Source organism: Rathayibacter sp. VKM Ac-2835 (assembly GCF_013266705.1).
Lineage (GTDB): Bacteria > Actinomycetota > Actinomycetes > Actinomycetales > Microbacteriaceae > Rathayibacter.
In genome coordinates, this window is the sequence record NZ_JABSNQ010000002.1 from 1 (window position 1) to 55,511 (window position 55,511).

Below are 55,511 nucleotides of genomic sequence, written 5' to 3' on the forward strand. Positions count from 1 at the left end.
GCCGGATGTGGAAGACAGGACTAAAGACTGTCGGAGCTGACCGGTACTAATAAGCCGATAACTTGATAATCACTACATTCATACCGTTGTAAAGGCTGGTAGGAGTGGTCAGAGATTGCTTGCGTCCACTTTGTGGTTCCCAGGATACGGGCTCCATACCGCGGGTCGTGTTCGCAAAGACACGGCCTGCACACCGCACCTTCGGGGCGGACAACAGAACACACGCATGACGTGTGACCCAGATTTGACCACCACCACGCCTCGGCGGGTGGGTGTGTCTGAGAGGGTTACGGCGGCCATAGCGAGAGGGAAACGCCCGGTCACATTCCGAACCCGGAAGCTAAGACTCTCAGCGCCGATGGTACTGCAGGGGGGACCCTGTGGGAGAGTAGGACACCGCCGGACACCAATTCACGATGGCCACCCAGAAATGGGTGGCCATCGCTGTTTAACCAGAGGTTCTCCAGAGGGAACCGGAAGACCCGTCACCTCGACCCCCGTGGCATCCGCCGCGGTGCGGGTTAGGGTGGTGGCTGGCGACTCACGGGTCGCCGATCCCCGCCCCTCGGGCGGACCAACTCCACAGAGCTCCATCACGACAGGCGAGGAACGCATGGACGACGCAGCACCCGACCGCAACGACCGCGGACAGGACCGGCGCGACGAGCGCCCGCCCCGTGCCGCCGGCGGCGATCGCTCCTCCTCCCCGCGGGGCGGAGCTCGTGACGGCGACCGACCCGCTCGCGGTGGAGACTCCCGGCCGTACCGCTCGAACGATTCCGGATCGCGGTCCGACGCACCTCGTCGCGACGGTGCCGGACGCCCGGACCGCGGTGGAGACTCCCGTCCGCGTCGGGATGGTGACTCGCGTCCGTACTCCGGTGGCGACTCCCGTCCCCGCCGCGACGGTGACGCCCGCCCGCCTCGGGCCGGCGACTCTCGTCCCTCTCGTGACGGCGATTCCCGTCCTCGTCGTGAGGGGGAGTTCCGTCCTTCTCGTGATGCCGACTCCCGTCCTCGTCGTGAGGGTGATTCCCGCCCCTCTCGCGACGGTGATTCCCGTCCGCGTCGTGAGGGCGACTCCCGTCCTTCTCGTGATGGCGACTCCCGTCCCCGTCGCGATGGTGACTCCCGTCCCTCGCGTGATGGTGACTCTCGTCCCCGTTACGGCGATGCACGGCCTTCTCGTGACGGTGATTCCCGTCCGCGTCGTGAGGGCGACTCCCGTCCTTCTCGTGACGGCGACTCCCGTCCCCGTCGCGATGGTGACTCCCGTCCCTCGCGTGATGGTGACTCTCGTCCCCGTTACGGCGATGCACGGCCTTCTCGCGAGGGTGATTCCCGTCCGCGTCGTGAGGGCGATTTCCGTCCGTCTCGTGATGGCGACTCCCGTCCCCGTCGCGATGGTGACTCCCGTCCCTCGCGTGATGGTGACTCTCGTCCCCGTTACGGCGATGCACGGCCTTCTCGCGAGGGTGATTCCCGTCCTCGTCGTGAGGGCGAGTTCCGTCCTTCTCGTGATGGGGACTCCCGCCCCCGCCGTGAAGGTGACTCCCGTCCTTCTCGTGACGGTGACTCTCGTCCTCGCCGTGAGGGCGACTCCCGCGGTGGGCGCTTCGACGACCGTCGGGGCGGTGGCGATCGCGCGGGCGGCCGCGGCGGATTCGGTGGCGGATACGCCGGTCGCGGTGCTCCGCGGGAGGAGCCGGAGCTCACCGAGGAGGAGCGCGAGCGCCGCTCCCTCCAGTCGGTGCGGCCACGGCACGACGACCCCGATCTGCCGGACGACGTCCAGGCGAAGGATCTGGACAAGGTCGCCCGCAACGAGCTGCGCACGCTGTCCAAGGACAACGCGGAGTGGGTCGCGCGCCACCTGGTGATGGCCGGCCGCCTGCTCGAGGAGGACCCGGAGCTCGCGCACCGGCACGTCCTCTCCGCCGCGCGCCGCGCCGGCCGGATCGCGGTCGTCCGCGAATCCCTGGCCATCTCGGCCTACGCGACCGGCGACTTCGCTCTCGCGCTGCGCGAGCTGCGCACCTACCGCCGGATCTCGGGCTCGGACGAGCAGGTCCCCCTGATGGTCGACAGCGAGCGCGGCGTGGGTCGACCGGACAAGGCCCTCGAGCTCGGCCGCTCCGTGGACCGCAGCACGCTCAGCCCGGGCGCCCAGGTCTCGCTCGCGATCGCGATGTCCGGCGCGCGCCTCGACCTCGGTCAGGGCGAGCTGGCGCTGATGGAGCTCGAGATCCCGCAGCTCGACCCCGACCGCGCCTTCTCCTACAGCCCCGACCTCTTCGCTGCGTACGCGCTCGTCCTCGACGAGGTCGGCCGCGCCGAGGAGGCCGCTGAGTGGCAGCGCCGCGCGGACATCGCCGCGCGCGCCGTCTTCGCGGCCGAGGGCGGCGGCGACGACGAGACGATCGAGGTCGTCGAGGAGGAGGGCGAGTACGTGCCCGCCTCCCGCGCCGAGCTCTCCGACCTGGTCGCCGTGGACGCGTCCTCGGAGGCCGACGACGTGGACGATCTCGACGACTCTGCGGAGCTGGACGACTCTGCGGAGCTCGACGACTCGGTGGAGCTCGACGACGAGGACGACAGCCTCGACCCCGACTCGGCCGAGCTCGCGGAGCAGGACGCTCCCGAGATCGACGACACCGACGAGATCGACGAGCCCTCTGAGGTCGTCGAGCCCGCGGAGTCCGACGCGGTGTCCGACTCCGATGCGCCCGCTGACTCCGATGCAGCCGCCGAGACGACGGCCGCGGACGCCATCGAGCACCAGGCCGCGCTCGACGACGCGACCGACGCGGACTTCGAGGAGGCTCTCGCCGACGCGACGCCCGAGGCGCTGTCCGTCGAGGAGGCCGCCGACGATGCGCCGTCCGCTGGGGACGCCTCCGCCGAGGACGCCCCGGCTGAGGACGCGCCCGCCGAGGACGCCCCGGCTGAGGACGCGTCCGCTGAGGACGCCCCCGACATCACCGCCTCCGACACCACCGCCACCGACACCGAGGAGGACGGCGCCGATGTTCCGAAGCCCGAAGCCTGAGCCCAGCCCCCTCGACGGGCGCGACTGCGTCCTCGCCGATCTCGACGGGGTCGTCTACAAGGGCGCCGACGCGATCCCCTACGCCGTCGAGAGCCTGAACCGCGCGGCCGAGACGGTCCGCGTCGGCTACATCACCAACAACGCCTCGCGCACCGACGTCTCGGTCGCCGGCCACCTGTCGGACCTCGGCCTCGCCGTGCGCCCGGAGGACGTCGTCACCTCACCGCAGGCGGCGGTCGTGCTGCTCGCCGACCTGATCCCGGCCGGATCGACCGTGCTGGTCGTCGGCGGGGAGGGCCTCACCACCGAGGTCGAGCGGGCCGGCTTCACCGTCACCCGCAGCGCGGAGGACTCACCGGCCGCCGTGATCCAGGGCTTCGCGCAGTCGGTCGGCTGGGCCGAGCTGGCCGAGGCGTCGTTCGCGCTGCACACGGGCATCCCGTGGGTCGCGACCAACACCGACTGGACGATCCCCGTGGCCCGCGGCATCGCTCCGGGCAACGGCACGCTCGTCTCCGCGGTGCACACCGCCGTCGGTCGCCTGCCCGTCGTCGCCGGCAAGCCGGAGCGCGCCATCTTCGACGCCGCGACCGCGCGGTTCGGCTCGACGAATCCGCTCTTCATCGGCGACCGGCTCGACACCGACATCGCCGGGGCGAACACCTCCGGCATGGAGAGCGTGCTCGTGCTGACCGGCATCGACCGGGCGAAGCAGCTGCTGGCCGCGGAGCCGAAGCTGCGGCCGACGTACATCCTCGCCGACCTGAGGGAGCTGGACGCGCCGTACCCGGCGACCATCGTCGCTCGGAACGGCACGCACTCCGTGCGCTCGGCGAAGGTGCGGCTCGACGGAGACTCCGTCGTGATCGTCGACGCCGGCTCCGACGAGACCGATCTGCTGCGCGCCGCCTGCTCGGTGATCTGGAGCTCGGGCCGCGCGATCTACGGGCTCGAGGTCCCGGAGTCGCTCTACAGCTGACTCCGCGCGGCGGGCTCCTCCCGGCCATCGAGCCGGAGGAGCCCGCTCAGCCGGAACGCCAGCGCCACTGCGGCGACGGCGATCAGCGCGCCGTAGGCGAAGGTCGCCGTGAAGACGGCACCGCCGCTTCCGATCAGACCGGTGACCGCGGCCGCCAGCAGCCCGGTCAGCGCGAGCGAGACCGAGCCTCCGGTCGAGTCGGCGATCTGCAGCGCGGAGCTGTTGAACCCCTCCCGCCCGGGCGCGGAGAGGCCGAGCGTCAGCGTCCCCATCCGCGGGAACATCGTGCCCATCCCGCCGCCCGCGAGGAACCAGCCGACTCCGGCCACGATCGGCGACAGCGCGAGCACGACCGTCAGCAGCACGACCAGGATCCCGGCGAGCAGCAGGGCCGTGCCGAGCTGCATCGCACCCCCGTGCGAGAGGCGGGTGCCCGGGCGGCCCTGCAGCTGCGAGCCCAGCGCCCACGAGACGGCGCCGGCGGTCAGCGCGACCCCGGACAGCCAGGGCGGGAGCCCGTACTGCTCGCTGAGCAGCAGCGGCAGGTAGACCTCGGTGCCGAAGAAGGCGGCGGCGACGAGCGCGCGCAGCAGCATCGTCGACGGCAGGACGCCGCGCGCCCGCAGTGTGCCGACCGGCAGCAGGGCGCGGACCGCGAGGATCACCACGACGACCGCGACCGCCGCGACCACTCCCGCCGCCTCCGGTGCGATCTCGGCGCTCGTGCTCAGCACGACGACGGCCGCGGCCACGACGACGGCGCGGAGGACGCGCCCGATCGCACCGCGGTCGAACGGCCGCAGCTCCTGCGGCTCGAGCGCGCGCAGGGTCGGCGCGATGACCGCGCTCGCCACGGCCACCAGGACGACGACTCCGAGGAACACCCAGTGCCAGCTCGTCAGCTCGGCGACGAGACCGGCGGCGAGCGGCCCCACCAGTGAGGGCACCACCCACGCCGCGGCGAAGGCGCCGAAGATCCGCGGATGCAGGTCGGCGGGGAAGACCCGCGCGACCAGCACGTAGAGCGTGACGGTGATCCCTCCGCTGCCGAGCCCCTGCAGCAGCCGCGCGCCGACGAAGACCCCCATCGAGGTCGCGGTCCCGGCCGCGATCAGACCGAGCGTGAACAGCAGGATCGCCGTGATCAGCGCCGGAGTCGGCCCGCGGCGATCGGCCGAGGAGCCCGCCGCCACCATGCCGACGACGGCCGCCGCCAGGGTGGCCGCGAAGGCGAGCGGGTAGAGCGCCCGGCCGTCGAGGTCGGCGCTGATGATCGGCATGATCGTCGTGACCGCGAGCGACTCGAACGCGGCGAGGAACACGAGCGCGGTCGTGCCGGCGGTGGTCAGGAGGAACGGGGCCGAGGTGATGCCGCGGCGGTCGACGGAAGGCACTCTCGCCACACTACGCCGCGGGCGCCCGCGGCCGGGGTCAGCGGTAGACGGCCCAGTCGTCCTTCGTCAGCAGGGTGGGCGTGCCCTCGATCTCGACGAGCCAGCCGGCGTCGTCCCGCTCGAGGTAGCGCCCCTGCACGATCTCCGGCGCCCAGCCCCCGTCGCGGGAGGACACCCAGCGGACGAAGCGGACGGTGCCGCCGCGCCGGAAGAGGGTGCCGTTGTGGTCGCTCATGCCGGGGTCCTCCGTGCCCGGGGATCGGGGCCCTTCTCGACCTCGGGCACGACGTGCAGGCCGACCCGGCCGTGCGAGGCCGCAGTCAGCGCGCGCAGCCAGTTCGGATTGAGGTCGTGCTGCCCCGCGGCGTCGTACTCGTAGCGCGTGGCGATGGACGGGTGCAGCCAGAGCTCGGCCGGGCGTCCGCTCTCGTCGGCGGTGGTGAGCAGGAAGCCCTCGCCGCGTCGGAAGCGGGCGGTGATCACACTCTGCAGGTGGGCGAGGGTGCGGTCCTCGAACGCGTGCTCGCTCGGCGGTGCCCCGTACAGCAGGCGTCCCATCGTCGACTCTCCTCCGCCGTTCCAGGCGCGCCGGAGGGGCGCACCACGCTCCAGCGTACTTTATTGACTAAATCGGTTAGCTACTTGGCCCCGGGGGTGCGTTTGCCGGATAGCGCCCGCACGGCGCCGAGAAGTGATTCCATGGACGGAGCGAGTTCCCGGCCGGGGCGCCTGCCGTTCAGGAAGGCGCGACCCATGACCTCTCGACCCGATCTGTTCGCCCTGCTGGCGCGACTGCGGACGGAGGAGCGCAGCTACGACGCGCGCGTCGAGCGCCGTCTCGGCATCGGCGCGACCGACCTGGCCGCGCTCCGGCTGATCGGCACGGGCGCGGGCCGCGACGAGATCGTCCGCGCGGTCGACCTGGCCGGCGCGATCGGCCTGACGACGGCCGCCGTGTCGATCCTGGTCGACCGGCTCTCCCGGGCCGGCTACGTGGACCGGGTGCTCGACCCCTCCGACGGCCGCGGCCGGATCCTCTGCCTGACCGCTCGGGCGGAGACGGCGCTCGGCGAGACCGATGAGCAGGTCTACGGCGAGGTCCGCACGCTCACCGACGGCGTCTCGGACGCCGAGTCGGTGCGCTTCGCCGAGGTGCTCGAGGGGCTCTCCCGGATCTTCGAGGGCGGGCCGCCGTCGCGCGAGCGCACGGCCTGAGCGGCCTCGGCCACCCGTCGGCTGCGCGCTAGCGGGTGAGGCGCTCGATCAGCTCGCGGTAGCGCCCGGCGGTGCGGACGACGATCTCGTGCGGGAGCCGCGGCGGCTCGCCCTGGCCGTCCCAGTTGTCCGCGAGCCAGTCGCGGACGATCTGCTTGTCGAAGGACTGCCCGCGCACGCCCGCGTCGTACTCGACCGCGTCCCAGTAGCGCGAGGAGTCGCTCGTCAGCACCTCGTCGCCGAGGGTGACGACGCCGGTCGTGCGGTCGACGCCGAACTCGAACTTGGTGTCCGCGAGGATGACGCCGCTGCGCAGCGCGATCGCGGCCGCCTCCCGGTACACGTGCAGCGAGAGGGTGCGCAGCGCCTCCGCCGCGTCCTCGCCGACGAGCTCGACGGTGCGGTCGAACGAGATGTTCTCGTCGTGCTCGCCCTGCGGCGCCTTCCAGGCGGGGGTGTAGATCGGCTCGGGGAGGACGTCGCCGTCGGTCAGGCCCTCGGGGAGCTCGACGCCCGAGACGGCGCCGGTCGCCCGGTACTCCTTGAGGCCGCTGCCGGAGAGGTATCCGCGCACGACGCACTCGATCGGGAACATGTCGAGCGTCTTCACGAGCATGGTGCGGCCGCGGACCGGCTCCGGGATCTCCCCGACGAGGAGGTGGTTGGGCACGTCGGCCAGCTGGCCGAACCACCACAGCGACAGCTCCGTCAGCAGCTCGCCCTTGCCCGGGATGCCGGGCTCGAGGATCGTGTCGAAGGCGCTGACCCGGTCGCTGGCGACCACGAGCATCCGGTCGGCGCCGAGCAGCGGGTCCGAATCGTCGGGGGTGTAGAGGTCGCGCACCTTGCCGGAGTAGGCGTGCTGCCAGCCGTGCAGCGGGGCGGTGGGGTCGAAGGCTGGGGAGTCGTCGCGGGTCACCCGGCCATTCTCCCGGAAGGCGGCACTGCGAGCACCCCTCTCCCGCGGGCGAGGACCCCTGAACCTGAACGGCGGCTGGGCATCGGCTCTGCCGCGCGGATCCCGGGCTGTCAAGCACGCGCGCCGGCGTCGTCCCCGCGAATAGCGTCGGAGGCATGACTTCCGAGAACACGACTGACCAGTACACGTTCCAAGACCCCACGAAGATGTTCGCCGACATCGACACCGAGGAGCAGTACCAGGAGGGCTCCGGCCTGGACTCGAAGATGGACGATCTCGCTGACCGCGGCGAGTCGACCTACCGGGGCTCCGGCCGCCTCGAGGGCCGCAAGGCGCTCATCACCGGCGGCGACTCGGGCATCGGCGCGGCCGTCGCCATCGCCTACGCGCGCGAGGGCGCCGACGTCGCGATCGTCTACCTGCCCGAGGAGGAGTCCGACGCGAAGAAGGTCGTCGCCCTCATCGAGGAGGCCGGCCGCGTCGCCGTCGCCATCCCCGGCGACATCACCGACCACGACTTCGCCGTCGGCGCCGTCGCGAAGGCCGTCGAGGGCCTCGGCGGTCTCGACATCCTCGTCAACAACGCGGGCAAGCAGCAGTCGGTCGAGGACTTCCTCGACATCTCCGACGAGCAGTTCGACGAGACCTTCAAGACGAACGTCTACGCGATGTTCTGGATGACGAAGGCGGCCGTGCCGCACCTCGCCCCGGGCTCCGCGATCATCAGCACCTCGTCGATCCAGGCCTACCAGCCCTCGCCGACGCTGGTCGACTACGCGTCCACCAAGGCCACGATCAACACGTTCTCGAAGGCGCTCTCGCAGCAGCTCGCGCCCAAGGGCATCCGCGTGAACGTCGTCGCGCCCGGTCCGATCTGGACCCCGCTGCAGACCGCAGGCGGCCAGCCGCCGGAGAAGCTGCCCGAGGTCGGCTCGCAGACGCCGCTCGGCCGCTGGGGCCAGCCCGCGGAGCTCGCTCCCGCCTACGTGTTCCTCGCCTCGCCCGAGTCGAGCTACGTCGTCGGCGAGACGCTGCACGTGAACGGCGGCATGCCGACGCCGTAACACTCGGCGGCATCATCGGGCCCGGTCGGCGCTCGGAGACCTCGGTTTCCGGGCGCCGGCTGGGTCTTCGCATTTAGTTGTCGTAACAATGGCTCCGGAGAAGGCGAACTGCGCAAGGCTTTCCTCATGACCGATTCCCTGCCGATCCTCGACCTCTCCCGCCTCGACCAGGGAGAGGAGGAAGCCGCCGCGTTCCGCCGCGATCTCCGCGAGACCACGCACGACGTCGGCTTCTTCTACCTCGTCGGCCACGGCGTCCCGCAGGACCTCCTCGACGACGTCGTCGCCGTCTCGCGCCGCTTCTTCGACCTGTCCGAGGAGGAGAAGCTGGCGATCGAGAACACCGCCAGCCCGCAGTTCCGCGGCTACACCCGCTTCGGCGCCGAGCTGACCAACGGCGACGTCGACTACCGCGAGCAGGTCGACATCGGCATCGATCGCGAGACCGTGCCGGCCGGCGCCGACGTGCCCGACTACCAGCGCCTCGAGGGGCCGAACCTCTGGCCCGAGTCGCTGCCGGAGTTCCGCACCGTCTTCGAGCGCTGGCACGAGGAGCTCGCCGCGGTCGCCATCCGCCTGCTGCGCACCTGGGCCGTGGCGCTCGACGCTCCCGCCGACGTCTTCGACGAGGCGTTCGCCGAGAAGCCGTTCTCGCTCGTCAAGGTCGTCCGCTACCCCGGCACCTCCGACCCCGAGCCCAAGCAGGGCGTCGGCGCGCACCGCGACGGCGGTGTGCTGACCCTGCTGCTGGTCGAGCCCGGCAAGGGCGGTCTGCAGGTCGAGCACGACGGCTCGTGGATCGAGGCGCCGGCGCTGCCCGGGGCGTTCGTCGTCAACATCGGCGAGATGCTCGAGCTGGCCACCGGCGGCTACCTCAAGGCGACGCTGCACCGCGTGATCTCGCCGCTGATCGGCACCGACCGGATCTCGATCCCGTTCTTCTTCAATCCCTCGCTCGACTCCACGATGCCCTCGCTGCCGCTGCCGGAGGAGCTCAAGTCCGGCCTCTCGGTCGACCCGACGAACAGCCCGATCCTCGAGACGTACGGCGAGAACGCGCTGCGCTACCGGCTCCGCGCGCACCCCAACGTGGCGGCCGTGCACCACGCCGACCTCCTGACCCCGACGAGCTGACCCGTCCCTCGGGCTGACGCGCGCCGCGAGATGCCACTTGTGCACGCCTTCCACGGCGTGTCGCGCGCACAAGCGGCATCTCGCGGCGGGGGCTCTTCGACGAGTGGAACGCGGCGCTCGCGATCGGCGACCCCGTGACGGTGGACGCGCTGTACGCGGAGGACGCGGTGCTGCTGCCGACCGTGGCCCCCGGGGTGCTCGACACGTCCGCCGAGCGCATCGGCTACTTCGACGCCTTCGTGAAGAAGCGGCCGACGGGGACGATCGACGAGAGCGTCGTCCGAGATCTCGGCGACGGCTGCGCGTCGAGCACCGGCCTCTCCACCTTCGACCTCGCCGCGCTCGGCGAGGTCGTGCACGCCCGCTTCGCCTTCGTCGACGAGGAGATCGACGGGGAGTGGACGATCATCGAGCCCCACCCGTCGAGGGAGCCCGTCGCGCCGTGACAGCGGAGCGCCGGGCGGGCCGGTCGTGGCACAGTGAGTCGTGCTCATCTTGCTGGTGGAGGACGATCCCGCGATCGCCGACTGCGTGACCACGGTGCTCGAGCGGTACGGCTACACCGTCGTCCGGGCGCGGACCGGCGGCGAAGCGCTCGACTCCGGTCCGGCGGACCTCGTCCTGCTCGATCTCGGCCTGCCGGACATGGACGGGCTCGACGTCTGCCGACTGCTCCGCCGCGACTCGGACGTGCCGATCATCGTCCTCACGGCGCGGTCCGAGGAGGCCGACACCGTGGCCGCGCTCGAGGTGGGCGCGGACGACTGCCTGATCAAGCCGTTCGGCGTCCGCGCGCTGATCGCGCGCATCCGCGCGGTGTGCCGGCGGGCCGGCGCGGTCGCGGGGGCGGCGGTCGCTCCGCCGTCGACGATGCCGCTCGGCCGGGTCGTCGTCGATCCCGCCTCCCGGCGCGTGCACCTCGACGGGGCGGAGCTCCCGCTGACGCCGAAGGAGTTCGACCTGCTGGTCGCCCTCGCCCGGCGGCCGGGGACGGTGCTCACCCGAGAGGCCCTGATCGACGAGGTCTGGGACCGCAACTGGTTCGGCTCCACCCGCACCCTCGACGTCCACGTCTTCGCCCTCCGCCGCAAGCTCGGCGCGGCGCTGACGATCACCACCCTCCGCGGCGTCGGCTTCCGCCTCGACCTGCCCTGACCGCCACCGCGAGATGCCACTTCGGTACGCGTTCACCGGCGTGTCGCGTACTCGAGTGGCATCTCGCGGAGGGGAGACGACGAGGGCCCCCGTCCGCTGGGTGCGGAGGGGGGCCCCGGGGTCAGGGGGTCAGCAGGTGGCCGCCTGGTAGGGGAGGGTGGCGGCGAAGGCGGGCTGGCCGGGGGAGGTGCCGGTCACGGTCACGGAGCCGGCGGGGGTCGACTTCAGGCGCGTGGTGAACGCGGCCGAGGCGGAGGAGCCCGGGGCGACCGCGGGGAACGCCTTCGTGCCGTAGGCGGACTCGACGGTGATGTCGGCCGCCGCGGTGTCGGTGTTCTTGACGGTCACGGTGAGCACGACCTTGCCGGCGACGCAGCGCGTCGAGACGGCGGGGGCGAGCTCGAGCGTGTCGAGCGGCACCGCGGCCGAGGTCGAGGTGCGCACCAGCGCGTCGGCGTAGCCGTTGTAGGCGGCGGTGACGCCGCTCACTCCGGCCGGGACCACGGCGCTCGCCGAGCCGCCCGAGAGCGCGACGGTCGAGCTCCAGGTGCCGCCGGTGAAGGTGACGGTGCCGGCGACGTCGCCCTTGTCGGCCGCCGCGACCTTCGCCGTGACCGTGCGGCCGTCGGCGGTGAGGGTCGTGGTGGAGTCGACGGCGGTGACGCCGGTCCAGTTCTTCATGGCGGTGAGGACCGTCTGCGGGACGCTGACGAACGCGCCGTGCCGCGGGCTGGCCGGGAGGCCGCCCTTGGTCGAGACGTTCCAGTCGGCCGACTTCGACAGGCGGGCCGCCTGCGAGCTGCCGGCGATGGCGGCTCCCGAGGTCACGAAGGCCTTGTAGCCGCCCTGGCCGTAGTTGTCGACGAGGAAGGCGTAGCCGTCGCCGTTCGCGGTGGTGTCGTTGGGGTCGCCCGCGTTCAGCTTGATGATCTCGGGGCCCTCGCCGTCCTGGCCGGTCTCGAGCTTCGTCATGTTCGTGTCGGTGAGCTGCCAGGTCTTCGTCGGGTCGGCGTTCCAGTTCGAGGAGGTCGTCGGCGCGGTGAGCACCGTCGACTTCTCCAGGAAGATGTCCTTGCCGGCCTCGAGGACACCGGCGGCGCCGCCCTCCTCGTTCTTGGTGAAGCGGTAGTAGGAGTCGCCGATCTTGGTGATCGTCGAGTCGATCCGCGCGTAGCCGGTGTCCTGCCAGGTGGCGGGCGGCTGGGTGAAGGTGCGGAAGTCGCGGGTGATCACCGAGAAGACGCGCGAGTAGAGCTTGTCGCTGTTGGTCTTCGTCGCGTCGGAGTAGAGGCGCGAGGAGAAGAAGACCACGTAGGACTGCAGCGCGTCGTCCCAGTACGCCTCGGGCGCCCAGGTCATGCCGGCGGCCGGCTGGTTCACCGTGATGCCGGTGTCGGCGCCGTTGGTGCGGGTCCACTTCACCAGGTCGGTCGACTCCCAGACCTCGATCTTGAGGCTGCCCTTGGACTGCGCGTCGCCCCAGCCGGTGCCGCAGGAGATGCAGAGGTCGGTGGCGACCATGTAGTACTTGTCGCCGTTGTGCGAGCGGAGGATGAACGGGTCGCGCAGGCCCCTGGTGTCGGTCGTCGAGGTGATGACGGCCTGGCCGTTGTTGACCGGGGAGAAGGTGAAGAAGTCGTTGCCGGAGGTCGCCGCCTGGTAGATCTTCTCGTCGCCGTCGGACTTGAAGTACGCCGAGGCGTAGCCCGCGTCGGGGGCGGTGCGGCCGAGCTCGGCCACCGTGAGCGAGAAGGAGCGGGTCTCGGTGACGCCGTTGAGCGTCGCCGTGGCGGTCAGCGTGACCGGCTCGTCGCCCGCGCCGTAGGCCGGACGGGTGACGACGCCGCCGCCGCGGAACGGGTCGGCCGCGCCGACCGCCGGGGCGGTGTACGAGGTGCTGGTCGGGGTGACGAGCGCCGGGTCGGACGAGGTCCAGACGATGTCGGTGCCGTTGCGGGCGCCCTTCACCGCGAGCGGGAGGTTCTCGGTGGTCCGGGTCGCCAGCGTCAGCGCGTCGAGGTCGTCGTTGATGCTCGGGGCGAGCACGACCACGTCGAAGGTGAGCACGGCGCCCTGGCCGGTGGTCGCCGTGAGGGTGACCGGGGTGTCCTGCGCGATCGAGCGCGAGACGACTCCGGTGCTGGAGACGACCGCGGGGTTCGAGGAGGTCCAGGTGAGCGGGACACCGCTGCTGGAGGCGGGGAGCGTCAGGTTCGACGAGACGGCGGTCAGCGAGGGGTTGCCGGCCAGGAGCACGGGCTGGATGTCGGAGCGCAGCAGGGCCGAGGTCGCGGCGGACTTCGCGGCGGCGGTCGGCATGCTCGACGCGACCTGGTCCGCCGTGAGCGCGGTGTCCCAGAACTTGACGTCGGTGACATCGGCGGTGAGCAGCGGGTCGCCGGTGTAGAGCGAGCGGCCGAGGTAGCCGAGCGTGCCGGATGCGGGGACGATGCTCGCCATCGACTTGGCCGCGGTGACCGTCGAGATCTGCGTGCCGTCGCGGTAGAGGGTCAGCGTGGTGCTCGAGCCGGTGCCGGCGCCGACGAGGGTGAGCGTCGTGAAGCCGGGGTTGAGGGTGCCGCCGAAGGGCATCCGGGTCTCGCCGTTGCCGGTGTCCTTCACGCGGATGCCGGCGAGGACCTGGCCGCTCGGGGAGCCGTCCGGGTTCCGCGGGTTCACGAAGACGTGGTTGCCGAGCTGGGTCGTGTTCCAGGGGCCGACGCCGTTGCCGATCACCCAGCCGAACTGGTTCGCGGTGGTCTGCGTCTTCACCGTGTACTCGACGGCGAAGGCGTTGTCGGCGCCCGTCACGAGACCCTGCGGGAGGCTCGCGTAGCCGTCGGCCTTGAAGCGGGCGACCTGGTCGCCGCCGGCGTCCGCGAAGGAGGCGTCGGTGAGCCCGGTCAGCGTCGCGTTGCGGCCGTTGCCCGAGATGTCGAGGAGGGCGGAGCCGGCGTGCGACATGTCGTAGTGCGCGGCGGGTGCGGGGACGTCGGCGGCCTGGGCCGTGACGGGGACGAGGGCGCCTCCGAGGGCGACGCTCGTGCACGCGAGTGCGGAGAGGAAGAGGGACCGGGCACGGCGCCGGGGCGCGGTGGCAGGGGGCTCCGGGGAGCGTCGTCTCATCGTCGAGACCTTTCCTGGGTGAGGGGGATCAGGCCGCCGAAGAGGGGCCGGCGGGTGTTGTTCACGTTAACATGCCCGCTGGTCCGCGGGCTAGGGCCGATCCCGCCGACCTGGGGGTCTGCGCGGACCCCTGTGCACCGGCCGCGGCGTGACGTACGGTGAGGGCACCGCATCCTGGGCCCCGGTGTGGGAACCTCGTCCATCCGCTGAGCGCTCTAGGGGACCCTGAGATGAAGACTCTGACCTACGCCGGGGGCGCACTCGTCCTCGAGGACGACGCCGCGGACGCCGTGCTCCGCTACTCGATGGCCCTGGCCGACCGCGGCCGGATGGCCACCGTCGCGCTGGCGGACGAGGCGGCGGCGGATGCGCCCGCGGTCGTGGTCCTCACGATCGGCCTCGGCATCCCGCTCATGGTGCGCGGCGAAAGGACCGCGGCGGGCGCCGACTCCGCGCCGGACCTCCACGAGCGGGTCGACGCGCTCGAGCGCTCGCGCGAGCCGATCGGGGTGTGGGACGCCGATCCCCGGCAGCTCTGGGGAGAGCTCGGCGACGACTACCTCTGAGGCGCGAGCCGGCGGCGGCCCGTCAGTCCCGGTAGCCCGCGATGATCTGGCGGGCGAGGGTCGTGATCGGCGTGGAGGTCGAGCGTGAGCGGGTGCGCAGGATCTCGAAGGCGCGGTCGACGGTGGTGCGCTGGGAGTAGGCGATGATGCCCTTCGCCTGCTCGATCAGGACGCGGCTGTCGAGGGCGTGCTGCAGCTGCTCCTGCGTGACGGTGCTCTCGCGCAGTGCACGCTGGTGCAGGATGCCGATCGTCGCGACGTCGGCGAAGGCCTGCACCACGGCGATGTCGTCGGGGTCGAGGGTGCCGGTGCCGGCCTGGAAGAGGTTGAGCGAGCCGATGGTGGTGCCGCGCGAGCGCATCGGCACGCAGTGGGCGGAGCGGACGCCGAGATCGCTCGAGCGGGTGCGGAACTCGGCCCAGCGGTCGTCGACGGCGAGGGTGTCGGAGACGACGACGGCGTGTCCGGTCTCGTAGCACTCGACGCACGGGCCGTCGGTCTCGAGCTGCAGCAGCTCGATCAGCCGGGTGTCCTCGTCGGTCGAGGCGAGCACCTCGAGCGTCCCCTCGGGGCTCGCGAGGACGAGGCCGGCCGAGACGGCGTCGAACAGGGTCGCGCTGCTCTCGACGAGCATCTGGGCGAAGTCGACCACGTCGTAGTCGTCGACGAGCGTGTCGGAGAGGGCCACGAAGGTCGAGATGACGCTGCGCTCCCGGGAGTTGATCACCATGAATCGTCCTGAGCGGTGAGCGGGCGGTCGGGGAATCCGTCCTGGCGGGCGACGATGTCCTGGGCGACGTCGACGAGGGGGCGGTGCTGCGCGAACGCGTGGGCGCGCAGGAGCACGAGGGCGTCGTCCGAGTCGAGGCGGTAGCGGGCGATGATCATGCCGGTCGCCTGGTGGACGACCCGCCGGGAGCCGGGGTTGCTGCTCACCTCGCCCGCGTCGTCGCGGAGGACCGCGGCGAGCACCCGGAGCGACGTGGAGGGCGACTGCGCGCTGATCTCGGTGAGCACGTCGTCGTCGAGGACGATCGGGTCGCGGGTGTAGAGGTCGACCGCGCCGATGGAGAGGCCGGCGAAGGTGAGCGGGAAGGCGAACACCGAGCTGACGTCGAGGGCGTCCACCGCCTCGGCGAAGAGCGGCCAGCGCGGGTCGGTGCCGGTGTCGACGAGGGACACCGGGGCGCCCGCGGCGATCGCGTCCCAGCAGGGGCCCTGCCCGAGGTCGAGCTGGATCTCGTCGAGCCGCGCGGCCGTCCGGTCGCTGGCGGCGATGGTCTCGCCGCCGAAGGTGCGGCCGAGGGTGGAGATGGCGACGCCGTCGATCGGGTACCCGCGCAGATACGGGTCGCAGAGGACGGCGGAATCGGTCATCGCGCCTACCCTAGCCCCGCAGCGGCGGGTCGCTCGCTCGCGCTGAGGTGCGCGGTGCGGCGAGTCGCCCGAGCGCGGGGCGTGCGCGCCGCGAGCGGGCGAGACGGCGGACCGGGAACGGGCTGATCCTCCTGACCCGATGGGCGGGCCGGGGGGACGCGCCGAGGAGTGTCAACTGCGCGCTGACATGGCGGGCGAGACCCGGGTGGATCCCGCGCGGGCGATCGAGGGCGGCGATCAGATCGGCGACGGCTGCGGGAGCGGTTGCGGTGGTCGGGGCGTGCGACATGGCGGCTCCTCTCGTCGCGCTCCCTCGAGTCAACGGCGGGAGCCGCGGGATGTCAGGAGGTTTGACACATCCGGGTCCGCCCTCTACGGGCTCAGGCCGCGTCCGGCTCCGCGTCGTCCTCGGCGTCGTTCGTGAGGATCGTGAGCGCGGTGAACGGAGTGATCAGGATCAGCGCGGAGTTGACGCGCCCCTCGCCGTGGTTCACGGTGAGCCACTTCGGGGTCGCCGCGGCGAGGGCGGCGTCGACCTCGGCCCGGAACTCGGCGACGGTGCGACCGCTCACCGTGTACGGCGCTCCGTCGTAGAGGATGTCGAGCCGTCGCATCAGTGCGCCTCCCGATCGAACGAGCGGACGTGCTCGGTGTCGGGCTCGGCGACGACGTAGAGGCCGCCGGAGGAGTTGGCGAGATCGGTGAGCGCGGCGATCCAAGCGGGGTTGATGCGGGGCATCCGCCCGCCGAAGTACTTGTAGCGCAGGCCGACCGCGGGATGCAGCCAGATGGCGCTGCGGCCGTCGCCCATGCTGTGGTCGTCGCGCCAGCTGAGCAGGAACGACTCGTTGCGGCGGAGCTTGGCGGTGACGACGATCTGGAGGTGCGCGAGCACCCGGTCCTCGAAGTCGATCTCGACGGATCCGTCGTAGAACAGTTTTCCCATCGGCTTCTCCGGCTTGCATCACAGCCGGCACGCGCCCGCCTGTCTGCCACCTTTCTCCAGATCGACGGCCCTGACAACCCCGATCGATCCTCGCGTCCCTTCCGTCTCCTCCCCGATCTGTCAAGGACCTCCCCGGGGGCGGGGACCGCGACCGAGCATGAACGGCATGAAGCACATCCTCTTCGCCGACAAGACGATCCTGCTCGGGGACGACGCCGCGGACGCCCTGGTCGCCTATGCGGTCGCGCTCGGTGCCCATCAGACCGCCGACCGGGTCGAGTACACGGGGATCGGGTCGGACGGGGCGACGATCCAGGTGTCCTTCCTGCTCAACGGGGGCGCCTCGCTCGTCTCGGAGACGACGCCGTCCGAGCTGCCCGAGCCGGACAACCACGAGGAGGTGCGGCGGATCCGGGCGCGCACCGAGGCGCTCGTCGGGTCGCACCCCGTGCAGCCGGGCGACGGGGACCTGACCTCGGACTTCGACGTCGAGAGCAGTCTCGACTACTGAGCGATTCCTCTCAGCGGCCTGATGCCGCGGGGGAGGAGGAAGGACGCGACATGGTCTGCGAGTTCCCGGTGTGGGTGCACCTGGCCCGGAAGACGCCGGTGCGCGCGGCCGTGCGCGGCCGGGTCTACGAGATCGGCGCTCCCGAGCGCCCGGACGGCGAAGTGCTGCTGACGGTCTGGACCGGAGGGCGCGCCGTCGGTCACGTGCTGGCGACGGAGCCGCCCGTCTTCCGCCGCCTGGGCCCGCGCGCGGACCCGGCCCCGCAGCCCGTGAGCGGCATCCCCGAGCTGCTGGAGTGCGCGGCCGGGCTGCGCCCGCCCGCCGCCCGCCGCGAGATGCCACTTGTGAGCGCGACACGCCGCGGTGCTGGCGCATAAGTGGCATCTCGCGGAGGAGGAAGTGCGCTGAGGGCCGGTCTTGTGACGGGGGTGGATCTCGATAGGCCCGCTGCGCGGGCTACTCGATCAGCAGGGGGACTGCGCGGGCGGCCGCGAGATGCCACTTGTGAGCGCGACACGCCGAGGGATCAGTGCACAAGTGGCATCTCGCGGAGGGGGTCGACCGCCAGGCGGTCGAGGGCCAGCTGGGCGAGGGTCTCGGCGTGCAGGCCGAGCAGCGCGTCGTCGAAGACCGCCGACTCCGAGTGCATCGACGGCGCTCCCTCCGCCGGCACACCGGGCGGCCGGGTGCCGAGGAAGAGCAGCGTGCCGGGGATCTCGTCGAGGACGTAGGCGAAGTCCTCCGAGGCCATCGACGGCGAGGGGAGGCGGAGCACGCGGTCGGCGCCGTGGCGCGCGGTGAGCGAGGCGATCACCCGCTCGGTCTCCTCCGGGTCGTTGTGGGTGACGGGGTAGGAGTCGATGAACGCGGTCTCGACGCCGCAGCCGTGCGCCGCGGCGACGCCGGTCGCGAGCTCGGCGAGCGAGGAGCGGACGAGGGCGAAGGTGTCGCGGGAGAGGGTGCGGATGTTGAGCATCAGCTCGACCCGCGCGGCCAGGACGTTGGGCGCGGTCGAGTCGCTGACGATGCTCACCACAGAGACGACGGCGGGATCGGTGGCGGGGACGCGGCGGGCGACGAAGGTCTGCAGGGCCTGCACCAGCGCGGCCGCCGCGGGGATCGGGTCGACCGCGAGGTGCGGGAACGCGGCGTGCCCGCCGGTGCCGGTCAGGGTGATCCGCATGCCGCTGGCGCTCGCCATCATCGGACCGGAGCGGGTGACGAAGAGGCCGGAGTCGGTGGAGCAGTCGACGTGCATCGCGAAGGCGGCGACCGGGCGCTCGCCCGCGGCGTCGAGCACGCCCTCCTCGATCATCAGGCGGCCGCCGGCGAAGCCCTCCTCGCCGGGCTGGAGCATCAGCACGACGGTGCCGGCGAGCTCCTCGCGGCGGGCGGAGAGCAGGCGGGCCGCGCCGATCAGCCCGGCCATGTGCAGGTCGTGGCCGCAGGCGTGCATCGCGCCGTTGGTCGCGGCGAAGGGCAGGCCGGTCGCCTCGACGACGGGGAGCGCGTCCATGTCGGCGCGCAGCAGCACGACCGGTCCGGGGCGGCCGCCGCGGAGGACGGCGGTGATCGAGCCGAGGCCGCGGCCGGTCGTGATCTCGAGTCCGAGCGGCGCCAGCTCCTCGAGCAGCAGCGCCTGGGTGCGCGGGAGGGCGAGGCCGAGCTCGGGGTCGGCGTGCAGGCGGCGGCGCAGGCGGACGAGGTCGTCGTGGAGGCCGGGGATCACTGCGGGGCCTCCGGCTGCAGCGAAGCGTGCACGCGGCGCATCCGCTCGGCGAGGGCGGGATTGCGGTACGGCCCCGGAGCGTCGAGCGCGGCGGTGACGCGGTCGACGACCTCGGCCGGCTTGTCCTGGCTCATCTTCTCCTTGGCCTCGAGGCGGGTGACGCGGAGCCGGAAGCCGACGGTGCCGTGCACGATCCGCTCGGCGTAGGCCGCGTTCTCGGCGCTGATCCGCAGGCGGAACGGCTCGGGCAGCTCGTCCTCGAAGTGGTCGACGAGCCGCTCGAGCACGGCGAGGTTCTCCTCGTCGCCGAGCAGCTCGGGCACGCCCCAGACGTGCACGGCGGCGAAGTTCCAGGTCGGGACGGCCCGCGCGACCCCGTACCAGCTGGGCGAGACGTAGCCGTGCGGGCCCTGGAAGACGACGGCCAGCTCGGACTCGCCGAGCCGGTGGGCGCGCTCGTCGGGCCGGCCGACGTGGCTGACCAGGACGAGCTCGTCGGGGTCGGCGCCGGGGAGCGGCTCCTCCAGCAGGAACGGGTAGTGCGAGACGACGACGCCGTCCGCGGTGGCGCTGACCATCGTCGCCCAGGGCGTCGCGCGGATCAGCGCGCGGATCTCGGCGGGGTCGGTCATCGCGTACTCGGTGCTCTCACGCATCGGCGGTCCTCTCGGCGCGGGCGGCGGTCCGAGCCAGGATCGCAGCGAATTCGGGCCAGAGCTCCACGGGGATGTCGTGGCCCATCTCCTCGTAGAGGTGCAGCTCGGCCTGGGGGAGGATCCGCGCGGTCTCGAGCGCGGCGCTCCAGTGCAGGCTCTGGTCGCCGCGGCCGTGGATGATCGCGACCGGCACGGTGACCTCCGCCATCGCCTCCCGCCGCTCGAGCGGCCCGCGCAGCAGCGCGTTCCACTGCCGGATCAGCCCGGTCGGGGTGTACGCGCGGTCGTAGTAGCGCGCGCCGAGGGCGGCGCTCGCCGCCTCGTCGAAGGGGAAGCCGGGCGACTGGTAGTGCCGCTGACCGCCGACGAACATCGCGATGTAGGCGTCGCGGTCGAGGACCTCCGGGACCTCGGTGATCGGCTCGCCGGTGTGCTCGCCGACCAGGAACTCGGGCGCCGAGCTGAGCGACGTCGACATCAGGCCGAGCGAGGCGACCCGCTCCGGGTGCTGGATCGCGACCAGCTGGGCGAGGTAGCCGCCCATCGACATGCCGGTGAGGTGCGCGCGCGCGATCCCGAGCTCGTCGAGCACCGCGACGACGTCGAGCGCCATGTCGGCGAGGTCGTAGCCGGCCGCGGTGTCCTCGGGGCCGCCGGTCGCCTGGCTGAGGCCGACGTCGCGGTTGTCGGTGCGGACGACGAAGAAGCCGTGCTCGGCGAGCAGCTCGCAGAAGCGGTCGTCCCAGCCGATCAGCTGGGCGCCGCCGCCGTGCAGCAGGACGAGCGGGCGGCCAACGGGGTCGCCCGTCGTCTCGTAGTGCACGGCGACGCCGGCCGGGGTGGTGATCAGGGGCATGGCGGAGGGGTCCTGTCGGGGAGGTGCGGGGGAGGCGGGAGCAACTGTGGAGAACGGGCGGCCTGTGCGGCCTGTGGAGGAGAAGCTGTCAGAGCGTGGACCAGGTGGGACGGCCGCCGAGCAGCGTCGCGGCGACCGGGGTGCTGCGCAGCGCGTCGGTGTCGAGTGCGCCGTCGGCGTCGGTGGTCGCCGGATCGCGGTCGAGCAGCACGAGGTCGGCCGGGGCGCCGACGGCGACGGCCGCCCCGCGGGTGCTGGCGGCGAGGGCGACGTCGAACGGCAGCCGCTCGGCCGGGTGCCAGGCCTCGCGGCCGTCGCGGCGGCGGCTGACGGCGGCGGCCAGCGAGACCCACGGGTCGAGCGGGGCGACGGGCGCGTCGGAGCCGAGGGCGAGGGTCGCGCCGGCGGCGTGCAGCGAGGCGAAGGCGAAGGAGCGGTCGGTGCGGCCGGCCCAGTGCCGGTCCGCGACGTCGCGGTCGTCCATCGCGTGCTCCGGCTGCACGCTCGCGACGAGCCCGAGGCGGCCGAAGCGCGCGAAGTCCTCCGCCGCGACGAGCTGGGCGTGCTCGATCGTGCCCGCGAGGCCGAGCCGCTCGAAGACGTCGAGCACCGCGGCGTTCGCGCGGTCGCCGATGGCGTGCACGGCCGGGAGGATCCCGGCGTCGCGGGCGCGGATCAGCAGGCCCTCCACCTCCTCCGGAGCGACGCTCAGCACGCCGCACGGATGCGGGTGGTCGGCGGCGATGCCGGGGTAGGGGTCGAAGCAGTAGGCGGTGCGGGTGTTCAGCGAGCCGTCGACGACGATCTTGAGGCGGCCCATCCGGGCGAGGCCGGCCGGGTCGAGGGCGTCGCCGGTGCGCAGTCCGCGGGCGATCGCGTCGTCGAGCCGGTCGGGCCAGACCGAGGTCTCGACGCGCAGGGACGTGACGCCCTCCGCGATGCGGGCCGGCCAGGCGCGGGAGTTGTCGGCGTTCTCGAACTCGACGATGCCCACGACTCCCCGGGCCGCGGCGGCCTCGGCGGTCTCCCGGTAGGCGGCGGACGTCGGCAGGCCGACCGCGTCGATCAGGTCGAGCGTGCCGATCCACTCCGTCTCGCGCAGCACGCCGTCCTCGGGGATCGACAGGCCGAAGCGGCGGCCGGCCGCGCTGTTCAGCCAGCCGCAGTGCAGGTCGCCGCTGATCAGGACGAGCGGCCGGTCGGGCGCGATCGCGTCGAGCGCCGCGCGGGTCGGCGCGTCCGTCCAGAGGCCGTCGCGGAAGCCGTAGCCGATCAGCACGGCGTCCTCGCGCACCGGCAGCGCCGCGCGCATGATCGCCACGGCCTCGGCGGCGCTCGCCGCGGGGGCGAGGTCGACCCGCTGCCTCCGCACCACCCACTGGGTGAAGTGCACGTGCGCGTCCCAGAAGCCGGGCGCGACGAAGCGGCCGTCGGCGTCGAGCGCCTCGGTGCTGCCCGGCAGCGTGCCGGCCGGAGCGATCGCGGCGATCAGGCCGTCGCGCAGCAGCAGGTCGGCGGGGGCGTCCTGCCCTGCGAAGCGAGCGGAGCGGATCAGGAGCTCGGTCATGCGTCCTCCAGGTCGAGAGGCCGGCCCATCACGGGCACGGCCCGGAGCAGCTGCCTCGTGTACGGGTCGGCGGGATCCGACAGGACGGCGTCGGTCGTACCGTGCTCGACGAGGCGCCCGCCGCGCATCACCGAGACCTCGTCGCTGACGTAGCGGACGACGGCGAGATTGTGCGAGATGAAGAGCATGGTCAGCTCGAGTCTCTGCTGCAGCTCGCGGAGCAGGTTGAGCACCACGCCCTGCACCGAGACGTCGAGCGCCGAGGTGATCTCGTCGGCGATCAGCACCTCCGGCTCGGCGGCCAGCGCCCGGGCGATCGTGATCCGCTGGCGCTGCCCGCCGGAGAAGGCGGTCGGGCGGTCGTCGGCGCGCGCCGGGTCGATGTGCACCAGGTCGAGCAGCTCGCGGACCCGGTCGTCGCGCGCGGCGCCGGAGTGCCGCCGGCGGGTCGCGAGCAGACCCTCGGCGATCGAGGCGCCGACGCTCATCCGCGGATCGAGCGCCGACAGCGGGTCCTGGAACACCATCTGCACCCGGCGGCGCGCGGCCCGGGCGGACGGCTCGCGGCTGGTGATGTCGACGCCGTCGAGCAGGATCCGCCCGGAGTGCAGCGGGGTGAGGCCGACGGCGACGCGGGCCACCGTCGACTTGCCGGAGCCGGACTCGCCGACCAGCCCGTGCGTGGTGCCGGGGCGGACCGTGAGATCCACGGCGTCGACGGCCGTGGTCGCCGAGCGGCCGTGGCCGAAGCGCACGGTCACCGCCTCGTAGCGCAGCTCGCTCATGCGGTCAGTGCCTCCTGGTCGTGGGCGGGCCGACCGGTCGCCGCGGCCTGCGGCTGCTCGTCGATCGCCGCGATCACCGGGAGCGGCGCGCTCCGGTCGGTCGCCATGTCCGGCACGCAGGCGATCAGCCCGCGCGTGTAGGGGTGCTGCGCCTCGTCGAGGCGGGCGGCGGCGATCTCCTCGACCACGCGGCCGTCGCGCATCACGACGATCCGGTCGCAGAAGCCGCTGACCAGCGCGATGTCGTGCGAGATGAAGAGGATCGCCGCACCGGTCGCGTCCTGCGCCTCGCGCAGCGCCTGCATCACCTGCCGCTGCACCGTGACGTCGAGCGCGGTGGTCGGCTCGTCGGCGATCAGCAGCCGCGGCGTGCCCATCAGGCCCATCGCGATCATCGCCCGCTGCCGCATGCCGCCCGAGAACTCGTGCGGCAGCCGGCCGACGCGCTTCTCGGCGTCCGGGATGCGCACCAGGTTCAGCTTGTCGATCGCGCGGCGCAGCGACTCGGCGCGCGGGGTGCGGGCGTGCACCTCGCTCGCCTCGCGCAGCTGGCGGCCGATGGTGAGCGCCGGGTTGAGCGAGGTCAGCGGGTCCTGGAAGATCATCGCCTGCTCGAGACCGAGGCGGCGGCGCTCGGCGGCGTTGGGCACCGCGGTCATGTCGATGCCGCGGAAGACGAGCTGCTCACTCGTGACCAGCGCGTCGGGGCCGAGCAGCCCGGCGACGGCGCTCGCCGTGACCGACTTGCCCGAGCCGCTCTCGCCGACGATGCCGACCGTCTCGCCGGGCAGGATCGTCAGGTCGACGCCGTGCACGCGCTCGGTCATCGCGCCGTCGCGGCCGGGGAACGCCACGCGCAGCCCGGACATCTCGACGACGGGCATCGCGTCCGTCACGGGTGCGACGACCTCGTCCGAGCGCCGGCGCTTCACGGCCTTCACCGGGCGGCGGCGCGAGGACGACTCGCTGAAGACCTCGCCGAGCAGCGCGAAGACGACGCCGACCAGCACCACGGCGATGCCGGGGCCGATCGCGGCCATCGGGTCGACGTAGATCCGCTTCGCGCCCTCGTTGAGCAGCCGTCCCCAGTCGTACTCGGGCGCCTGGACGCCGAGGCCGAGGAAGGACAGCGCGGCGAAGGAGAGCAGCGTGACGGAGGCGTGCGCGGCCGAGTTGACCAGCAGCGGCGGCAGGATGTTCGGCACCACGTGCCGGGCGGTCGTGCGGAGCGGGCGGCTGCCGAGCATCCCGGCGGCGCGCACGTAGTCGCTCGAGGAGACCGACGCGGCGAGCGTGCTGGTGAGCCGCGCGAAGACCGGGATGCCGGCGAAGCCGACGGCGAGCATCGCGCCGACCGCGGTCGTGCCCCAGATCACCGAGAAGAACAGCGCGAGCAGCAGCCAGGGGAAGGACAGCAGGATGTCGATGAGCCCCGCGATCAGCCGCTGCAGCAGGCGCGGCAGCAGCACCGCGACGACGCCGAGCAGCACGCCGCCGAGGACGGAGATGCCGGTCGCGCCGAGGGTGAGCAGCACCGAGACCCGGGTCGCGACGACGACGCGGGCGAAGAGGTCGCGGCCGAGGTCGTCGGTGCCGAAGGGGTGCGCGAGGCTGACGCCCTGCTGGCGGTCGGCGATCGAGCGCTCGGTGGCGAGGTCGCCGAAGAGGATCGGGCCGAGAACCGTCGCGAGGACGACCAGGACGAGGCCGACGGCGGCCGCGACGCCCTGCGGGGTGCGCAGCGACTCCGGGAGCCGGTGGGCGAGCGGCGGGCGGGGGGAACGGGATGCAGTGCTCATGGCTCAGGCCTCCGCGATGGCCGACCGCGGGTCGAGCGCGGCGAGCAGCAGGTCGATGACGAGGTTGGCAGCGAGGACCAGGACGGCGTACATCAGCACGATGCCCTGGATCAGCGGGTAGTCCTTGGTAGTGATCGACGAGACGATCGTCGAGCCGATGCCGGGGATGACGAAGACCGTCTCGATCAGCACCGTGCCGGCGACGAGGCCGGTGAGCACGACGCCGCCCGCGGTGAGCGTCGCCGTGACGATGTTGGGCAGCGCGTGGCGGAGGTAGAGCAGGTGCCCCGGCAGCCGCTTGCTGCGCGCGGTGGTGAGGTAGGGCGCCTCCAGCACCCGCACCATCTCGACGTGCACGATGCGAGAGAGGTAGGCGAGCGGGCCGATGGCGAGGGCGAGCACCGGCAGCACCGCGTACTCCGGGCCGCCCCAGCCCGCGGACGGCGCGAGCGGCACCACGATGCTGAACAGCCAGATCAGCACGACCGCGAGCAGGAAGTTCGGTATCGCGATCACGACGCCGAGCAGGCCCGAGACGCCGAGGTCGAGCGTGCGGTGCTTGCCGGCGCGGGCCGAGACGGCCGTGGCGACGCCGATCGGGAACGCTCCGAGCGCGGCGACCGCGAACGACACGACCGAGAGCATCAGCGTCGCGGGCAGCCGCTCGGCCAGCGTCGTGCCGACCGGGCGCTGCGTGCTGATCGAGGTGCCGAGATCGCCGCGGAGCAGCCCGCCGAGGTAGTTCGCGAACTGCTGGCCGATCGGCAGGTCGAGGCCGAGGGTGCTGCGCAGCACCGCCACGGTCTCGGCCGGCGCCGTCGGGCCCAGCGCCGCGCGCACCGGGTCGCCCGGCACGAAGTGGACCATGAAGAAGGAGGCGATCAGCACGATCACCAGCGAGACTGCCGCGCGGGCGAACCGCTTGAGCAGGAAGGCGAGGCGCGGGGAGCCGACCGCGCCGAGCAGACGATCCCCCCGGCGCGGACCGGCCGCGGGCGCGCTCGGCGGGGAGGCCGGTGACAGCGGGGCCGTGGGTCGCACCGAGGGGATCGTCATGGTCAGCCCTGCATCCGGATCGTGGTGGGAGCGACGGTGCCGGGACGCTCGAGGGTCGCGCCCTTGACGTACATCGGCGACTCCGTCTCGGCGAGCGGGAAGACGTCGACCCGCTCGATCAGCTCGGACTCGGCCTGCTTCCAGATGCCGCAGGCCTCGTCGGCGCTGCCGGCGCTGAGCGCCTGCGTGGCGAGCGCGTTGTACTCGGGGTTCGAGACGCCCATGAAGTTGTAGCCGCCGTTCTCGCTCGTCTCACCGAGGAAGAACAGGCTCAGCACCACGGGGCTCGAGGGGGCGAGCTGGATGAAGCCGGTGTCCCAGTCGTAGCTCTGGTAGAGGTCGGTCGACCAGCCCGCGGAGTCCTCGGCGACCAGGTCGGTCGTGATGCCGAGCTCGTTCCACTCCTGCTGGACCTCCTCGGCGGCGGCGCCGTGCGAGGGGGTTCCGGCGTCGTAGAGGAAGCGGATCGTGAGCGGCTCGCCGTCCTTCGCGCGCAGTCCGTCGGAGCCGAGCGGGTAGCCGGCCTTGTCGAGCAGCTCGCCCGCGGCGTCCACGTCGGTGTCGGGCAGCGTCCACTCCGGGCCGCCCGCGACGCAGGTGAGCGGGATCTGGTTGACCAGCGAGACGGAGTCGACGGCGTTGCCGTCGGTGACCAGCTCGCCGACGGCGTCGCGGTCGAGCGAGAGGGTCAGCGCCTGGCGGACGCGGACGTCGGCGGTGGGGCGGTCGGCGCGCTCGTTGAAGAGCATCTCGCCGATCGGGTTCAGCACGCCCTCGGTGTCGAGGCCGGCGGCGTCGAGGCGCTGGCGGTCGGCGCCGATGACGGAGGCGGCGTTCAGCTCGCCCGAGATCAGCAGGTTCGCGGCGGTCGCCTCGTCGGTGATCACCCGCGCCTCGATCTCGTCGGGCAGGCCCTCGGTGTCGCTGGTGACGTCGTCCGGGCCCCAGGTGTAGCCGTCGCGCTTCGTGTAGGTGTAGTCGGAGCCGGGGTTCGACGCGGTCAGCGCGTAGAGCGCGGTGCCGTTGGTGGTGTCGGTCAGGGTCGACGGGTCGTCGAGGCCGGCCTGGCAGACCATCTCGATGCTGCCGGTGCCCTGCAGGAGGAACGGGTTGTTGGCCGTCGAGGTGACGGTGACGACGTTCCCCTCCGCGGTCGCCGTCATGTCGGCGGTGACGTTCGAGCCGAACCAGAACGTGCCGTTGTCGGCGTTCGCCTGGTAGGCGAAGTTCGCCGCGGCCGTCTCGGCGGTGAAGGGGGTGCCGTCGGCGCAGGTGATGCCGTCCTTCAGCGTGTACGCGATCGAGGTGGGCGTCGACTCCCAGCTCTCGGCGAGGAAGGGCACGACCTCGCCCTCGGGGGTCGTGTAGGCGAGCGAGTCGTAGCCGAACGTCACCATCGCGCGCTGCACGAGCGAGACGCCGGTGAACGGGTTGAGGCTGCCCGGGTCGTCGTTGATCGCGAGGGAGAAGGTGCCGCCCGAGACGGGGTCGGCGCCGGCCGCGGAGCCGCCGGCCGGGGCCGAGCAGGCGCTCAGGGCGAGCAGCGCCACCAGCGAGCCCGCGGCGACGGCCGGGACTCGGAGCGCTGTGGTGCGGGGAGAACGGGTCATGATGCGTCCTTCGGGGAATGCAGGGCGAGTGGTGCAGGACTCCCGATCAGGGCCAGCGGGCCCGCGGCCTTCACGGAGACTTTGAGCGACGCGCTGGCCGAGTACGACAGCGGCGTCTCGAGCACGTCGACGATCTCGACGAGGCGCGGATCGGCGCCGGCCTGGATCGCGCGCTCGATCGCGATCCGCCCGGCCGCCTCGATCGCGGCGGCGCGGTCGACGTGGTCGCACAGCTGGTCGGCGCGGCCGCCGGCCAGGGCGATCGCGGCGCCGACGGCGTTGGCCACATTGCCGCGGTCGGGGCGGAGCACCTCGCTCGCGCCGTGCACGTGGTCGGGCACCAGGAAGCCGCCGCCGCCGACGACCACGAGCGGCAGTCCGACGCGGCCGAGCGACATCCGCTCCACGGCCGACTCGATCCGGTCCTGCGCGACGGCGAGGGCGTTGCCGAGGCCGGAGCGGGTGGCGCGGTCGAGCGCGGGGAGGCTCCGGCCGGGGATCATCCCGGGCAGCTGCATCGCGGCCGCGTCGGTGAGCGTGGCGGTCGCTCCGCCGAAGAGCAGGCCCTCGCGGGCGATGCGGTAGCCGACCGAGTCGGTGGTCGGCACGCCGGTCGCGAGGTCGACGACGGTGCCGCCGCCGATCCCGACGCTGAGGATGTCGGGCATCCGGAAGTTGGTGCGGACGCCGCCGATCTCGCGCGGCAGGGTCGACTCGCGGGGGAAGCGGTCGACGAGCACGCCGAGGTCGCTGGTGGTGCCGCCGATGTCGATGATGATCGCGTCGTCGGCGCCGGAGAGGAACGCGGCTCCGCGGATCGAGTTGGCGGGACCCGAGCCGATGGTGAGCACCGGGTAGCGGGCCGCGTACTCGACGGCCATCAGCGTGCCGTCGTTCTGGGCGAAGAAGGTGGCGGCGTCGAGGCGCTCCTCGTCGACCACGGTGAGCAGGCCCTGGGTGACGTCGCGGGCGATGCCGTGCAGCGCGGCGTTGAGCACGGTCGCGTTCTCGCGCTCGAGGAGGCCGAGTGCGCCGATCTCGTGGCTGAGCGAGACGGGCAGGTCGACGCCGACGTGGTCGGCGACCAGCGCGGCGACCTCGAGCTCCTGCTCCGGGAAGGAGGGGCTGAAGATCCCGCAGACGGCGACGGCGTCGAAGCGGCCCTCGAGCGAGTCGAGGAAGCGGCGGATGCCGTCGACGTCGAGCGGCGAGATCGGGTAGCCGTCGATCAGGTGGCCGCCGCCGGCGAGCAGGCTGCCGGCGAGCACGGTGCCGCGGAGGTCGGCGGGCCAGCCGGAGAGCGAGGGGAACTCGGTCGAGGCGGGGGCGCCGAGGCGGATCACGGCGACGCGGCCGAGGTCGCGGCGGCGGACGATCGCGTTGGTGGCGTGGGTGGTGCCGAGCATGACGCGGGAGACGCGGTCGCGGTCGGCGCCCAGCTCGCCGAGCACCGCGGAGAGCGCGGCGCGGATGCCGCCGGTGACGTCCTCGGTGGTGGCCTGCTTGGTCCAGGCGGTCACGGCGCCGTCGGCGTCGAGCACGACGGCGTCGGTGTTGGTGCCGCCGACGTCGATGCCGACGGACAGGTCGCGGGGCTGTGCGCTCATCGGGCCACCTCCGCCACGGCGCCGTCGAACGGCACGTAGTCGAAGTCGAAGTCGAAGGCGGCGGGTCCCGCCAGCTCGATCCCGCGCGGGGTCCGCCAGAGCGGATCGCAGGCCCAGGCGAGCACGCTGACGCGCTGGCCGAAGCGGAGCATCTCGGTCGAGATCGCCTCGCCGGTCTCGGAGTCGAGGATCGAGACGAGGTCGGGGACGCTGACGACCACGCCGCCGTCCTCGATCACCACGAGGTTCTCGTTCTGGATCTCGACCCGCACCATCCGGCTGCGGTCGGCGCCGACGCCGTCGATCGTGACGGAGCCGCGGGTGAAGCCGCCCTCGGTGCTGCGGTCGATGTCGATCACCTTGCCGCCGATCAGCACGGCCGCGCCGAGCTCCTCGGCGATGTCGGCCACCGGGTCGGCGGAGGCGAGCAGGCGGCGGCCGACCTGGATCGCGCGGCTGACGGTGCCCTCGATCACGGCGCCCGGGGCGGTCTCGTGGGTGAGGAGGTAGTGCGCGCCGAGGGCGATGCCGCCGGCGGCGACGGTGAAGGCGCGGGCGTGGCGCTCGAGCCAGGCGATGTCGACGGTGCGCAGGACCGTGACGTTGCCGACCACGTCGCTCATCACCGCGAACTCGCTCGGCAGGCCGGCGACGTTCATCGAGATCATCGTGGCCTTGGGGAACGCGCGGCCCATGCCGTCCGCGTCGAGCACCGCGAGGCCGAGCTCCGCGGCCCAGCCGACCGGCGCGACGCCGTTGCTGCCGCCGATCTCGGCCGCCATCACGGTCGTGACCGGGCGGCCGATCAGGCGCTCGACCTCGCGGAGCAGCGTGTGCGCCTGGCTGCTCGAGCCGAGCATCTCGATGCCGACCGACGGGGCGCCCATCCCGGACATGATGATGACCGCGTCGTCCGGGCCGAGGTCCGCGATGCCGACGACGCGCACCGGGCCGTTGGCCTCGATCGCGTTCTCGACCGAGAGCTGAGCGCCGTGCACCGAGCCGCCTCCGCCGGTGCCGAAGACCGCGCAGCCGGCGGCCAGGGGAGCGACGTCGTCGCGGGTGATCAGGCGGACGGGGCTCGGTCCGGCCGGGGGCGTGAAGCTCATGCTCCGAGGCTAGCCACGGGTGCAAGCGGGCGGAATGTGCCGTCACCATGAGGAAACGGCCATGATTGTGCTCATGGCACATACGTCGCTCCTCCATGTCCTCGAGCACGGCGAGCAGTTCGGCATGGTCTGCCGCGCGGGCGACCCGGCGGGAGTCGCGCTCAGCGGAGTGGAGATGCTGGCGCTCGAGGACGTGGGACAGGCGCTGCCCGGGCACCTGGTGATCGTGCTGCACGGAGCGGAGCAGCCGCGGGCGTACCAGATCGACATCGTCATCCGGCGGGCGATCGCGGCCGAGGTCGCCGCGCTGCTCTTCGTGGGCGAGCTGGCGCTGGCCGAGACCTCGCGCTCGCTGGCCGACCGCGGCGCGCTGCCGGTGCTGACCGCGAGCGCGCCGCCGTCCGAGCTGGCCGTCTCGATCGACCGGCTGCTGCGCGGCGGGGCGGCCGAGGCACTCGGCCGGGCGGAGCTCGCGATCGCCGCCGCCCGGGCCGCCTGCGACGGCGACCCGCTCGATGCGCGCTCGGCCGTGCTCGACGCGGCGACGGCGGCGCTCGGGATCGAGCTGCGGATGGTCGAGGATCCGGCCGTCACCTGGAGCGACCCCGACGCGGTCTGCATCGGCGAGGTCGCGGTCGGGCGGCTGGTCGCGGAGCAGCCGGAGACCGCGGCGGTGATCGCGCTGCCGGTGATCGCCGCGCTGCTGTCGCGGGCGCTGCAGCGCGAGTCGCAGGTGCGCTTCGGCCCGGCGCGCTCGCGGGCCGACCTCGTGGTCGAGCTGCTGCTGGCCGAGTCGTCGCGCATCGACGCCCTCGCGGTGGACGCCGCGCGGGCCGGGCTGCCGGTCGCCTCCGCGCACGCCGCCGCCTGGATCACCCCGCGCCACCGCGACGACGCCGAGCGCCGCCTCCCCGCGGCCCTGGTCGCGGCGATCGAGCTGAACGCCTTCCAGCTGACCGACGGCCGCGACGAGGTCTGGCACCTGGCGGTCTTCCACGACGACCTGGTGGTGGTGGCGTCGGAGGAGTCGGGGGCGCCGGACCACCAGCGGCGCGTGCGGGACGTGGCCGAGCGGCTGATCGCGTACGGTGCGGCTCTTGCGGGGGAGGGCTGGACCTTCACGGTCGGCCTCGGCACGCCGCAGTCCGGCGCCTCGGGGCTCCGGCAGTCGGCGACGGAGGCGCGGATCACCGCCGGCTCGGCCGTCGCGGCGGGGCGCCTCGGGGCTGTGGAGGTGACCGATGTGACCGGCCTGCGCCGGGTGCTGCTCGACTTCTACGCATCCCCGCTCAGCCGCGCGCTGCTCGACGACGTGCTCGCTCCGCTCGACGCCCTCGGCGCGGAGCGCTCCGCCATCTCGGTGCGCACGCTGCTCGCATACCTCAGCAACCGCAACTCCCTGGCGCGGGCCGGCGAGGTGCTGCTGCTGCACCCGAACGCCGTGAACTACCGCGTGCGCCGCATCGAGCAGGCGCTGGCCCTGGACCTCGAGGACCCGGACACCCGCTTCGCGCTGGAGCTGGCCTGCCGCCTGCGGGTGATGGCGACGACGCGCTGAGGCGTGCTGCCGCGTCGACTGGACGCGGAGCGGGGGCTGCGAGGGCGCCGGAGCCCGATACGGGTCCACTCGCGCGGGAGGCGCACTGCGACTGGACACGGAACGGGGTGTGACCGAGCATCGGAGCCCGCCACCGGTCCACCCGCGCGGATCCGGCGCCCTGTCAACACCTCGATGTCTGAAGGGATGTTCAGATAGCGTCGTCGACGAGCGGATCCGGAGTCGGCCGTCGTCGCATCCCCCCGCGGCCCCACGAGAAGGCGCCCGCCCGCGGACGCCGACCCCCGGGCCGTGGCGACGAGGGCACTGCTCGCCCGCCGCAGGAGAGCCCCCACTCCCTCGCGGCCGGTCGGACGCACGTCACCGGGCCCCGCCGCTCCCCGCCCCCGACTGCGCGCCGAAGGATCTCGATGACGACTCTGCTGGACCCCCGACCCCCCGAAGGCCGACGCATCACCGGCGAACGGCCGTGACCGTGACCGGCCTCGACGACACCCGCACCCCGCCACTCGAGAACGCGCGCGAGCTGGTCCTCCACGCCTGCCGCGTCGGGGACGCCGAACTGCAGTCGCACATCGACGATCTCTGGGCGGCCAAGCCGGACCCGGAGAGGACGCGCGGACTGCTCACCCGCTACCGGCGCGAGGTCGAGGACGCCCGCAGCCTCCTCGCAGCAGCCGCCGACCCGCAGTGGTGGCGGTCGGCGACCGCCGAGCAGATCGAGGCGAGCTGCCGGGCCGCGAGGATCTGGGCCGAGGGCGACCCGGTCTGCGCCGACCTCGAGCGGGCGTTCGCCGCGCAGCTCCGGAGCGTCCTCGGCATCGACCTGACGCAGATCCCGCGTCACGAGCGGAGCCGCTGACCTGCGGTGTCGGGCCTTCGATGCTCCTCGCCGGAGTCTCTGCGCTCTGTGATGGAAGTGGGCGTGCGCACTTGAGCATGGAAGGCCCGATCGGCTGAGGAAGGCCGGTTCTCGGGGCTTCCAGCCTTCGTCGTGCACGCCCGCGCGCGGACATCGTCAGCGCAGCACCGCCGACACCGCCTCCGCCAGCCGGATCGCCGCGCGCTCGAGCTCGCGCAAGCGCGCCGTGACGTCATCGGCCATGCCCACCAGGCACGCCGCCGCCACGACCGCGCCGCTCGCGTCGCGGATCGGCGCCGAGATCGAGACCATGCCCGCGTCGTCGTAAGCCTGCATCGAGAGGACGCCGTCGCGGCGGACGGTCTGCATCCGGCGGAGGAACCGGGTCAGGTCGCGCGGGGTGTGCCGGGCCGGGAACAGCTGGGTCAGCTCGTCCGGCTCGAGGTCCATCAGCATGGTGGGGCCGCCGTCCGAGCCGACGATCGGATGGGCGCGGCCGAGCCAGGGGATCATCGCCAGGCCGTCGCCGGCCAGGCTACGATCCAGCACAGCGAGCTCCTCGACCAGGGTGAGGCTGCGCATCCCCGCGAGCACGGTGACGAACGCGCAGGCGCGCAGGCTCCGCGCGGCCTCGGCGACCAGCGGGCCGCCGCGCGACACGATCAGCGGAGCGGCCGCCGCCCCGAACCAGCCGTGCACGACCCAGGCGACGCGGAACTCCCCGTCGCCGCCGCGCTCGACCACGCCCGCTTCGACGCACGCATCGAGCAGCCGACCGGTGCGGTCGCGGCGCAGCCCGGTCGCCCGCGCGGCGCCGGCGGCGGTGTCCGGCCCGTCGGCCAGGTGCTGCAGGAGCGGGAGGGCCGCGTGCAGCGCGGAGCCGCCGGCGGTCGAGACGGTTGAGACCGGCGGTTCGTCGCCGTCCGCCGTGTCGCGCCCCGCGCCCGCCTCCCGCGACCCGTCGAGCCCCGCCTCGATGCTCCGTCGTGCGACCGCCAGCGCCCGCCGGATCCGCGGCCCGTTCTCGCGCAGCCGCACCGCCGGCAGCCGCACCGCCAGCACCGCCGCGCACTCGCCGGCGGGCGTCAGCAGCGGCGTCGCGATCTCGACGCGCAGCCCCTCGGCCGTCTCCACGACGGCGTCCTCGCCGAGGCGGAGCGGATCCGCGGCCAGGGCGATCGCGCCGCCCGCGTCGTCGATCCGCTCGCCGACCGCGGCGGGGGAGTGCAGGGTCCACGACGAGAGCACGCTCCCGATCACGCGCATCGCCCCGGGCGCTCCGGCCGCCAGCACGACCGTCTCGCCGGTCTGCTGCGCCGCGAGCGTCAGCGCGAACCGGAGCGACCGCGCGACCGGCGCCGCAGCCCGCCCCGAGAGCCGCACGGCGACCGCGCCCAGGCGGTAGCTGCCGTAGTCCGCGCCGCGCTCGATCAGCCCGGTCCGCTCCAGCTCCGCGCACAGCCGCGAGACCGAGCTGAGCGGCGCGCCGAGCTCGGCGGCGATCACGCCGACCCCGAGCGGCGCCGTCGGATCCGGCCGCTCCCCGAGCAGCCGCACGACCCGCAGCCCCGTCGTCACGCGTCCGCTCACGAGCCGCCCCTCCTGCAGAACCCTCAATCTCGAGGCGCCCGAATTGTCACCAGCACGCACTGTAACAGCGCCGGAACCCGCCGTTCCTACAGTCGTCTCACTCGCCCGGCGGCGGTCACGACGGCCCGCCGAGCGCGACGACGGCGCGCCGTCGCCCGCTCCACGAACGCTTCCCGCAGCCCTAGGAGTCCCATGAACCCGACCGTCCCCCGTTCCGCACGCACGGCGCCCCGCGCCACGCCGCGCCCCGCCCGCCGGGCCGCCGTCGTCACCGCGGTGCTCGCCTCCGCGGCCCTCCTCGCCGGCTGCTCGACCGACGCCGCCGCCACGACCGACGCGGAGCCGAGCGCCCTGTTCGAGCAGAGCATCGCCGACCTGGTGCCCGAGGACATCGCCGCGGCCGGCGAGATCCGCATCGCGAGCGGCCCCGGCTATCCGCCGCTGCTCGACCTCGCGGAGGACGGTACGACGCTCTCCGGGTCGCAGCCCGAGGAGATGAGCCTGATCGGCGAGGTGCTCGGCCTCGACATCGTCTTCGAGGACATCAAGTTCGACGCGCTCTTCCCCTCGCTCGCCTCCGGGAAGATCGACGCCGCGGCAGCCGCGCTGGGCGTCACAGCCGAGCGGCTGGAGACCGTCGACTTCGTCAGCGACTTCCTCGGCGGCACGACGCTCCTGGTCGAGGGCGGCAACCCGCTCGACCTCACGATCGACACGCTCTGCGGCCAGTCCGTCGGCGTCCTCAAGGGCTCGACCGAGAACGACATCACGCTGCCGAAGTGGGACGCCGTCTGCACCGAGGCGGGCGAGCCGGCGATCGAGATCTCGACCTTCCCGACCGCGGCCGACGCCGTGCTCGCCCTGAGCTCCGGCCGCGTCGACGCGACGGTCAGCGCCGTGCCGCCCGCCGTCTTCCAGGCCGAGCAGTCCGACGGCGCGCTCGAGGCGCTCGACGTCAACTTCGAGCCGAGCCCCTGGGGCATCGCCTTCCCGGACGGCTCCGAGCTGGCCCCCGCCTTCCAGGCCGCCCTCGAGCACCTGATGACGACGGGCGACTACCAGGAGAACCTCGAGCGCTTCGGCGTCGAGGTCGGCGCGGTCGAGCAGGCCGAGCTCTACACCGACCCGGCCCAGATCAGCGGATGACCGCCGTGGAGGAGCGCGCGACGACCACCGCGCCGCCCGAGACCGTGGTCCCCGTCCGGCACTGGGGGCGGCGGGCCGCGACCGTCGTGATCCTCGTGCTCGCGGCGCTGCTCGCCCACTCGGTCGCGACCAACCCCAACTTCGAGTGGGGCAGCGTCTTCGGCTACTTCCTCGACGGGCGGATCCTCCGCGGACTCGGCACCACGCTCCTGCTGACCGTCATCGCGATGGTCGTCGGCATCGTGATCGGCGTGCTGATGGCCGTCGGCCGGCAGTCCCCGACCCTCGTGGTGGCGACAGCGGCAGGCGGGTTCGTCGCCTTCTTCCGCGGCACGCCGCTGCTGGTGCAGCTCATCTTCTGGTTCAACCTCGCCGCGCTCTACCCCGAGCTGAGCCTGGGGATCCCGTTCGGCCCGACCTTCGCCAGCGCCGACACCAACGTGCTGATCAGCCCCTTCCTCGCCGCGATACTCGGCCTGGGGCTCAACGAGGGCGCCTACATGTCCGAGATCGTCCGCGCAGGCCTGCTCTCGGTCGACCCCGGGCAGGTCGACGCCGCTGAGGCGCTCGGGCTCCGCAAGGCTCAGGTCTTCCGGCGGATCGTCCTGCCGCAGGCGATGCGGGTGATCATCCCGCCCACCGGCAACCAGACGATCTCGATGCTGAAGACGACGTCGCTGGTCAGCGTGATCGCGATCCCGGACATCCTCTTCGCCGCCCAGACCATCTACTCCCGCAACTTCGAGGTGATCCCGCTGCTCATCACCGTCAGCCTCTGGTACCTGCTCGTCACCACGGTCCTCAGCGCGGGCCAGCGGATGATCGAGCGGCGGTTCTCCCGCGGCGACCGGCTCGTCCAGGGCCCGACCCCGCTCGGGGCGCTGCTCGCGAGCGCGAGGCCGCGCCCCGCCGCGCGAGGGGAGGGAGCGCTGTGACCGCGCCCATGGTCCAGGCGACCGGCGTGCACAAGCAGTACGGCGGCAACCTGGTCATCCGCGGCATCGACCTGACCGTCGCGCCGGGCGAGGTGACCTGCCTGCTCGGCCCGTCCGGCTCGGGCAAGAGCACCTTCCTCCGCTGCATCAACCACCTCGAGAAGATCGACGCGGGCACGATCAGCGTCGCCGGCGAGCTGGTCGGCTACCGCCGCCACAACGGCCGCCTGCACGAGCTGCGCGACGCCGAGATCGCGACGCGGCGCAGCGAGATCGGCATGGTCTTCCAGCAGTTCAACCTCTTCCCGCACCTCACCGTGCTGGAGAATCTGATCGAGGCGCCCGTCCTGGTCCGCCGCGAGAAGGTGCCGGACGCCACTGCCCGGGCCCGCGTGCTGCTCGACCGGGTCGGCCTCGGCGCCAAGGCGGACGCCTACCCGCGCTCGCTCTCCGGCGGTCAGCAGCAGCGGGTCGCCATCGCTCGCGCCCTCGCGATGCGACCCCGCCTGATGCTCTTCGACGAGCCGACCTCCGCGCTCGACCCCGAGCTGGTCGGCGAGGTGCTCGACGTGATGCGCGACCTCGCCGCCGAGGGGATGACGATGATCGTCGTCACCCACGAGATCGGCTTCGCCCGCGAGGTCGCCGACACGGTGACCTTCATGACGGCGGAGTCGTCGTCGAGTCGGGGCCGCCCGAGCGGATCCTCGCCGACCCGCAGCACGAGCGCACCCGCGCGTTCCTGTCCAAGGTCCTCTGACCCTGTCACCCGGGCCGTCGATCCCGGCGGCCCTCACCGATCCACGGAAGCGAAGCATCAGCATGGAGAAGTTCGACGTCGCCGTCGTCGGGATGGGCGCTCTCGGCAGCGCCGCCGCCTACCACCTGGCCCGCCGCGGAGCCCGCGTCGTCGCGTTCGAGCAGTTCGAGCTCGGCCACGTCCGCGGCGCCTCGCACGACACCTCGCGCATCCTGCGCACCTCCTACGGTGCCCCCGAGTACGTGCGGCTCGCGCAGTCCGCGTACCTCGACTGGGCCGATCTCGAGGCGGAGTCGGGCGAGACGCTCGTCACCATCACCGGCGGGCTGGTCTTCTTCCCGGCCGGCAGCCCCTACTCCGCCGAGGCGTTCCGCTCGAGCCTCACCGAGAGCGGAGTGCCGTTCGAGCTGCTGACGCCGGCCGAGGTCACCGCGCGCTGGCCGCAGTTCTCGCTGCCCGAGGGCACGCAGACGGTCTACACGGCCGACTCCGGCATCGTGCACGCCGCCCGCACGGTCGCCGTGCTGCAGCTTCGCGCTCGGCAGCACGGCGCCGTGATCCGCGACCGCACGCCGGTCGAGGCGCTGCTCCCGGGCGAGGACGGCGTCGTCCTGCGCACCGCGGGCGGCGACGTGCTCGCGGGCAAGGTCGTCCTCGCCGCGGACGCCTGGACGAACGAGCTGCTCGCACCGCTCGGCGCCGAGATCCCGCTCGTGACGATGCAGGAGCAGGTCAGCTACTTCGCGCCGGCCGAGCCGAGCACTTTCGATCGCGAGCGCTTCCCGGTCTGGATCTGGGAGGACGAGCACTGCTTCTACGGCTTCCCGACCTACGGCGAGCCGACGATCAAGGCGGCGCGCGACGTCTCCGACAACCTGATGGCCCCGCGCGAGCGCACCTTCGTCCCCTCGCCCGAGCTGCTGGACGAGCTGACGGGCTTCGTCGGCGCCGTGATTCCCGCCGCCGGCGAGGTGCTGCGCACCGTCACCTGCCAGTACGCGCTCACGCCCGACCGCCGCTTCGTGCTCGGGCCGCTCGACGAGCACCCCGACATCCTGGTCGGGCTGGGCGCCGGGCACGCCTTCAAGTTCACGCCGACCATCGGCCGCGTGCTCGCCGAGCTCGCCCTCGACGGCGCGACGACCGAGGACGTGTCGGCCTTCGGAGTGACCCCGCCGGTCGCGGCGCCCCTCCTGGGCTGAGGGCGCGGGAGGAGGAGCGTCCCCCTCCCGCGCGCCGTCACGCGACCTCGCGCTCCTCCTCCACCGCCGGCTCGAGCTCGACGACCTCGTGCGGCTGCCGCACGACGGGCGCCGCCGCGGTCACGGCGGGTGCGCCGAGCCGCGTGGGGGCGGCGGCCGGCCAGCCGATCGCCTCGGAGGCGCCCCGCAGGTTGCGGAGCCACCACGCCCAGTCCTCGGGGACGAGGCTGAACGGGTCCTCGTAGCCGAGGGCGCGGGCCGCGTAGACCGGCCAGTGCGCGTTGGCCAGCGCGGGGCGGCCGAGGTAGACCAGATCGAGCAGGTCCTCCTCGATCACCCGGTTGGCGATCTCGGGCTGTCCGAGGTTCCAGCTGGCGGCGACCGGGATGCCCACCTCCTCGCGGATCCGGGTGGCCGTGCCGACCATGCCGCCCAGCTTGCCGATCGGGATGTCGCCCTGCATGGCGTCGGTGTTGAAGCCGATGCTCACGTCGGCCAGGTCGAGTCCGTGCTCCTTCATCCAGCCGATCGCCGTGATCGACTCGTCGACGGTCGCGCCGCCCGGGTGCAGGTCGTCGACGCCGAGCCGCATCGTCAGGGGGATGCGCTCGGGGAGCACCGCGCGCACCGCGTCGAGGGCCTCGAGGTGGAACCGGGTGCGGTTCTCGAGGCTGCCGCCGTAGGCGTCCGTGCGCTGGTTGGCGAGCGGCGAGAAGAACTCGCTGCCGAGGTAGCCGTGCGCGAAGTGCATCTCGACCCACTCGTAGCCGGCCTCGACGGCGCGCGCGGCGGTGTCGGCGTAGTCCTGCATCAGCTGCGCGATCTCGTCGACGGTCAGCGCGCGCGGCACGTAGGGCATGTCGCCGCCGTAGGCGATCGCGGAGGGCGCGCGGGTCTGCCAGCCGGCCTCGTGCTCGGGCGGGAGCATGGAGCCGCCCTCCCACGGGGTGACGAGGCTGCCCTTGCGGCCGGTGTGGCCGAGCTGGATCGCGGCGACGCCGCCCATCGACGTGATCATGTCGACCACGCGCTTGTGGCCCTCGATCTGGTCGTCGTCGTAGAGGCCGGCGCAGTGCACTGTGGTGCGTCCGTCGGGCGTGATCGCGATCTGCTCGGGGAAGACGAGGCCGAACCCGCCGGCCGCACGGGCACCGAGATACATCAGGTGGAAGTCGTCCAGCTTGCCGTCGGTCGAGCGGTACATCGTCATCGGCGACATCGCGATGCGGTTGCGGAGGGTCACGCCCTTGAGCGTGTACGGGGAGAAGAGGTCGGGCATCGTGATCCATTCCGGGGGGAGGGGGTGAAGTGGAGCGAGTGGCCTCAGTGCATCACCGGCGCAGACTCCGGCCGATTTCGCGGCCGTTGCCGGTCCGTAACGTTCTGCTCACGGGGCGGCAGGGGGAGTGAGAGGTCGCGCTGCGGCGCCCGCGCCCGCCATCCTGGAAGCACGTGCGCGGTCCGCCGCCGCGACCGAGGAGGGGGACCCGTGCAGATCCAGAGATCCGGCGAGGATGCGCGCCGCCGCCCGCTCTACGGCGGCTCGGGCGTGCTCGATCTGGAGTACTACTTCCGCGCCACGACCGCACTGCCGAGCTCGGTGATGCGCTTCCACCTCGAGCCGGGCACCTCCGAGGGCGAGCACGTGCACCTCGCGGGCGACGCCGGCAGCTGCTCGCCCGAGAGCTCCGACGAGCTCTACGTGGTCGTGCTCGGCGAGGTCGTGATGACCGTCGACGGCGAGAGCGCCGTGCTGCGCGCGGGCGACGCCCTCTACGCCCCGGCCGGCAGCCACCACGGAGTCGCCAACGAGTCGGACGCCCCCGCCGAGCTGATCCTCGTCTTCGGCCCACCGACCCCGCGCTGACCCACGCGAGGAGCAGACGCGCTGGAGTCGTCCCCTCCCTGCTGGTCGAGCAGCCGCGCCAGCGGCGTCTCGAGACCCCGCCGCCCAGGCGCAGAGGCGCCCGACCTCTCCTCACAGCCCCATCACCACTCGCCCCCACCCCCCTTCCGTGCTTCCGCACCCCGCCTCCCGCCGGCGCCTGCCATCCTGGCCGGGCACGCGCCCGACCCCGTGCATGGAGGCGCCGATGTCCGACGACGGGATGGCCGAGTCCGGCTACCGGCAGACCCTCACCCGCGGCATCGGCCGCTTCGGCAGCTTCGCCGCGGGAGTCAGCTACATCTCGATCCTGACCGGCACCTTCCAGCTCTTCTCCTTCGGCTACGCGAACGGCGGCCCCGCCTACTGGTGGTCCTGGCCGATGGTCTTCGCCGGGCAGCTGGCGGTGGCGCTCTGCTTCGCCGAGCTGGCCGCGCGCTACCCGGTCGCCGGCTCCGTCTACAACTGGAGCAAGCGCCTGGCCGGCCCGACGGTGAGCTGGCTCGCCGGCTGGATCATGGCCCTCGCCTCCGTCGTCTCGCTCGCCGCCGTCGTGCTCGCGTACCAGAGCACGCTCCCGCAGATCTGGCGCGGCTTCCAGCTCGTCGGCGACGGCACCGGCACGAGCGCCGGCGTCAGCGCGGTGCTCTGGGGCGCGATCCTCGTGGCGTTCACGACCGGCGTCAACGCCCTCGGCGTGCGGCTGATGGCGCGGATCAACAGCGTCGGCGTGCTGATCGAACTGGTCGCCGCGGTCCTCCTCGTCGTCGTCCTGGCCGCCAACGCGGTGAACCCGCCGAGCATCGTCCTCGAGACGGCCGGCCGCGGCGACGGTCTGCCCGGCGGCTACCTCGGCGCGTTCCTCATCGCCGCGATCGCCTCCGCCTACGTGATGTACGGCTTCGACACCGCCGGCTCGCTCGGCGAGGAGACCGTCGATCCGCGGCGCACCGCCCCCGCTGCGATCCTCCGCGCGATCACCGCCTCGTTCGTGCTCGGCGGCCTGATCATCCTCTTCGGCCTCCTCGCCGCCCCCGACCTGGCCGACCCCGCGCTCGGCTCCCCGTCCGGCGGACTCCAGCTCGTGGTCCTGCAGGTGCTCGGCGGCCCGCTCGGCTCGGTCTTCCTCGGCTGCATCGTCGTCGCGATCACCGTCTGCGCACTCGCCGTGCACACCGCCGGCATCCGCCTGGTCTTCGCGATGGCCCGCGACAACGCCCTGCCCGGCAGCGCCCTGCTCGCCCGCGTCGACCCGCGCCGCCGCACGCCGGTCGCCCCCGCCGTGCTGATCGGCGTCCTCGCCGTGCTGATCCTCGTCGTCAACATCGGCACCCCCGAGATCTTCACCGCCGTGACGAGCGTCGCCGTCATCCTGATCTACCTCGCCTACCTTCTGGTCACCGTGCCCCTGCTGCTGCGCCGCCTCCGCGGCCGCTGGCCCACCGCCGACGCGCCCGCCGGTGCCTTCTCGCTCGGCCGGCTCGGCCTGCCGGTCAACATCGTCGCTGTGCTCTGGGGCGCCGCGATGGCCGTCAACCTGGCCTGGCCCCGCACCGAGGTCTACGGCGACGGCCCCCTCCGCTGGATCGCCCTGATCGTCGTCGGACTCGTCGTCACCGTCGGCCTCGCCTGGTTCCGCCTGCGCGGCCGCCACCACCTCGGCGTCCTCCCGGAGCACGCCGCGCCGCTCCCGGAGCCGCTCGACCGCTGACCCGCCCGCATCCGCGCTCTCGCTCCACCCGTCACCCCGGGTCGCCCGATCCGTCACGAACGGCTCCCTCTCCGCCGCCGAAGGAGCCGTGAGCGCCGTATCGCCGCCCCCTCTGCCCGCGGGAGCCCCGTACCCGCTGAGTCGCCCGAGAAGGTCCGTTCTCCGGCCCGGGAACGAGCCTTCTCGGGCGACTCACCGCCGAGGGCTCCTGGCCGACCGCCTCGGCGGCGGCGATCGTGCGCGCGGGCTCCTGTTCGACGGTGCGCCAGGATGGACGGCGGGCGACCGCCCGTCGAGGGGAGGGAGCGCCGTGCCGGACCGCCAGGCGCTCTCGACCGGCGCGCTGCTCACGCACGCGGTGCTCATCCAGGCCGTCGCGTTCCTGCTGCGGCCGGCCGCGGTGTACCAGGCGATCCAGCTCGACGTGCCGGCCTGGGCGCTCGGAGCGCTCGGCGCCTCGTTCGCGGTGGTGCCGCTGCTGATCGCGCTGCCCGTCGGCGGCCTCGTCGACCGGGTCGGCGCGCGCTTCGTGATGGCCTGCGGCTCGCTGCTGACGATCGCCGCCGCCGGGCTGCTGCTGCTCGCGGGCGGCGGCCTCGTCGGCCTGCTCTGCGGCACCGCCCTGCTCGGCGCCGGCCACCTCGGCTGTGTCGTCGGCCAGCAGGCGGTGGTCGCCGGGGGAGCGGCCGGCACCCGCCTCGACAGCCGCTTCGGCTACTACACCTTCGCCGCCTCCCTCGGCCAGGCGATCGGCCCGGCCTTCATCCCCGTCTTCGCCGGTAGCGCCGTCCGCCCCGACCCGGCCCCGCTGTTCCTCGTCGGAGGCGCGCTCGCCGTCCTCCTCCTGGCCGTCACCGCCGCGATCGCCCGGCCGGCACCGCGCGCCACCACCGCAGCGCCGTCCGAGGGCTCGACGCTCGGCCTGCTGCGGATCCCCGGCCTCGCCCGCGCCCTGCTCACCAGCGCGACCGTCGTCGCCGCCGTCGACCTGACCGTCGTCTACCTCCCGGCCCTCGGCGCCGAGCGCGGCCTCCCCGCGGGCGTGGTCGGAGCCCTGCTGACCGTCCGCGCGCTCGCCTCGATGGCCTCCCGCCTCCTGCTCGGCGCGACGACCTCCCGCTTCGGCCGCACCCGCGTGATGGTCGCCGGCATCGTCGTCTCGGCCGTCTGCCTGGTCCTCACCGCCCTGCCCGCGCCCACGGCCTTGCTCTTCGTCGCCGTCGCCCTGCTCGGCCTCGGCCTCGGCATCGGCCAGCCGATCACCATGTCGTGGCTGATCGAGCGCACCCCCGCCGACCGCCACGGCCGCGCCCTCTCCCTCCGCCTCGCCGGCAACCGCATGGGCCTGATCGCCTTGCCCACCCTCCTCGGCACGATCGCCGCCGCGGCCGGCGCCGGCGGCGTCCTCATCGGCACCGGCGTCGCCGTCGGCTCCACTCTCGTCCTCCTCCGAGGCGTCCGCCTCGACTGAGCGACGCCGCCCCCGAGCCGGGCTCGCTCGGGCGTCGAGTCGCCCTGGAAGGCTCTGATCCGGCCGCGATCCGCGCCTTCCCGGGCGGCTCGGCAGCCCGGCCGTGCTCACTCCAGGCGCACCTCCGCGGCGGACTTGTCGGCGCGCCAGCCTCGCCAGACGGGCTGGCGGAGGGTGCCGCCCGAGGTGCGCTCGCGGTAGCGGACCTCGCCGACGAGGACGGGCTCGACCCAGTGCACGCCGCGGGACTCGGCGGGTGGGACGGCCACCGCGGGCACGTCGGTCGCGTGCTCGGCGAGGCGGTCGACGAGGCCGCGACGCTCGCGGTCGCTGAAGCCGCTGCCCACCCGGCCGGAGTAGACCAGGCCGTCGTCGCCGGGGAGTGCCGTCAGCAGCGAGCCGACCGAGCCGACGAGTCCGCCCTCGCCCTCGCGCCAGCCGACGATCACCACCTCCTGCACGCGGTGATGGGTGAGCTTCACCCAGTCGCCGGAGCGGACGCCCGGCCGGTATGCCGCGTCCCGGCGCTTGGCGACCACGCCCTCCAAGCCGAGCGCGAGGCTCGTCGACATCGCCTCCTCCAGGTCGCCGTCGAAGACCGAGGGGACGTGCACGCGCTCGTTCTCGGTCGCCAGCTGCTCCAGAGCCGCGCGGCGCTCGTCGTAAGGGCGGCCGATCGCCTCCGTGCCGTCGATCGCCAGCAGATCGAAGAGCATCAGGTGCACCGGAGTGGCGCGGGCCGCCGCCTCGATCTCGCGCGGCTTGGTCAGCCCGCCGCGGGTCTGCAGCCGGCCGAAGTCGGGTCGGCCGCGGTCGTCGAGCGCGACGATCTCGCCGTCGAGCACGCAGTCGACCGCCGCCGCCTCGCCGATCGGGTCGAGCAGATCGGGGAACGCGGCCGTCAGGTCGTTGCCGTTCCGGCTGGTCAGGGTCACCGCTCCGCCCGCCACTCGCACCAGGGCGCGGTAGCCGTCCCACTTCATCTCGATCGCGGAGCCGCCGGGGATGTCCGCCGCGCGGCCGGCGGTGGCGAGCATCGGCCGGAAGGCGGCGGCCTCCGCGGTCGGCGCGGCAGCGGAGGACCCCGACGCTCCGGAACCGGTGGGGGCCGCAGCGGACGGTGCCGATGCTCCGGCGCCCGACGCCCCGGACGAGCCACCGCCCTTCCGCACCCCGACCCCGCGCCCGTGCGCCTTCCCCCCGTGTGACTGCCCTCCGTGCGCCGCGGCCCCCGGCGCCATCAGGTGCAGCAGCCAGTTCTTCTCGTCCCCCTTGCCGCCCTTCGCCCCGGTGTGCAGCAGCGCGTACCGCCGCGGCTCACCGCCGAGCCCGCCGTCCGGCCGGCCGGTGAGCACCGCGATCACCTCCTCGCCCTCGCGCCACTTCTCCAGCGCGTAGGTGCCCTCGTCCCAGATCCGCACCTCGCCGCCGCCGTACTCGCCCGCCGGGATCGTGCCCTCGAAGGTCGCGTACTCGAGCGGGTGGTCCTCCGTCTGCACCGCGAGCCGGTTCGGGTCGCCGTCGAGCGGCGGCCCCTTCGGCACCGCCCAGCTGACCAGGACTCCGTCGTGCTCGAGCCGGAAGTCGTAGTGCAGCCGCCGGGCGTGGTGCTCCTGCACGACGAACGTGTCGCCCGACGTCGCGATGCCCGCGCCCGGCGAGGGCACCGGCTCCGGCGTCTTCGACGCGTCGCGCATGCTCCGGTAGGCGGCCAGCCGGTCGGCGGAGGCGTCAGTGGCCGCGAAACCGGCCATCCGCTCCGGCGACGGCTCGAGCCCGGCCCCGCGGGCGGCGAGCACCGGGCGCAGCAGGTCGCCGTCGCTCCGCAGCCGCTCGACCACCTCGTCCGGCGCGAGGTGCCGAAGGCCTGCCGCGCCGATCTCCTCCCACGTGCGCGGCGCGGCGACCCGCGGCAGCAGCCGGCCCCGCAGCGAGTACGGCGCGATCGTCGTCTTCGCCGCGCTGTTCTGGCTCCAGTCGACGAGCACCTTGCCCTCGCGCAGGGTCTTCTTCATGTCGGAGACGACCAGGTCGCGGTGGTCGGACTCCAGTGCCTTCGCGAGCTCGTGCGCCACGGAGGAGATCTGGTCGCTCGAGGCGGAGGCGTCCAGCGGGCAGTAGAGGTGGATGCCCTTGCTGCCGCTGGTCACCGGGAACGGCTCGAGCCCCATCCCCTCGAGCAGGTCGCGGGCGAGGAACGCCACCTCGGCGCACTCGGCGAGCCCCGCGCCCTCGCCCGGGTCGAGGTCGAGCACGAGCCGGTCGGGCGGGCGCCGCTCGCCGTCCGAGCCGACCCGCCACTGCGGGACGTGCAGCTCGAGCGCGGCCTGCTGAGCCAGCCAGGTCAGCCCGGCGACGTCGTCGACGAGCGGGTACTCGACGTCGCGCGAGGAGTGCGCCAGCTTCGTCCGGCTCAGCCAGTAGGGCGCGGAGGAGGGCAGGTTCTTCTCGAAGAAGACCTCGCCCGGCTCCTCCGCCGTGCCGACCCCGTCGACCCAGCGCTTGCGGGTCACCGGCCGGCGGGCGAGGTGCGGCAGCATCGCGGAGGCGACCGACGCGTAGTAGGAGAGGACGTCGGCCTTGGTGAACCCCGCCTCCGGATAGACCACCTTGTCGAGGTTGGTCAGCCGCAGGCGCCGCCCACCCACCGTCACGAGCTGCTGCGAGGAGGGGGTCATGACTCCATGGTGGCGTCGCCCGCCCGCCGAGGGGGAGGGAGTTGCGCCGACGGGGGAGGATCGCGCCGAGGACGGCGATGTGGAGGAGCGGCCGGGCTGCGGGGACTGCGCGGCGTCCGCAGGAGCGCGTCTCGCGGCCCGCGCACGGCTGCACTGGATAGCCTGACGATCACCCCACTTCCTCGACAAGGAGCCCCCGTGCCCGAGACGATCACCGACATCCCCCTCACCACGATCGACGGCACCGCGTCGACGCTCGCCGACTACGCGCCGGTCAAGCTCATCGTCAACGTCGCGTCCCGCTGCGGTCTCGCACCGCAGTACGAGAAGCTCGAGGCGCTGCAGAAGCAGTACGGCGACCGCGGCTTCACGGTGCTCGGCTTCCCGAGCAACCAGTTCCTGCAGGAGCTCAGCGACTCCGACAAGATCAAGGAGTACTGCTCGACCACCTGGGGCGTCACGTTCCCGATGTTCGAGAAGGTCAAGGTCAACGGCCGCTCGGCGCACCCGCTCTACGCGGAGCTGACCAAGACCGAGGACGAGGCGGGCAAGGCCGGCAAGGTGAAGTGGAACTTCGAGAAGTTCCTGATCACCGCCGACGGCACTGTGCACCGCTTCCGCCCGACCGTCGAGCCCGACGACCCGCGCATCCTGGAGCTGATCGAGGCGTCGCTCCCCGCCTGATCGCGGCGCCGACGCGGGCCTGTCCGGCGCCGACGCGGGCCGACCCACCGGCGACGCGGGCCGACCTCGCGGCAGTGCGGGCCGGCCTCGCGCCGCTGGGCGGCTCTAGCGCGCGTGCAGCCCTTCGGCGATCCGCGCCTGCGCGGGCTCGACGCCCTCGGGGCAGACGATGTCCGAGACCTCGAACGGCGTCGCGCGGGTGAAGGGGATCATCTCGATGCCGTCGACGTGGCGCAGAAGGACGAGGCTGCTGTCGCCGTCGCGGAGGGTGCGGCGCACCTGGCGCAGGAAGATGCCGGCCATCTCGAGCTCGACCGTGAAGACGCGGCCGCTGACATCGATCCGGCAGCCCAGGACGGGCTGCGAATCGGTCGAGGCGGAATCCGGGGCGTGGCGGACGGCGATCGGCTCGTCCTTGCGCTGCGAGCCCCCTGTCCCGGTCAGGGTGGGTGCTGCGAATGCTCGCGCGGTGTCGGTCATCGTCATCTCCGTCCGTGGTCGCGACCGACGGAGAACCGCCCGGTCACTGTCCTCCGACGCTACGTCGTGACCCTGTGATGGGGGGTGGGGTTGACGGATCCGGTCCGGGGGGACAGGTGGGCGGATCAGGAGCCCTGGCGCGACTCCTCGGGCTCCGGGAGGACGGACAGCTCGCCGTGCATGCTCGCGACGCTCAGCATCTGCTCGATCCACGCGCGGTTGAGCTTGGGCTGGTGCGTCTCGGCGAAGCGGAAGTGCAGCGGCACCGAGGGGTGCAGCCAGACGGAGCTGCGGCCGTGGCCGGACGAGGCGTCCTCGGTCCAGGAGAGGGAGAAGGCCTCGTTGCGCCGCAGCTTCGACAGCACGGCGACCTTGAGGTGGGCGAGGACCCGCTCCTCGAACTCGATCTCGAGATTCTGCGGTCCATAGGTCAGCGTGGCCACGGGCGCCTTTCGTCAGTGCGAGCCGCCCACGGCGGACGGCTCCTCGGGGACGCTAACCGGTCGACCCCCTCCGCGCGGAATCGGCGGACAGACACGCCGTTGCCCCATTGACAGGCCGGGCGCCGCCCCCTAGTCGAGGGCCGTTGCGCCCGCATGCTGGTCGAGTAGTCCCGCAGGGGGGTGCCGCCCTCTCGCCGAGGGCCTCTGCGCCCCATGCTGGTCGAGCAGCCCCGCAGGGGCGTATCGAGACCCACCGTCCCCAGCAGGGTGGTCTGCAGACTCGTCCTCTCGACGCGGGTGGAGAGAGATACGCCCTCTGCGAGGGCTACTCGATCAGCATGGGGCGTCCCCCACGGACAGGGTCGTCTTCGCGTGTGCCCGACGCCCTCCGCGTGAAACGTTCGGCTCGCGCTTCCACCCCGGGCTCGCGGTTCCGGCGCATTCCAGAGTGCCGGGGTCGATTCCGCGTGCCGGACGTCCGGCACCGAGCCCCGCCCGGCCGCCGCCCGGCGCGACCGGGTAGCATCGCAGGGCCTGTTCCGGCGGACGAAAGCGATGAGGCCATGAAAACGCGAGTCATCTTCTACCTTATCGGAGGCGTCCTCCTCCTCGGCGCCGGCATCAGCTCGCTCGGCGACGGGGCGTCGGTGCCGGACATCATCACGATCCTCTGCGGCGTGCTGATCCTCGCCCTCGCCGGCTGGCAGTACCGCCGCTCGCACGGCCCCGAGGAGCGCACGCCCGGCGACGACGTCGAGCGCCCCCACCGCTAGCCCGCGCGCACCCCGACTCCCGCCGTCGGCCGCCCGGCCCGCGAGCCGCTATCCGCGCGCCAGCAGCAGCCGGTACGGGGCCGCCCGCTCCACGCGCCAGCCCTCGGGCGCCAGCGCGCGCAGCTCCGGCGCCGTGTAGCTCCGCCGCACCGACAGCGACCCGTCGTAGTGCAGGAACGACCCCGCCGCGATCGGCCGGGTCGCCGCCGCGTACGCGGTGTACGCGAGCCGAGACCGCTCGATGTCGTTGTGCAGCGCGCGCGGGGCGAGCTTCTCGCTGTCCTCGAGCAGCGCGCTCAGCGCCTCGGCCGACAGGTGGTGCAGCAGGTGGTTCGACGTCACGATGTCGTACTGCGCGCCCTCGGCGACCAGCTCCTTGCTGCTCGCCCGCCGGAACTCCAGCCCCGCCGGCGCCGGCGTCGATGTCGCGAAGGCGTACGCCCTCTCGTCCGGATCGATGGCGGTGATCGCGAGCCGCAGTCCGTCCGCGTGCGCCCAGTCGGCGAGCGAGCGCGCGATGTCTCCGCCGCCCGAGCCGATGTCGAGCAGCCGCAGGGGCTCCTCGCTGCGGAACAGCGGGCGCAGCCGCGTGCGGTACAGCCGCCGCCAGCCCGAGACCAGCCGGTTCACCGCGCCGAACCGCGCGTAGGTCGCGTCGAGCAGCGCGCGGTCGCAGGACGGATCGTCCATCAGCTCCTCCGCGGTCGTCTCCCGGCGGCGGAGGTCGGGGACGAGCGGCGCGTGGGCGATCATGCCCCGCCGCGCTTGGTGAGCAGCGCCATCTCGACGGTGAGCCCGGGCCCGAACGCCATCGCGCCGATCCGCTCGCCGTCGGCGGCCTCGCCGTGCAGGAGCCGGCGCAGGATGAACAGCACGGTCGCGCTCGACATGTTCCCGACCGTCCGCAGCACCTCGCGCGAGGGCTGCATCTGCTCGTCGGAGAGGCCGATCGCCGACTGCACGCGGTCGAGGATGCTCCGCCCGCCGGGGTGCACCGCCCAGCGCTGCACGTCCGCGGCGCCGACCCCGCCTCGCCCGAGCATCGGCTCGAGCGCGGTGGTGATGTTGGCGCCGATGATCGACGGCACGTAGGTGCTCAGCCGCATGGTGAAGCCGTGGTCGCCGATCGTCCAGGCCATCTCGTCCTCGCCCTCGGGAGTGAGGGTCGTGTCGAGCGCGTCGATGTCGAGCACCGCGGTGCCCGCCTCGGGCTCGCGCGCCGTGACGACCGCCGCGGCGGCCCCGTCGGCGAAGACGGAGCTGGCGACGATCTGCTCCGCGTCGCTGGAGCTGGTCAGGTGGATGCTGCAGAGCTCGGCGGCGACGACGAGAACGACCGCCGACGGGTCGGCCTCGCAGAACGCGCGGGCGGCGCGGAGCCCCGGGAACGCGCCGTAGCAGCCCATGAAGCCGAGGTGGAAGCGCTGTGTCGACACCCGGAGTCCGAGCGTGCGGACCAGCTGGTAGTCGGGCCCGGGCGCGTAGAAGCCGGTGCAGGAGACGGTGACGACGTGGGTGACCTCGTCCGGCGCGAAGCCTGCCGCGTCGAGCGCGCGCTGGGCGGCATCGGCGAAGAGCTCGGGCGCGCGGGCCGTGTAGACCGCGTTGCGCGCGGCCGTGCCGGGATCGAGCAGGCGGCCGGAGCGGGCGTCGTAGAAGGTCCTCTCGCCCTCCCGCTCCTCGCCGTCGAGCTCGTCGACGACGGTGTGGCGGGTGTCGATGCTCGAGGCGTTGAACGCTGCGCCGATCAGACGCGAGCCGAGGCGGGTGACGCCGGGCTGCGCGGCGAACAGGTCGCGGAGCGCGGGCTGATGCAGGACCGTGGCGGGAACGGCCGTCTCGATGCTGCGGATGTGGACGCTCACCCGCGGGAACCTATCGCACGTTCCTGCGGGTGAGCGGCGGCGCAGCGGATCCGCGTCCGGATGCTCGGCGTGCTCGGCGTCCGCGTGCTCGGCGTCGGGGCGCTCAGAGGATCGGCTTCCCGCCGGTGACGGCGATCGTCGAGCCGCTCATGTAGCTGGCGTCGTCCGAGGCGAGCAGCACGTAGGCGTGCGCGACCTCGGCGGGCTGGCCGGGGCGGCCGAGCGGGACCTGCTCGCCGAACGAGGCGACGGCCTCCTCCGGCATCGTCGACGGGATGAGCGGCGTCCAGATCGGGCCGGGGGCGACGGAGTTCGCGCGGATCCCCTTCTCGCCGAGGGCCTGCGCGAGCGAGGCGGTCATGCTCAGCATCGCGGCCTTCGTCGCCGCGTAGGGCAGCAGCTGGTACGACGGCTGGTCCGACTGCACCGAGCTCGTCGCGATGATCGAGGCGCCGCTCGTCAGGTGCGGCAGCGCGGCCTTGACCAGGTGGAAGTAGGCGCTGATGTTCGTCGCGATCGTGCGGTCCCACTCCTCGTCCGGGATGTCGGTGACTTCCTCGCGGCTCATCTGGAACGCCGCGTTGCTGACGAGCACCTCGAGGTGACCGAGCTTCTCGACGGTCTCGGCGACGACGGAGCGGCAGTGCGCCGGGTCCTGCAGGTCGCCGGGGAGCAGCAGCGCCTCGCGGCCGGCCTCGCGCACCCACTCGGCGGTGTCCTCAGCGTCCTCGTGCTCGTTCAAGTACGAGATCGCGACGTCGGCGCCCTCGCGCGCGAACGCGATCGCGACGGCCTTGCCGATGCCGCTGTCCGCGCCGGTGACAAGCGCGACCTTGCCGCGCAGGCGGTCGGAGCCGCGGTAGCTGGTCTCGCCGTGGTCGGCCTTCGGCGTGAGCTCGGCCTCGGTGCCGGGCGGGGTCTGCTCGGGGGATTCCGGAGTCATGATGCTCCCTCTCGTCGTGGGTCGGTTCCTCCATGCAAGCCGCTCCCGCCGCGCCGCACCAAGGGGTTGACGCCCCTCGGTGCCGCTCCGCGCTCCTTCATGCTGGTCGAGGAGCCACGGAGGGGCGTATCGAGACCCACCGTCACCACCGGTCGGGCCCCGCAGACCCCACCTGCTGACCATGGTGGATCTCGATACGCCCGCTCCGCGGGCTGCTCGATCAGCACGACTCCTCCCCGACCGTCGCTCGGCAGGAATGTCCGCCGCCCCGTCGATCCGCGCCGTCAAGCCCGCGACACCGGACGTCTCCGGGGAGTTGACTGAGCCGACGCTCCGCAGTGGAGCGCACGAGGAGGCCGACATGAGCACGCCCACCGATCGGGGCACCGGTCCCGACAGCAGCGACCCGACCCGCGACGACTCGAACCGCGGCGACCGCGACGCGACCACCCGCTTCGACACCACGAGCACCGGCTCGACCGCCACGGGCGCGACCGCGACCTCCACCCCCGGTGACCCGTCCGCCGCGCACCGCGCCCCCGTCGACCCCGACTCCACCGAGGCCGCCAAGGCCCGCACCGCCGCCCGCAAGGACATCCACCAGCGCGAGAAGGACCGCTTCGGCGGACTCAAGATCGGCTGCGCGTTCTTCGGCTGGCTCGCGGCGACCGGCCTCGCGGTCATCCTCACCGCCCTGGTCACCGCGATCGGCGCCGCCGTCGTCGGCACCCAGGACGTCACGGCCGACCTGGCCGCGGACCCCGCTGCGTTCGGCTGGGTCGGCGCGATCGCGCTGCTCGTCATCCTCCTCGTCGCCTACTACTCCGGCGGCTACGTCGCCGGCCGGATGGCCCGCTTCAGCGGCGCCAAGCAGGGCGTCGCCGTGTGGGCGTGGGCCGTCGTCGTGGCGATCGTGGTCGGCATCGTCTCCGCGCTCACCGGAGGCAGCCAGATCCTCTCCGCCGTCAGCGGCTTCCCGCAGATCCCCCTCGACGCGGGTGACGCCACCGTCACCGCCGTCGTGACGGTCCTCGCCGCCCTGATCGTCTCGCTGGTCGGCGCCGTCCTCGGCGGCCTCGCCGGCATGCGCTTCCACCGCCGCGTCGACCGCGAGGGCCTCTCCGGCCTGGCCGTCTGACCCCCTCCGCGAGATGCCACTTGAGTACGCCTCTCTCGGCGTGTCGCGTACTCAAGGGGCATCTCGCGGACTGCCCGGCACGCGCACCCTCGTCCCTCTCCGCGAGATGCCACTTGGGTACGCCTCTGTCGGCGTGTCGCGTACTCAAGTGGCATCTCGCGGAAGGGATCGCTCGCCTACGCTCGATCGGGTGGAGAACGCGCGCGCCGGCCGGCTGAGCATCGAGCTCTCGGAGTGGCACCCGCCGGCCGCGCTCGCGGGGCTCCGGGACGAGTACCTCGCCTTCCTCGCGGAGCACGGCGCTGCGGCGCTCGAGCGGGACGGCGGTCCCGAGCACGTCACGGCCAGCTGCTTCGTCCTCTCGCCCGGGCTCGACCGCGTCCTGCTCTGCTACCACCGCAAGGGCCGCTTCTGGGTGCAGCTCGGCGGCCACATCGAGCCCGCCGACGTCTCCGTCCCCGCCGCCGCCCAGCGCGAAGCCCGCGAGGAGAGCGGCCTCGCCGAGCTCACTCTTCTCGGTGCCGCCCCGCTCGACCTCGACCGGCACGGCCTCGGCGGCGGCTTCGGCCGCTGCAGCACCCACTGGGACATCGGCTACGGCGCCGTCGCCGACCCCGCCGAGCCCTTCGTGGTCAGCGACGAGAGCGACGCGCTCGCCTGGTGGCCGGTCGACGCCCTGCCCGAGGACGTCCCACCCGGCTTCCCCGCGCGCCTCGCCGGCGCACTCGCGGCGGCTCGCCGACTCTGACGACCCGGGCGCCGCGACCCCGCCCCCCGCCCCCCGCCCCCGCCCCCCGCCCCCCGCGACTCGAGCCCCGCGACCCCGCCCGCCCCGATGCGGCACGATGAACCCATGCCTGACTCCGCGCGCCCCGTCGTCGTCCTCGCCGGAGCGAGCGGCTTCCTCGGCACCGACCTCGCCCGCCGCTTCGAGGCCGACGGCTGGACCGTCCGCCGGGTCGGCCGCTCCGGCCCCGACGCCCGCTGGGGCGACACGGCCGCGATCACCAGGACGGTCGACGGGGCCCGCCTCCTCGTCAACCTCGCCGGCAAGAGCGTCGACTGCCGCTACACCCCGGCCAACCGCGCCGAGATCCTGCGCTCCCGGATCGAGACCACGCGGGAGCTGCACCGCGCCGTCGCGGCCGCCGCGGCCCCGCCGCCGGTCTGGATGAACGCCAGCACGGCCACGATCTACCGCCACGAGGAGGAGCGCGCCAACACCGAGCAGGACGGCGTGCTCGGCGAGGGCTTCTCGGTCGACGTCGCGCGAGCGTGGGAGGAGGCGTTCTTCGCGGGCGAGACGCCCGGGGTGCGCCGCCTCGCCCTGCGGATGACGATCGTGCTCGGCGACGGCCCGGCCACCGGCATCCTGCTGCGCCTGGCCCGGCTCGGCCTCGGCGGCCCGCAGTTCGACGGCCGCTGGCCCGCCACCCGTGCCCGGCGCGCAGCGGGCGTGCACCACGAGTACCGACCCACCCGCGGTCGGCAGCACTTCAGCTGGATCCACGTCGAGGACGTCTACCGCTCGATCCAGTTCTTGGAAGAGCACGGCCTGGAGGAGCAGGCCCTGGACGGCCCGGTGAACCTCGCGTCGCCGAACCCCAGCGACAACACCGAGCTCTCCCGCCTGCTGCGCGCCGCGGTCGGCCGGCGGATCGGCGTGCCCGCCCCGCGCTTCGTCCTCGAGCCGGCGACCTTCGCCCTGCGCACCGAGTCCGAGCTGCTGCTCAAGAGCCGCTGGGTCGTCCCCGCCCGCCTCGAGGAGGCAGGTTTCACCTTCGCCCACCCCCACCTCGACGAGGCCCTCCGCGACATCGTCGCAACCGCGCGCTGACCCGAGGAGTCGCGCGACGCCGCGGCGCATCGGGTGCCGAGGCTGCACTCATGCCCGGACCGACCCCGGGTCGGCCGCTCGGATGCTAACGTCACCATGCGCGTCGTCGCGCGGATCGTCCGGGTCCGGGCCGGTTCGCACCTTCCGCCGTGAACGGTCACGGCCAGGGGTGGCAGGACGCTCGGTCGCGAGGCGTCGTCCACGAGGGAAGCAGGAACCGTGAGAGCCGACGACACCCCGCCCGACCACGGCACGGACCCGGTCGAGGTGTCGACGCCCGCCGAGGTGTGCGTCACCGCGCTGCGCAGGATCGCCGAGGGCGCCCCCACCGACGCCGAGCACCCGGCAGCGCCCGATCCGAGCGGGGGAGGCGGCGCCGCGAGGGTGCACCGCTGGCACCGCACGCTCCTGCACCACGGTGCCTTCTCCCACTGCGAGACCGGTCCCGACGGCCTGCGCCTCCTCCGCACGCCGGTCGGCGTCGTCGCCGTCGTCATCGAGCCGGGGCGCGTCGTCACCGTGCCGGGGGACTGCTGCCAGATCGTGAACGCGACCCTCTCCGCCGAGCTGGACCTGCGCTCGGAGAGGCGGCGGACGGTCCTCAGCGCCCACTCGCTCCTCGACGAGGCGCCGCCGGCCGGGGTCCGAGACCTCCTCCCCGGGATCCGCACCTACTCGGTCGATCCCGGGACCGTCCTCACCCTCGCCCTCGAGCTCCTGGCGCGCCCCACCGGCTCCGCCGCACAGTCCTGATGCCCGGCTCCGACAGCCGCCCGCAGCGCCGCCTGCGCCGCGACCCGACCGGCCGGACCCCGGCGCGATGACGGCCGCGCGCGAGAGCGTGAGGCGGATCCTGCGGGCGAACCCGGACTACCGCCGCGTCTTCCTCGCCCAGATCGTCAGCCAGGGCGGCGACTGGTTCACGATGATCCCGCTGATCGTCCTGCTCCAGCGCCTCACCGGGGACGGAGCCCTCGGCGCGCTGCTGCTCGCGGTGGAGACCGCGGTCATCGCCGTCCTCTCGCTCTGGGCCGGCGGGCTCGTCGACCGCACGTCGCGCCGGACGGTGCTGGTCGTCGCGCAGGCGGGGTCGGCGCTCGCCGTGCTGCCGCTGTTCCTGCTGCAGTCGGCGTGGACGGCGTGGCTCGCGGTGCTCACCTTCGGACTGCTCGCGGTCGGGAAGTCGTTCTTCACGCCCGCGGTGAACGCGATCGTGCCCCAGATCGTGCCGCGCGAGAGTCTTCTCGCCGCGAGCACCGGGCTGAACTCGGTCTGGGGCGTGATGCTCGCGCTCGGCGCCTCCCTCGGCGGCATCGCCTCCGCCCTCGTCTCGCCGTACTT

The 55,511-nt window shown here is 73.2% G+C and carries 52 protein-coding genes, 1 rRNA gene and 1 pseudogene (1 of these 54 running past the window's edge); 27 read left to right on the forward strand and 27 right to left on the reverse strand.

Annotated features, from left to right (window positions below; translation table 11 throughout):
- Positions 1-288: 288 nt before the first annotated feature.
- The 3 genes from rrf (at position 289) to HRK28_RS08000 (ending at position 4,028) form a co-directional block, all read left to right on the forward strand.
- Positions 289-405, forward strand: a 5S ribosomal RNA gene (gene rrf / locus HRK28_RS07990).
- A 1,345-nt stretch (positions 406-1,750) separates the two neighbouring features.
- Positions 1,751-3,049: a hypothetical protein gene (locus HRK28_RS20070; protein ID WP_173251026.1), complete on the forward strand. Its 1,299-nt coding sequence runs from the start codon at positions 1,751-1,753 to the stop codon at positions 3,047-3,049.
- Entirely contained in the window at positions 3,027-4,028 is a 1,002-nt protein-coding gene (locus tag HRK28_RS08000; protein WP_173251027.1) for an HAD-IIA family hydrolase, read from the forward strand. The genes HRK28_RS20070 and HRK28_RS08000 overlap by 23 nt, the downstream gene beginning before the upstream one ends.
- Here the strand turns inward: HRK28_RS08000 and HRK28_RS08005 are convergent.
- Genes HRK28_RS08005 through HRK28_RS08015 form a run of 3 tightly spaced genes read right to left on the reverse strand, consistent with a single transcriptional unit; the run spans position 4,019 to position 5,980 of the window.
- Positions 4,019-5,422: an MFS transporter gene (locus HRK28_RS08005; protein WP_367948370.1), complete on the reverse strand. Its 1,404-nt coding sequence runs from the start codon at positions 5,420-5,422 to the stop codon at positions 4,019-4,021. The genes HRK28_RS08000 and HRK28_RS08005 overlap by 10 nt on opposite strands.
- Before the next feature lie 37 nt (positions 5,423-5,459).
- Positions 5,460-5,657 (reverse strand): hypothetical protein, encoded by a 198-nt coding sequence (locus HRK28_RS08010; protein ID WP_173251028.1) that lies wholly within the window; start codon positions 5,655-5,657, stop codon positions 5,460-5,462.
- Entirely contained in the window at positions 5,654-5,980 is a 327-nt protein-coding gene (locus tag HRK28_RS08015; RefSeq protein WP_173251029.1) for an ATP-dependent DNA ligase, read from the reverse strand. Before HRK28_RS08015 ends, HRK28_RS08010 begins: the two co-directional genes overlap by 4 nt.
- A 195-nt stretch (positions 5,981-6,175) precedes the next feature.
- Here HRK28_RS08015 and HRK28_RS08020 point away from each other — a divergent pair, with 195 nt between their 5' ends.
- Positions 6,176-6,637 (forward strand): MarR family winged helix-turn-helix transcriptional regulator, encoded by a 462-nt coding sequence (locus tag HRK28_RS08020; protein WP_173251030.1) that lies wholly within the window; start codon positions 6,176-6,178, stop codon positions 6,635-6,637.
- A gap of 28 nt (positions 6,638-6,665) precedes the next feature.
- Here the strand turns inward: HRK28_RS08020 and HRK28_RS08025 are convergent, their stop codons facing one another.
- A complete protein-coding gene (locus HRK28_RS08025; protein WP_173251031.1) occupies positions 6,666-7,556 on the reverse strand; it encodes a phosphoribosylaminoimidazolesuccinocarboxamide synthase in 891 nt (296 codons plus the stop codon).
- A gap of 155 nt (positions 7,557-7,711) precedes the next feature.
- On the opposite strand from HRK28_RS08025, the gene HRK28_RS08030 reads away from it, so the two are divergent.
- From HRK28_RS08030 to HRK28_RS08045, 4 genes are all read left to right on the forward strand, one after another.
- Positions 7,712-8,620: a glucose 1-dehydrogenase gene (locus HRK28_RS08030; protein WP_173251032.1), complete on the forward strand. Its 909-nt coding sequence runs from the start codon at positions 7,712-7,714 to the stop codon at positions 8,618-8,620.
- A 126-nt stretch (positions 8,621-8,746) separates the two neighbouring features.
- Positions 8,747-9,754 carry an isopenicillin N synthase family oxygenase gene (locus HRK28_RS08035; protein WP_173251033.1) on the forward strand — a complete coding sequence of 336 codons (1,008 nt, stop codon included), beginning with the start codon at positions 8,747-8,749 and terminating at the stop codon, positions 9,752-9,754.
- A gap of 77 nt (positions 9,755-9,831) precedes the next feature.
- Positions 9,832-10,200: a DUF4440 domain-containing protein gene (locus tag HRK28_RS08040; protein WP_173251947.1), complete on the forward strand. Its 369-nt coding sequence runs from the start codon at positions 9,832-9,834 to the stop codon at positions 10,198-10,200.
- 40 nt (positions 10,201-10,240) lie between these two features.
- A complete protein-coding gene (locus HRK28_RS08045; RefSeq protein WP_173251034.1) occupies positions 10,241-10,909 on the forward strand; it encodes a response regulator transcription factor in 669 nt (222 codons plus the stop codon).
- Positions 10,910-11,038: 129 nt separating this feature from the next.
- On the opposite strand, the gene HRK28_RS08050 is transcribed toward HRK28_RS08045, so the two are convergent.
- Positions 11,039-14,035 (reverse strand): immunoglobulin-like domain-containing protein, encoded by a 2,997-nt coding sequence (locus HRK28_RS08050; protein WP_217274615.1) that lies wholly within the window; start codon positions 14,033-14,035, stop codon positions 11,039-11,041.
- Positions 14,036-14,265: 230 nt separating this feature from the next.
- Here HRK28_RS08050 and HRK28_RS08055 point away from each other — a divergent pair, with 230 nt between their 5' ends.
- The gene (locus tag HRK28_RS08055; RefSeq protein ID WP_173251035.1) at positions 14,266-14,601 is read left to right on the forward strand and encodes a hypothetical protein; all 336 of its coding nucleotides are present in this window, start codon (positions 14,266-14,268) and stop codon (positions 14,599-14,601) included.
- Between the two features lie 22 nt (positions 14,602-14,623).
- On the opposite strand, the gene HRK28_RS08060 is transcribed toward HRK28_RS08055, so the two are convergent.
- From HRK28_RS08060 to HRK28_RS08075, 4 genes are all read right to left on the reverse strand, one after another.
- Complete coding sequence (locus HRK28_RS08060) at positions 14,624-15,331, reverse strand: GAF and ANTAR domain-containing protein (protein ID WP_173251036.1); 708 nt, start codon at positions 15,329-15,331, stop codon at positions 14,624-14,626.
- The gene (locus HRK28_RS08065) at positions 15,325-15,978 is read right to left on the reverse strand and encodes a GAF and ANTAR domain-containing protein (protein WP_173251037.1); all 654 of its coding nucleotides are present in this window, start codon (positions 15,976-15,978) and stop codon (positions 15,325-15,327) included. Before HRK28_RS08065 ends, HRK28_RS08060 begins: the two co-directional genes overlap by 7 nt.
- A 380-nt stretch (positions 15,979-16,358) precedes the next feature.
- Positions 16,359-16,592 (reverse strand): hypothetical protein, encoded by a 234-nt coding sequence (locus HRK28_RS08070; RefSeq protein WP_173251038.1) that lies wholly within the window; start codon positions 16,590-16,592, stop codon positions 16,359-16,361.
- Complete coding sequence (locus HRK28_RS08075) at positions 16,592-16,924, reverse strand: ATP-dependent DNA ligase (protein WP_173251039.1); 333 nt, start codon at positions 16,922-16,924, stop codon at positions 16,592-16,594. Before HRK28_RS08075 ends, HRK28_RS08070 begins: the two co-directional genes overlap by 1 nt.
- A gap of 166 nt (positions 16,925-17,090) precedes the next feature.
- On the opposite strand from HRK28_RS08075, the gene HRK28_RS08080 reads away from it, so the two are divergent.
- Positions 17,091-17,435 (forward strand): hypothetical protein, encoded by a 345-nt coding sequence (locus tag HRK28_RS08080; RefSeq protein WP_173251040.1) that lies wholly within the window; start codon positions 17,091-17,093, stop codon positions 17,433-17,435.
- Between the two features lie 50 nt (positions 17,436-17,485).
- On the forward strand, positions 17,486-17,812 hold the full coding sequence (locus HRK28_RS08085) for a hypothetical protein (protein WP_173251041.1): 327 nt from the start codon (positions 17,486-17,488) through the stop codon (positions 17,810-17,812).
- 149 nt (positions 17,813-17,961) lie between these two features.
- Here the strand turns inward: HRK28_RS08085 and HRK28_RS08090 are convergent, their stop codons facing one another.
- From HRK28_RS08090 to HRK28_RS08135, 10 genes are all read right to left on the reverse strand, one after another.
- The gene (locus HRK28_RS08090) at positions 17,962-19,164 is read right to left on the reverse strand and encodes a M20 family metallopeptidase (RefSeq protein ID WP_367948371.1); all 1,203 of its coding nucleotides are present in this window, start codon (positions 19,162-19,164) and stop codon (positions 17,962-17,964) included.
- Positions 19,161-19,820 carry an FMN-binding negative transcriptional regulator gene (locus HRK28_RS08095; RefSeq protein ID WP_173251042.1) on the reverse strand — a complete coding sequence of 220 codons (660 nt, stop codon included), beginning with the start codon at positions 19,818-19,820 and terminating at the stop codon, positions 19,161-19,163. Before HRK28_RS08095 ends, HRK28_RS08090 begins: the two co-directional genes overlap by 4 nt.
- Positions 19,813-20,676, reverse strand: a complete 864-nt coding sequence (locus HRK28_RS08100; RefSeq protein WP_173251043.1) for an alpha/beta fold hydrolase — start codon at positions 20,674-20,676, stop codon at positions 19,813-19,815. Before HRK28_RS08100 ends, HRK28_RS08095 begins: the two co-directional genes overlap by 8 nt.
- An 88-nt stretch (positions 20,677-20,764) precedes the next feature.
- Positions 20,765-22,243 (reverse strand): amidohydrolase, encoded by a 1,479-nt coding sequence (locus tag HRK28_RS08105; RefSeq protein ID WP_173251044.1) that lies wholly within the window; start codon positions 22,241-22,243, stop codon positions 20,765-20,767.
- Positions 22,240-23,028, reverse strand: a complete 789-nt coding sequence (locus HRK28_RS08110) for an ABC transporter ATP-binding protein (RefSeq protein WP_173251045.1) — start codon at positions 23,026-23,028, stop codon at positions 22,240-22,242. The genes HRK28_RS08105 and HRK28_RS08110 overlap by 4 nt, the downstream gene beginning before the upstream one ends.
- On the reverse strand, positions 23,025-24,827 hold the full coding sequence (locus HRK28_RS08115; RefSeq protein ID WP_173251046.1) for a dipeptide/oligopeptide/nickel ABC transporter permease/ATP-binding protein: 1,803 nt from the start codon (positions 24,825-24,827) through the stop codon (positions 23,025-23,027). Before HRK28_RS08115 ends, HRK28_RS08110 begins: the two co-directional genes overlap by 4 nt.
- A 3-nt stretch (positions 24,828-24,830) precedes the next feature.
- Positions 24,831-25,883, reverse strand: coding sequence for an ABC transporter permease (locus tag HRK28_RS08120; RefSeq protein WP_173251047.1), 1,053 nt, complete (start codon positions 25,881-25,883; stop codon positions 24,831-24,833).
- Between the two features lie 2 nt (positions 25,884-25,885).
- Positions 25,886-27,493, reverse strand: a complete 1,608-nt coding sequence (locus HRK28_RS08125; protein ID WP_173251048.1) for an ABC transporter substrate-binding protein — start codon at positions 27,491-27,493, stop codon at positions 25,886-25,888.
- Positions 27,490-29,100: a hydantoinase/oxoprolinase N-terminal domain-containing protein gene (locus HRK28_RS08130; RefSeq protein ID WP_173251049.1), complete on the reverse strand. Its 1,611-nt coding sequence runs from the start codon at positions 29,098-29,100 to the stop codon at positions 27,490-27,492. The genes HRK28_RS08125 and HRK28_RS08130 overlap by 4 nt, the downstream gene beginning before the upstream one ends.
- Complete coding sequence (locus tag HRK28_RS08135) at positions 29,097-30,209, reverse strand: DUF917 domain-containing protein (RefSeq protein ID WP_217274616.1); 1,113 nt, start codon at positions 30,207-30,209, stop codon at positions 29,097-29,099. The genes HRK28_RS08130 and HRK28_RS08135 overlap by 4 nt, the downstream gene beginning before the upstream one ends.
- Positions 30,210-30,282: 73 nt before the next feature.
- On the opposite strand from HRK28_RS08135, the gene HRK28_RS08140 reads away from it, so the two are divergent.
- Together HRK28_RS08140 and HRK28_RS08145 are read left to right on the forward strand one after the other, a co-directional pair.
- Positions 30,283-31,767, forward strand: coding sequence for a CdaR family transcriptional regulator (locus tag HRK28_RS08140; RefSeq protein ID WP_217274617.1), 1,485 nt, complete (start codon positions 30,283-30,285; stop codon positions 31,765-31,767).
- A 469-nt stretch (positions 31,768-32,236) separates the two neighbouring features.
- Positions 32,237-32,629: a hypothetical protein gene (locus HRK28_RS08145; RefSeq protein ID WP_173251050.1), complete on the forward strand. Its 393-nt coding sequence runs from the start codon at positions 32,237-32,239 to the stop codon at positions 32,627-32,629.
- Between the two features lie 156 nt (positions 32,630-32,785).
- On the opposite strand, the gene HRK28_RS08150 is transcribed toward HRK28_RS08145, so the two are convergent.
- The gene (locus HRK28_RS08150; RefSeq protein ID WP_173251051.1) at positions 32,786-34,219 is read right to left on the reverse strand and encodes a helix-turn-helix domain-containing protein; all 1,434 of its coding nucleotides are present in this window, start codon (positions 34,217-34,219) and stop codon (positions 32,786-32,788) included.
- 192 nt (positions 34,220-34,411) lie between these two features.
- Here HRK28_RS08150 and HRK28_RS08155 point away from each other — a divergent pair, with 192 nt between their 5' ends.
- From HRK28_RS08155 to solA, 4 genes and pseudogenes are all read left to right on the forward strand, one after another.
- The gene (locus tag HRK28_RS08155) at positions 34,412-35,365 is read left to right on the forward strand and encodes an ABC transporter substrate-binding protein (protein WP_173251052.1); all 954 of its coding nucleotides are present in this window, start codon (positions 34,412-34,414) and stop codon (positions 35,363-35,365) included.
- Complete coding sequence (locus tag HRK28_RS08160) at positions 35,362-36,300, forward strand: amino acid ABC transporter permease (protein ID WP_173251053.1); 939 nt, start codon at positions 35,362-35,364, stop codon at positions 36,298-36,300. Before HRK28_RS08155 ends, HRK28_RS08160 begins: the two co-directional genes overlap by 4 nt.
- A gap of 8 nt (positions 36,301-36,308) precedes the next feature.
- Positions 36,309-37,060 (forward strand): annotated as a pseudogene (locus HRK28_RS08165) (amino acid ABC transporter ATP-binding protein).
- Positions 37,061-37,122: 62 nt separating this feature from the next.
- Positions 37,123-38,262 (forward strand): N-methyl-L-tryptophan oxidase, encoded by a 1,140-nt coding sequence (solA, locus tag HRK28_RS08170; RefSeq protein ID WP_173251054.1) that lies wholly within the window; start codon positions 37,123-37,125, stop codon positions 38,260-38,262.
- A gap of 37 nt (positions 38,263-38,299) precedes the next feature.
- Here solA and HRK28_RS08175 read toward each other — a convergent pair whose 3' ends face one another.
- The gene (locus tag HRK28_RS08175; RefSeq protein ID WP_173251055.1) at positions 38,300-39,541 is read right to left on the reverse strand and encodes an NADH:flavin oxidoreductase/NADH oxidase; all 1,242 of its coding nucleotides are present in this window, start codon (positions 39,539-39,541) and stop codon (positions 38,300-38,302) included.
- Between the two features lie 210 nt (positions 39,542-39,751).
- Between HRK28_RS08175 and HRK28_RS08180 the strand changes: the two genes are divergently transcribed.
- From HRK28_RS08180 to HRK28_RS08190, 3 genes are all read left to right on the forward strand, one after another.
- Entirely contained in the window at positions 39,752-40,129 is a 378-nt protein-coding gene (locus HRK28_RS08180) for a cupin domain-containing protein (protein ID WP_127887753.1), read from the forward strand.
- Between the two features lie 226 nt (positions 40,130-40,355).
- Positions 40,356-41,858 (forward strand): APC family permease, encoded by a 1,503-nt coding sequence (locus HRK28_RS08185; RefSeq protein ID WP_254304713.1) that lies wholly within the window; start codon positions 40,356-40,358, stop codon positions 41,856-41,858.
- 310 nt (positions 41,859-42,168) lie between these two features.
- The gene (locus tag HRK28_RS08190; protein WP_173251057.1) at positions 42,169-43,329 is read left to right on the forward strand and encodes an MFS transporter; all 1,161 of its coding nucleotides are present in this window, start codon (positions 42,169-42,171) and stop codon (positions 43,327-43,329) included.
- Between the two features lie 107 nt (positions 43,330-43,436).
- Here the strand turns inward: HRK28_RS08190 and HRK28_RS08195 are convergent, their stop codons facing one another.
- Positions 43,437-46,007, reverse strand: coding sequence for an ATP-dependent DNA ligase (locus tag HRK28_RS08195; protein ID WP_173251058.1), 2,571 nt, complete (start codon positions 46,005-46,007; stop codon positions 43,437-43,439).
- A 198-nt stretch (positions 46,008-46,205) separates the two neighbouring features.
- On the opposite strand from HRK28_RS08195, the gene HRK28_RS08200 reads away from it, so the two are divergent.
- Positions 46,206-46,691: a glutathione peroxidase gene (locus HRK28_RS08200; protein WP_244231704.1), complete on the forward strand. Its 486-nt coding sequence runs from the start codon at positions 46,206-46,208 to the stop codon at positions 46,689-46,691.
- A gap of 105 nt (positions 46,692-46,796) precedes the next feature.
- Here the strand turns inward: HRK28_RS08200 and HRK28_RS08205 are convergent, their stop codons facing one another.
- Together HRK28_RS08205 and HRK28_RS08210 are read right to left on the reverse strand one after the other, a co-directional pair.
- Positions 46,797-47,171: a hypothetical protein gene (locus tag HRK28_RS08205; RefSeq protein ID WP_173251059.1), complete on the reverse strand. Its 375-nt coding sequence runs from the start codon at positions 47,169-47,171 to the stop codon at positions 46,797-46,799.
- Between the two features lie 125 nt (positions 47,172-47,296).
- On the reverse strand, positions 47,297-47,614 hold the full coding sequence (locus HRK28_RS08210) for a hypothetical protein (RefSeq protein ID WP_244231703.1): 318 nt from the start codon (positions 47,612-47,614) through the stop codon (positions 47,297-47,299).
- A 563-nt stretch (positions 47,615-48,177) separates the two neighbouring features.
- Between HRK28_RS08210 and HRK28_RS08215 the strand changes: the two genes are divergently transcribed.
- A complete protein-coding gene (locus tag HRK28_RS08215; RefSeq protein ID WP_160091127.1) occupies positions 48,178-48,387 on the forward strand; it encodes a hypothetical protein in 210 nt (69 codons plus the stop codon).
- Between the two features lie 48 nt (positions 48,388-48,435).
- Here HRK28_RS08215 and HRK28_RS08220 read toward each other — a convergent pair whose 3' ends face one another.
- The 3 genes from HRK28_RS08220 to HRK28_RS08230 all read right to left on the reverse strand — a co-directional run bounded on the left by HRK28_RS08220 (position 48,436) and on the right by HRK28_RS08230 (position 51,195).
- Positions 48,436-49,140 (reverse strand): methyltransferase domain-containing protein, encoded by a 705-nt coding sequence (locus tag HRK28_RS08220; protein ID WP_173251060.1) that lies wholly within the window; start codon positions 49,138-49,140, stop codon positions 48,436-48,438.
- A complete protein-coding gene (locus HRK28_RS08225) occupies positions 49,137-50,252 on the reverse strand; it encodes a type III polyketide synthase (protein WP_173251061.1) in 1,116 nt (371 codons plus the stop codon). Before HRK28_RS08225 ends, HRK28_RS08220 begins: the two co-directional genes overlap by 4 nt.
- A 103-nt stretch (positions 50,253-50,355) precedes the next feature.
- A complete protein-coding gene (locus HRK28_RS08230; RefSeq protein WP_173251062.1) occupies positions 50,356-51,195 on the reverse strand; it encodes an SDR family oxidoreductase in 840 nt (279 codons plus the stop codon).
- Positions 51,196-51,556: 361 nt separating this feature from the next.
- On the opposite strand from HRK28_RS08230, the gene HRK28_RS08235 reads away from it, so the two are divergent.
- From HRK28_RS08235 to HRK28_RS08255, 5 genes are all read left to right on the forward strand, one after another.
- Complete coding sequence (locus HRK28_RS08235) at positions 51,557-52,333, forward strand: hypothetical protein (protein WP_160091123.1); 777 nt, start codon at positions 51,557-51,559, stop codon at positions 52,331-52,333.
- A gap of 190 nt (positions 52,334-52,523) precedes the next feature.
- Complete coding sequence (locus HRK28_RS08240) at positions 52,524-53,081, forward strand: NUDIX hydrolase (RefSeq protein ID WP_367948372.1); 558 nt, start codon at positions 52,524-52,526, stop codon at positions 53,079-53,081.
- A gap of 105 nt (positions 53,082-53,186) precedes the next feature.
- Positions 53,187-54,170 (forward strand): epimerase, encoded by a 984-nt coding sequence (locus tag HRK28_RS08245; protein ID WP_173251064.1) that lies wholly within the window; start codon positions 53,187-53,189, stop codon positions 54,168-54,170.
- Positions 54,171-54,389: 219 nt separating this feature from the next.
- On the forward strand, positions 54,390-54,923 hold the full coding sequence (locus tag HRK28_RS08250; protein ID WP_173251065.1) for a hypothetical protein: 534 nt from the start codon (positions 54,390-54,392) through the stop codon (positions 54,921-54,923).
- Positions 54,924-54,990: 67 nt separating this feature from the next.
- Positions 54,991-55,511 carry the start of an MFS transporter gene (locus HRK28_RS08255; RefSeq protein ID WP_173251066.1) on the forward strand. Its footprint extends 733 nt past the window's final position, so only the first 521 of its 1,254 coding nucleotides appear in the window; it begins with the start codon at positions 54,991-54,993; its stop codon lies beyond the right edge, outside the window.

What these genes read in the sequence shown, in the direction of transcription:
- HRK28_RS08000 (WP_173251027.1), top strand. Translation starts at nt 3,027, where the DNA reads ATGTTCCGAAGCCCGAAGCCTGAGCCCAGCCCCCTCGACGGGCGCGAC.
- HRK28_RS08010 (WP_173251028.1), bottom strand. Translation starts at nt 5,657, where the DNA reads ATGAGCGACCACAACGGCACCCTCTTCCGGCGCGGCGGCACCGTCCGC.
- HRK28_RS08015 (WP_173251029.1), bottom strand. Translation starts at nt 5,980, where the DNA reads ATGGGACGCCTGCTGTACGGGGCACCGCCGAGCGAGCACGCGTTCGAG.
- HRK28_RS08020 (WP_173251030.1), top strand. Translation starts at nt 6,176, where the DNA reads ATGACCTCTCGACCCGATCTGTTCGCCCTGCTGGCGCGACTGCGGACG.
- HRK28_RS08030 (WP_173251032.1), top strand. Translation starts at nt 7,712, where the DNA reads ATGACTTCCGAGAACACGACTGACCAGTACACGTTCCAAGACCCCACG.
- HRK28_RS08035 (WP_173251033.1), top strand. Translation starts at nt 8,747, where the DNA reads ATGACCGATTCCCTGCCGATCCTCGACCTCTCCCGCCTCGACCAGGGA.
- HRK28_RS08050 (WP_217274615.1), bottom strand. Translation starts at nt 14,035, where the DNA reads ATGAGACGACGCTCCCCGGAGCCCCCTGCCACCGCGCCCCGGCGCCGT.
- HRK28_RS08055 (WP_173251035.1), top strand. Translation starts at nt 14,266, where the DNA reads ATGAAGACTCTGACCTACGCCGGGGGCGCACTCGTCCTCGAGGACGAC.
- HRK28_RS08060 (WP_173251036.1), bottom strand. Translation starts at nt 15,331, where the DNA reads ATGGTGATCAACTCCCGGGAGCGCAGCGTCATCTCGACCTTCGTGGCC.
- HRK28_RS08065 (WP_173251037.1), bottom strand. Translation starts at nt 15,978, where the DNA reads ATGACCGATTCCGCCGTCCTCTGCGACCCGTATCTGCGCGGGTACCCG.
- HRK28_RS08070 (WP_173251038.1), bottom strand. Translation starts at nt 16,592, where the DNA reads ATGCGACGGCTCGACATCCTCTACGACGGAGCGCCGTACACGGTGAGC.
- HRK28_RS08075 (WP_173251039.1), bottom strand. Translation starts at nt 16,924, where the DNA reads ATGGGAAAACTGTTCTACGACGGATCCGTCGAGATCGACTTCGAGGAC.
- HRK28_RS08080 (WP_173251040.1), top strand. Translation starts at nt 17,091, where the DNA reads ATGAAGCACATCCTCTTCGCCGACAAGACGATCCTGCTCGGGGACGAC.
- HRK28_RS08085 (WP_173251041.1), top strand. Translation starts at nt 17,486, where the DNA reads ATGGTCTGCGAGTTCCCGGTGTGGGTGCACCTGGCCCGGAAGACGCCG.
- HRK28_RS08095 (WP_173251042.1), bottom strand. Translation starts at nt 19,820, where the DNA reads ATGCGTGAGAGCACCGAGTACGCGATGACCGACCCCGCCGAGATCCGC.
- HRK28_RS08100 (WP_173251043.1), bottom strand. Translation starts at nt 20,676, where the DNA reads ATGCCCCTGATCACCACCCCGGCCGGCGTCGCCGTGCACTACGAGACG.
- HRK28_RS08105 (WP_173251044.1), bottom strand. Translation starts at nt 22,243, where the DNA reads ATGACCGAGCTCCTGATCCGCTCCGCTCGCTTCGCAGGGCAGGACGCC.
- HRK28_RS08110 (WP_173251045.1), bottom strand. Translation starts at nt 23,028, where the DNA reads ATGAGCGAGCTGCGCTACGAGGCGGTGACCGTGCGCTTCGGCCACGGC.
- HRK28_RS08115 (WP_173251046.1), bottom strand. Translation starts at nt 24,827, where the DNA reads ATGAGCACTGCATCCCGTTCCCCCCGCCCGCCGCTCGCCCACCGGCTC.
- HRK28_RS08120 (WP_173251047.1), bottom strand. Translation starts at nt 25,883, where the DNA reads ATGACGATCCCCTCGGTGCGACCCACGGCCCCGCTGTCACCGGCCTCC.
- HRK28_RS08125 (WP_173251048.1), bottom strand. Translation starts at nt 27,493, where the DNA reads ATGACCCGTTCTCCCCGCACCACAGCGCTCCGAGTCCCGGCCGTCGCC.
- HRK28_RS08130 (WP_173251049.1), bottom strand. Translation starts at nt 29,100, where the DNA reads ATGAGCGCACAGCCCCGCGACCTGTCCGTCGGCATCGACGTCGGCGGC.
- HRK28_RS08135 (WP_217274616.1), bottom strand. Translation starts at nt 30,209, where the DNA reads ATGAGCTTCACGCCCCCGGCCGGACCGAGCCCCGTCCGCCTGATCACC.
- HRK28_RS08140 (WP_217274617.1), top strand. Translation starts at nt 30,283, where the DNA reads ATGGCACATACGTCGCTCCTCCATGTCCTCGAGCACGGCGAGCAGTTC.
- HRK28_RS08155 (WP_173251052.1), top strand. Translation starts at nt 34,412, where the DNA reads ATGAACCCGACCGTCCCCCGTTCCGCACGCACGGCGCCCCGCGCCACG.
- HRK28_RS08160 (WP_173251053.1), top strand. Translation starts at nt 35,362, where the DNA reads ATGACCGCCGTGGAGGAGCGCGCGACGACCACCGCGCCGCCCGAGACC.
- solA (WP_173251054.1), top strand. Translation starts at nt 37,123, where the DNA reads ATGGAGAAGTTCGACGTCGCCGTCGTCGGGATGGGCGCTCTCGGCAGC.
- HRK28_RS08175 (WP_173251055.1), bottom strand. Translation starts at nt 39,541, where the DNA reads ATGCCCGACCTCTTCTCCCCGTACACGCTCAAGGGCGTGACCCTCCGC.
- HRK28_RS08185 (WP_254304713.1), top strand. Translation starts at nt 40,356, where the DNA reads ATGTCCGACGACGGGATGGCCGAGTCCGGCTACCGGCAGACCCTCACC.
- HRK28_RS08195 (WP_173251058.1), bottom strand. Translation starts at nt 46,007, where the DNA reads ATGACCCCCTCCTCGCAGCAGCTCGTGACGGTGGGTGGGCGGCGCCTG.
- HRK28_RS08205 (WP_173251059.1), bottom strand. Translation starts at nt 47,171, where the DNA reads ATGACCGACACCGCGCGAGCATTCGCAGCACCCACCCTGACCGGGACA.
- HRK28_RS08215 (WP_160091127.1), top strand. Translation starts at nt 48,178, where the DNA reads ATGAAAACGCGAGTCATCTTCTACCTTATCGGAGGCGTCCTCCTCCTC.
- HRK28_RS08220 (WP_173251060.1), bottom strand. Translation starts at nt 49,140, where the DNA reads ATGATCGCCCACGCGCCGCTCGTCCCCGACCTCCGCCGCCGGGAGACG.
- HRK28_RS08230 (WP_173251062.1), bottom strand. Translation starts at nt 51,195, where the DNA reads ATGACTCCGGAATCCCCCGAGCAGACCCCGCCCGGCACCGAGGCCGAG.
- HRK28_RS08235 (WP_160091123.1), top strand. Translation starts at nt 51,557, where the DNA reads ATGAGCACGCCCACCGATCGGGGCACCGGTCCCGACAGCAGCGACCCG.
- HRK28_RS08245 (WP_173251064.1), top strand. Translation starts at nt 53,187, where the DNA reads ATGCCTGACTCCGCGCGCCCCGTCGTCGTCCTCGCCGGAGCGAGCGGC.